This window comes from Shewanella zhangzhouensis (genome assembly GCF_019457615.1).
Taxonomy (GTDB): domain Bacteria; phylum Pseudomonadota; class Gammaproteobacteria; order Enterobacterales; family Shewanellaceae; genus Shewanella; species Shewanella zhangzhouensis.
This window is the reverse complement of the sequence record NZ_CP080414.1, coordinates 2,220,319-2,277,989: the sequence shown is the minus strand read 5'-3', so window position 1 is coordinate 2,277,989 and position 57,671 is coordinate 2,220,319. Positions and strand designations below refer to the sequence as shown.

Annotated in this window: 58 protein-coding genes and 7 pseudogenes (2 of these 65 only partly in view); 25 read left to right on the top strand and 40 right to left on the bottom strand. The window is 44.2% G+C overall.

Going from position 1 to position 57,671, the window contains the following annotated elements:
• The 5 genes from K0H63_RS09835 to K0H63_RS09815 all read right to left on the bottom strand — a co-directional run.
• Positions 1-178: the 5' portion of a DUF3592 domain-containing protein gene (locus K0H63_RS09835; RefSeq protein WP_220064540.1), read on the bottom strand. The gene continues 260 nt to the left of window position 1, outside the view; 178 of the gene's 438 nt are visible here — the first part of the coding sequence; it begins with the start codon at positions 176-178; the stop codon falls past the left edge of the window.
• Entirely contained in the window at positions 175-561 is a 387-nt protein-coding gene (locus tag K0H63_RS09830) for a DUF3592 domain-containing protein (protein WP_220064539.1), read from the bottom strand. The genes K0H63_RS09835 and K0H63_RS09830 overlap by 4 nt, the downstream gene beginning before the upstream one ends.
• Before the next feature lie 220 nt (positions 562-781).
• The gene (locus K0H63_RS09825; protein ID WP_220064538.1) at positions 782-1,159 is read right to left on the bottom strand and encodes a nuclear transport factor 2 family protein; all 378 of its coding nucleotides are present in this window, start codon (positions 1,157-1,159) and stop codon (positions 782-784) included.
• A gap of 63 nt (positions 1,160-1,222) precedes the next feature.
• Positions 1,223-1,396 (bottom strand): hypothetical protein, encoded by a 174-nt coding sequence (locus K0H63_RS09820; protein WP_220064537.1) that lies wholly within the window; start codon positions 1,394-1,396, stop codon positions 1,223-1,225.
• Positions 1,397-1,464: 68 nt separating this feature from the next.
• The gene (locus K0H63_RS09815; protein ID WP_220064536.1) at positions 1,465-2,949 is read right to left on the bottom strand and encodes an MBL fold metallo-hydrolase; all 1,485 of its coding nucleotides are present in this window, start codon (positions 2,947-2,949) and stop codon (positions 1,465-1,467) included.
• A gap of 193 nt (positions 2,950-3,142) precedes the next feature.
• On the opposite strand from K0H63_RS09815, the gene K0H63_RS09810 reads away from it, so the two are divergent.
• Complete coding sequence (locus K0H63_RS09810; RefSeq protein WP_220064535.1) at positions 3,143-3,790, top strand: glutathione S-transferase N-terminal domain-containing protein; 648 nt, start codon at positions 3,143-3,145, stop codon at positions 3,788-3,790.
• A gap of 56 nt (positions 3,791-3,846) precedes the next feature.
• Here the strand turns inward: K0H63_RS09810 and K0H63_RS09805 are convergent, their stop codons facing one another.
• Entirely contained in the window at positions 3,847-4,314 is a 468-nt protein-coding gene (locus K0H63_RS09805; protein ID WP_220064534.1) for a nuclear transport factor 2-like protein, read from the bottom strand.
• A gap of 124 nt (positions 4,315-4,438) precedes the next feature.
• Positions 4,439-4,849 carry an LIC_13387 family protein gene (locus K0H63_RS09800; RefSeq protein WP_220064533.1) on the bottom strand — a complete coding sequence of 137 codons (411 nt, stop codon included), beginning with the start codon at positions 4,847-4,849 and terminating at the stop codon, positions 4,439-4,441.
• Positions 4,850-5,028: 179 nt separating this feature from the next.
• On the opposite strand from K0H63_RS09800, the gene K0H63_RS09795 reads away from it, so the two are divergent.
• From K0H63_RS09795 to K0H63_RS09785, 3 genes are read left to right on the top strand one after another with little or no spacing between them, the layout of a single operon-like run.
• Positions 5,029-6,441: a S41 family peptidase gene (locus tag K0H63_RS09795; protein ID WP_220064532.1), complete on the top strand. Its 1,413-nt coding sequence runs from the start codon at positions 5,029-5,031 to the stop codon at positions 6,439-6,441.
• A 37-nt stretch (positions 6,442-6,478) separates the two neighbouring features.
• The gene (locus tag K0H63_RS09790; RefSeq protein ID WP_220064531.1) at positions 6,479-7,162 is read left to right on the top strand and encodes a response regulator transcription factor; all 684 of its coding nucleotides are present in this window, start codon (positions 6,479-6,481) and stop codon (positions 7,160-7,162) included.
• Positions 7,163-7,164: 2 nt separating this feature from the next.
• Complete coding sequence (locus K0H63_RS09785) at positions 7,165-8,400, top strand: sensor histidine kinase (protein WP_220064530.1); 1,236 nt, start codon at positions 7,165-7,167, stop codon at positions 8,398-8,400.
• Positions 8,401-8,472: 72 nt separating this feature from the next.
• Here K0H63_RS09785 and K0H63_RS09780 read toward each other — a convergent pair.
• A pseudogene (locus K0H63_RS09780) lies at positions 8,473-9,374 on the bottom strand (helix-turn-helix domain-containing protein).
• A gap of 151 nt (positions 9,375-9,525) precedes the next feature.
• On the opposite strand from K0H63_RS09780, the pseudogene K0H63_RS20105 reads away from it, so the two are divergent.
• From K0H63_RS20105 to K0H63_RS09770, 3 genes and pseudogenes are all read left to right on the top strand, one after another.
• Positions 9,526-9,723: pseudogene (locus K0H63_RS20105) on the top strand (IS5/IS1182 family transposase); the annotation flags it as partial.
• A gap of 318 nt (positions 9,724-10,041) precedes the next feature.
• The gene (locus K0H63_RS09775; protein WP_220064529.1) at positions 10,042-10,584 is read left to right on the top strand and encodes a DUF2087 domain-containing protein; all 543 of its coding nucleotides are present in this window, start codon (positions 10,042-10,044) and stop codon (positions 10,582-10,584) included.
• 83 nt (positions 10,585-10,667) lie between these two features.
• On the top strand, positions 10,668-11,087 hold the full coding sequence (locus tag K0H63_RS09770) for a GNAT family N-acetyltransferase (RefSeq protein WP_220064528.1): 420 nt from the start codon (positions 10,668-10,670) through the stop codon (positions 11,085-11,087).
• 285 nt (positions 11,088-11,372) lie between these two features.
• Here the strand turns inward: K0H63_RS09770 and K0H63_RS09765 are convergent.
• The 6 genes from K0H63_RS09765 to K0H63_RS09745 form a co-directional block, all read right to left on the bottom strand.
• A protein-coding gene (locus K0H63_RS09765; protein ID WP_220064527.1) for an IS3 family transposase occupies positions 11,373-12,445 on the bottom strand; the annotation gives its coding sequence in 2 pieces (ribosomal slippage) (positions 11,373-12,196 and positions 12,196-12,445; 1,074 coding nt in all).
• Positions 12,411-13,241 carry a phospholipase D-like domain-containing protein gene (locus tag K0H63_RS09760; RefSeq protein WP_220064526.1) on the bottom strand — a complete coding sequence of 277 codons (831 nt, stop codon included), beginning with the start codon at positions 13,239-13,241 and terminating at the stop codon, positions 12,411-12,413. The genes K0H63_RS09765 and K0H63_RS09760 overlap by 35 nt, the downstream gene beginning before the upstream one ends.
• 106 nt (positions 13,242-13,347) lie before the next feature.
• Positions 13,348-13,935, bottom strand: coding sequence for a restriction endonuclease (locus K0H63_RS20100; RefSeq protein ID WP_258405561.1), 588 nt, complete (start codon positions 13,933-13,935; stop codon positions 13,348-13,350).
• Between the two features lie 153 nt (positions 13,936-14,088).
• On the bottom strand, positions 14,089-14,277 hold the full coding sequence (locus tag K0H63_RS20095) for a winged helix-turn-helix domain-containing protein (protein WP_258405560.1): 189 nt from the start codon (positions 14,275-14,277) through the stop codon (positions 14,089-14,091).
• A gap of 223 nt (positions 14,278-14,500) precedes the next feature.
• Positions 14,501-14,623 (bottom strand): helix-turn-helix transcriptional regulator, encoded by a 123-nt coding sequence (locus K0H63_RS20215; RefSeq protein WP_350355107.1) that lies wholly within the window; start codon positions 14,621-14,623, stop codon positions 14,501-14,503.
• 641 nt (positions 14,624-15,264) lie between these two features.
• Positions 15,265-15,492: a helix-turn-helix domain-containing protein gene (locus tag K0H63_RS09745; RefSeq protein WP_220064525.1), complete on the bottom strand. Its 228-nt coding sequence runs from the start codon at positions 15,490-15,492 to the stop codon at positions 15,265-15,267.
• Between the two features lie 120 nt (positions 15,493-15,612).
• On the opposite strand from K0H63_RS09745, the gene K0H63_RS09740 reads away from it, so the two are divergent.
• The 5 genes from K0H63_RS09740 (at position 15,613) to K0H63_RS09720 (ending at position 20,598) form a co-directional block, all read left to right on the top strand.
• Positions 15,613-15,849, top strand: coding sequence for a hypothetical protein (locus tag K0H63_RS09740; protein WP_220064524.1), 237 nt, complete (start codon positions 15,613-15,615; stop codon positions 15,847-15,849).
• Positions 15,842-17,065: an Arm DNA-binding domain-containing protein gene (locus K0H63_RS09735; RefSeq protein ID WP_220064523.1), complete on the top strand. Its 1,224-nt coding sequence runs from the start codon at positions 15,842-15,844 to the stop codon at positions 17,063-17,065. Before K0H63_RS09740 ends, K0H63_RS09735 begins: the two co-directional genes overlap by 8 nt.
• Positions 17,058-17,927 carry an HD domain-containing protein gene (locus tag K0H63_RS09730; protein ID WP_220064522.1) on the top strand — a complete coding sequence of 290 codons (870 nt, stop codon included), beginning with the start codon at positions 17,058-17,060 and terminating at the stop codon, positions 17,925-17,927. The genes K0H63_RS09735 and K0H63_RS09730 overlap by 8 nt, the downstream gene beginning before the upstream one ends.
• A gap of 475 nt (positions 17,928-18,402) precedes the next feature.
• Positions 18,403-19,500, top strand: a complete 1,098-nt coding sequence (locus K0H63_RS09725) for an alkene reductase (protein ID WP_220064521.1) — start codon at positions 18,403-18,405, stop codon at positions 19,498-19,500.
• Positions 19,501-19,509: 9 nt separating this feature from the next.
• Positions 19,510-20,598: an alkene reductase gene (locus K0H63_RS09720; protein ID WP_220064520.1), complete on the top strand. Its 1,089-nt coding sequence runs from the start codon at positions 19,510-19,512 to the stop codon at positions 20,596-20,598.
• Between the two features lie 323 nt (positions 20,599-20,921).
• On the opposite strand, the gene K0H63_RS09715 is transcribed toward K0H63_RS09720, so the two are convergent.
• Positions 20,922-21,887: a GlxA family transcriptional regulator gene (locus K0H63_RS09715; protein ID WP_220067759.1), complete on the bottom strand. Its 966-nt coding sequence runs from the start codon at positions 21,885-21,887 to the stop codon at positions 20,922-20,924.
• 103 nt (positions 21,888-21,990) lie between these two features.
• Between K0H63_RS09715 and K0H63_RS09710 the strand changes: the two genes are divergently transcribed.
• On the top strand, positions 21,991-22,512 hold the full coding sequence (locus K0H63_RS09710; protein ID WP_220067758.1) for a cysteine hydrolase family protein: 522 nt from the start codon (positions 21,991-21,993) through the stop codon (positions 22,510-22,512).
• Between the two features lie 340 nt (positions 22,513-22,852).
• Here the strand turns inward: K0H63_RS09710 and K0H63_RS20210 are convergent, their stop codons facing one another.
• From K0H63_RS20210 to K0H63_RS09680, 6 genes and pseudogenes are all read right to left on the bottom strand, one after another.
• Positions 22,853-23,164 (bottom strand): putative quinol monooxygenase, encoded by a 312-nt coding sequence (locus tag K0H63_RS20210; protein ID WP_220067757.1) that lies wholly within the window; start codon positions 23,162-23,164, stop codon positions 22,853-22,855.
• A 50-nt stretch (positions 23,165-23,214) separates the two neighbouring features.
• Positions 23,215-24,222: pseudogene (locus K0H63_RS09700) on the bottom strand (alkene reductase).
• Positions 24,223-24,424: 202 nt separating this feature from the next.
• Positions 24,425-25,402, bottom strand: coding sequence for an alcohol dehydrogenase catalytic domain-containing protein (locus K0H63_RS09695; RefSeq protein WP_434086764.1), 978 nt, complete (start codon positions 25,400-25,402; stop codon positions 24,425-24,427).
• A gap of 18 nt (positions 25,403-25,420) precedes the next feature.
• Positions 25,421-26,224, bottom strand: a complete 804-nt coding sequence (dkgB, locus tag K0H63_RS09690) for a 2,5-didehydrogluconate reductase DkgB (RefSeq protein WP_220067755.1) — start codon at positions 26,222-26,224, stop codon at positions 25,421-25,423.
• 525 nt (positions 26,225-26,749) lie between these two features.
• Positions 26,750-27,031, bottom strand: coding sequence for an LLM class flavin-dependent oxidoreductase (locus K0H63_RS20090; protein ID WP_258405693.1), 282 nt, complete (start codon positions 27,029-27,031; stop codon positions 26,750-26,752).
• Between the two features lie 175 nt (positions 27,032-27,206).
• A complete protein-coding gene (locus K0H63_RS09680) occupies positions 27,207-28,382 on the bottom strand; it encodes an MFS transporter (RefSeq protein ID WP_220067754.1) in 1,176 nt (391 codons plus the stop codon).
• A gap of 91 nt (positions 28,383-28,473) precedes the next feature.
• Here K0H63_RS09680 and K0H63_RS09675 point away from each other — a divergent pair, with 91 nt between their 5' ends.
• Positions 28,474-29,364: a LysR family transcriptional regulator gene (locus tag K0H63_RS09675; protein ID WP_220067753.1), complete on the top strand. Its 891-nt coding sequence runs from the start codon at positions 28,474-28,476 to the stop codon at positions 29,362-29,364.
• Positions 29,365-29,627: 263 nt separating this feature from the next.
• Here the strand turns inward: K0H63_RS09675 and K0H63_RS09670 are convergent, their stop codons facing one another.
• The gene (locus K0H63_RS09670; protein WP_220067752.1) at positions 29,628-30,542 is read right to left on the bottom strand and encodes a LysR family transcriptional regulator; all 915 of its coding nucleotides are present in this window, start codon (positions 30,540-30,542) and stop codon (positions 29,628-29,630) included.
• A gap of 434 nt (positions 30,543-30,976) precedes the next feature.
• Between K0H63_RS09670 and K0H63_RS20265 the strand changes: the two genes are divergently transcribed.
• A complete protein-coding gene (locus K0H63_RS20265) occupies positions 30,977-31,147 on the top strand; it encodes a hypothetical protein (RefSeq protein WP_220067751.1) in 171 nt (56 codons plus the stop codon).
• Between the two features lie 496 nt (positions 31,148-31,643).
• Entirely contained in the window at positions 31,644-32,387 is a 744-nt protein-coding gene (locus tag K0H63_RS09660; protein ID WP_220067750.1) for a type 1 glutamine amidotransferase domain-containing protein, read from the top strand.
• 275 nt (positions 32,388-32,662) lie between these two features.
• On the opposite strand, the pseudogene K0H63_RS09655 reads toward K0H63_RS09660, so the two are convergent.
• A pseudogene (locus K0H63_RS09655) lies at positions 32,663-33,424 on the bottom strand (IS5 family transposase); the annotation flags it as partial.
• A 76-nt stretch (positions 33,425-33,500) separates the two neighbouring features.
• Here K0H63_RS09655 and K0H63_RS09650 point away from each other — a divergent pair.
• Positions 33,501-34,562, top strand: a pseudogene (locus K0H63_RS09650) (IS3 family transposase).
• Between the two features lie 86 nt (positions 34,563-34,648).
• Here K0H63_RS09650 and K0H63_RS09645 read toward each other — a convergent pair.
• Positions 34,649-35,536, bottom strand: coding sequence for a LysR family transcriptional regulator (locus K0H63_RS09645; protein ID WP_220067749.1), 888 nt, complete (start codon positions 35,534-35,536; stop codon positions 34,649-34,651).
• Positions 35,537-35,632: 96 nt separating this feature from the next.
• Here K0H63_RS09645 and K0H63_RS09640 point away from each other — a divergent pair, with 96 nt between their 5' ends.
• From K0H63_RS09640 to K0H63_RS09625, 4 genes are read left to right on the top strand one after another with little or no spacing between them, the layout of a single operon-like run.
• Entirely contained in the window at positions 35,633-36,394 is a 762-nt protein-coding gene (locus K0H63_RS09640; protein WP_220067748.1) for a type 1 glutamine amidotransferase domain-containing protein, read from the top strand.
• A gap of 1 nt (position 36,395) precedes the next feature.
• The gene (locus K0H63_RS09635) at positions 36,396-37,187 is read left to right on the top strand and encodes a type 1 glutamine amidotransferase domain-containing protein (protein WP_220067747.1); all 792 of its coding nucleotides are present in this window, start codon (positions 36,396-36,398) and stop codon (positions 37,185-37,187) included.
• Positions 37,188-37,199: 12 nt separating this feature from the next.
• Entirely contained in the window at positions 37,200-38,015 is an 816-nt protein-coding gene (locus K0H63_RS09630; RefSeq protein WP_220067746.1) for an aldo/keto reductase, read from the top strand.
• A gap of 46 nt (positions 38,016-38,061) precedes the next feature.
• Complete coding sequence (locus K0H63_RS09625; RefSeq protein ID WP_220067745.1) at positions 38,062-38,697, top strand: NADPH-dependent F420 reductase; 636 nt, start codon at positions 38,062-38,064, stop codon at positions 38,695-38,697.
• 37 nt (positions 38,698-38,734) lie between these two features.
• On the opposite strand, the pseudogene K0H63_RS09620 reads toward K0H63_RS09625, so the two are convergent.
• Positions 38,735-39,891 (bottom strand): annotated as a pseudogene (locus K0H63_RS09620) (IS3 family transposase).
• 86 nt (positions 39,892-39,977) lie between these two features.
• Here K0H63_RS09620 and K0H63_RS20080 point away from each other — a divergent pair.
• Both K0H63_RS20080 and K0H63_RS09615 read left to right on the top strand, forming a co-directional pair.
• Positions 39,978-40,181: pseudogene (locus K0H63_RS20080) on the top strand (IS3 family transposase); the annotation flags it as partial.
• Between the two features lie 77 nt (positions 40,182-40,258).
• Positions 40,259-41,334, top strand: a protein-coding gene (locus tag K0H63_RS09615) for an IS3 family transposase (RefSeq protein ID WP_220067744.1) whose coding sequence is annotated in 2 segments (ribosomal slippage) — positions 40,259-40,508 and positions 40,508-41,334 — 1,077 coding nt in all. Because the reading frame shifts where the segments join, the coding sequence is not laid out codon by codon here.
• A gap of 744 nt (positions 41,335-42,078) precedes the next feature.
• On the opposite strand, the gene K0H63_RS09610 is transcribed toward K0H63_RS09615, so the two are convergent.
• From K0H63_RS09610 to K0H63_RS09575, 8 genes are all read right to left on the bottom strand, one after another.
• A complete protein-coding gene (locus K0H63_RS09610; RefSeq protein ID WP_220067743.1) occupies positions 42,079-42,579 on the bottom strand; it encodes a nuclear transport factor 2 family protein in 501 nt (166 codons plus the stop codon).
• Positions 42,580-44,058: an aldehyde dehydrogenase family protein gene (locus K0H63_RS09605; protein ID WP_220067742.1), complete on the bottom strand. Its 1,479-nt coding sequence runs from the start codon at positions 44,056-44,058 to the stop codon at positions 42,580-42,582.
• A 69-nt stretch (positions 44,059-44,127) separates the two neighbouring features.
• Positions 44,128-44,574: a DMT family transporter gene (locus tag K0H63_RS09600; protein ID WP_220067741.1), complete on the bottom strand. Its 447-nt coding sequence runs from the start codon at positions 44,572-44,574 to the stop codon at positions 44,128-44,130.
• A 121-nt stretch (positions 44,575-44,695) separates the two neighbouring features.
• Entirely contained in the window at positions 44,696-45,268 is a 573-nt protein-coding gene (locus tag K0H63_RS09595) for a TetR/AcrR family transcriptional regulator (protein WP_220067740.1), read from the bottom strand.
• A 31-nt stretch (positions 45,269-45,299) separates the two neighbouring features.
• Positions 45,300-45,968, bottom strand: a complete 669-nt coding sequence (locus K0H63_RS09590) for an NAD(P)H-dependent oxidoreductase (RefSeq protein ID WP_220067739.1) — start codon at positions 45,966-45,968, stop codon at positions 45,300-45,302.
• Between the two features lie 157 nt (positions 45,969-46,125).
• Entirely contained in the window at positions 46,126-46,425 is a 300-nt protein-coding gene (locus tag K0H63_RS09585) for a DUF1330 domain-containing protein (RefSeq protein ID WP_220067738.1), read from the bottom strand.
• Between the two features lie 51 nt (positions 46,426-46,476).
• On the bottom strand, positions 46,477-47,226 hold the full coding sequence (locus tag K0H63_RS09580) for a nitroreductase family protein (RefSeq protein ID WP_220067737.1): 750 nt from the start codon (positions 47,224-47,226) through the stop codon (positions 46,477-46,479).
• 56 nt (positions 47,227-47,282) lie between these two features.
• The gene (locus K0H63_RS09575) at positions 47,283-48,140 is read right to left on the bottom strand and encodes an SDR family oxidoreductase (RefSeq protein WP_220067736.1); all 858 of its coding nucleotides are present in this window, start codon (positions 48,138-48,140) and stop codon (positions 47,283-47,285) included.
• A gap of 123 nt (positions 48,141-48,263) precedes the next feature.
• Between K0H63_RS09575 and K0H63_RS09570 the strand changes: the two genes are divergently transcribed.
• Entirely contained in the window at positions 48,264-49,172 is a 909-nt protein-coding gene (locus K0H63_RS09570; protein WP_220067735.1) for a LysR family transcriptional regulator, read from the top strand.
• Positions 49,173-49,343: 171 nt separating this feature from the next.
• Here K0H63_RS09570 and K0H63_RS09565 read toward each other — a convergent pair whose 3' ends face one another.
• From K0H63_RS09565 to K0H63_RS09545, 5 genes are all read right to left on the bottom strand, one after another.
• Positions 49,344-50,498 (bottom strand): DcaP family trimeric outer membrane transporter, encoded by a 1,155-nt coding sequence (locus K0H63_RS09565; protein WP_220067734.1) that lies wholly within the window; start codon positions 50,496-50,498, stop codon positions 49,344-49,346.
• Positions 50,499-50,553: 55 nt separating this feature from the next.
• Positions 50,554-50,955, bottom strand: a complete 402-nt coding sequence (locus tag K0H63_RS09560) for a cytochrome c3 family protein (RefSeq protein ID WP_258405692.1) — start codon at positions 50,953-50,955, stop codon at positions 50,554-50,556.
• Between the two features lie 16 nt (positions 50,956-50,971).
• The gene (locus K0H63_RS09555; protein WP_220067733.1) at positions 50,972-52,504 is read right to left on the bottom strand and encodes a flavocytochrome c; all 1,533 of its coding nucleotides are present in this window, start codon (positions 52,502-52,504) and stop codon (positions 50,972-50,974) included.
• 559 nt (positions 52,505-53,063) lie between these two features.
• Entirely contained in the window at positions 53,064-54,236 is a 1,173-nt protein-coding gene (locus tag K0H63_RS09550) for an E22 family MetX-like putative esterase (RefSeq protein ID WP_220067732.1), read from the bottom strand.
• A 12-nt stretch (positions 54,237-54,248) separates the two neighbouring features.
• Positions 54,249-54,689: a hypothetical protein gene (locus K0H63_RS09545; protein WP_220067731.1), complete on the bottom strand. Its 441-nt coding sequence runs from the start codon at positions 54,687-54,689 to the stop codon at positions 54,249-54,251.
• A gap of 386 nt (positions 54,690-55,075) precedes the next feature.
• Between K0H63_RS09545 and K0H63_RS09540 the strand changes: the two genes are divergently transcribed.
• Positions 55,076-56,026 (top strand): LysR family transcriptional regulator, encoded by a 951-nt coding sequence (locus tag K0H63_RS09540; protein ID WP_220067730.1) that lies wholly within the window; start codon positions 55,076-55,078, stop codon positions 56,024-56,026.
• 207 nt (positions 56,027-56,233) lie between these two features.
• Here the strand turns inward: K0H63_RS09540 and K0H63_RS09535 are convergent, their stop codons facing one another.
• Entirely contained in the window at positions 56,234-57,616 is a 1,383-nt protein-coding gene (locus tag K0H63_RS09535; RefSeq protein ID WP_220067729.1) for an efflux transporter outer membrane subunit, read from the bottom strand.
• Positions 57,609-57,671 carry the final stretch of an efflux RND transporter permease subunit gene (locus K0H63_RS09530; protein ID WP_220067871.1) on the bottom strand. It continues 3,150 nt past the right edge of the window, so only the last 63 of its 3,213 coding nucleotides appear in the window; the start codon falls outside the window, past its right edge — the gene reads right to left on this strand; it ends in the stop codon at positions 57,609-57,611. The genes K0H63_RS09535 and K0H63_RS09530 overlap by 8 nt, the downstream gene beginning before the upstream one ends.

Sequence of the window (57,671 nt, the reverse complement as noted above, 5' to 3'; positions counted from 1 at the left end):
TTGATGACGCCTGACCATTAACAGAAGTAGACAGGCGGGCCTTACTACCAAAGCCAATTACGGTGGCAGGCGTAACGGTTAAGCCTGCTGTAAAAGAGGACTCTTGCAAATAAAAATAGCCGGTTGCCAGACACAACAACATCACCACGACAACTGCAGGTATATATTTAACACTCATGACGCTACTCCTAAATACAGTGCTGGTAGCCCCAGAACAATAAACAGACAAGCCATCACAGGGTTATTCGCCCTAGCCAGCCTAGCTTTATCCTCATGTCCTGGTATAAACAATATGTCCACCTGCTCACCTTCTTCCATTATTTTGCGGTAATAGGAGGTGTTGGATTTTATCTCGTATCGTACGTTGTGCATGCTAAATTCAAAGTAAGGCCGGTACAGGGTTCTTACTCTGCTATCGCGATCTTTTCTTTGATATTCATCAACCCGGGTTATCCTACCTTGTATTTTTTCAGCCTTGTACAAATACCAAAAGTAGTCACACAGCATGCAGACACCAAGTAGCAAAAAGACTGAGCCAATAAAGAGCAACATCAGGTTCATATATAGATCCAAAAAGCAATTATCATGATTTCTTGGTGGCAAATCGCCAGACTCAAATTAACAGCCTAGTTGTCGGTAAAATGTGAAGCGAATAACTGGAATGAATCGCTACTAGCCTCCCAGACACCTCTTAGTTAGATAAACTAACTCACAGAAAGTTGCTTATGAGTGCCAATACACTTTTTCCTATGCATAAGCCGGTTTTACATAAACCGCCTCTTCAACCTTTAGCGAGCTCTGCTGCAAATAGCTCTGCTTTACCAACAGAGAACGAGGCCGTGCTTATTACTCCCTGCTTTATCTCGTAGACACACAGCATCTCAACCTGGCCCTTGCCTTCAGGAAAATTCCGTGTGATAAGCTCATGATCTACTACAATATTATTCATAACGATGCGGCTAAGTAGATGTGCATGCAGATCTGGCTCAGCAAACCGAATAGCAATACGCTGGCGCATTTCTTCATGGCCGCAGGCTATTTGTTCACCATGCAGGTTGAACTGCCTGGCATCTTTGGCATAGGTGCTTAACCAACCGGCAATGTCTTTGCGGTTGTAAAAATCCAGTTGACGCTGCACTATCGCGATACAATTATCCATTAGTTTCCTTTATTCCATTATCGCGTTTAATTGTTAACTCTTCGGTGTGCAAAGATACAATCCTTATTTTTTTAACGCGGTTTGGTTGTACAAAAGCACACTTAGCTGTCCATCTGTTTCAGTAAAGCTGACTTCCACGTTTTGCATTGACTTGGGCTGTTGCAAGTTGCCTTGTGCTATACAAAATGGTGGGAGCAGGCCAATCAGCACCAATAAAAAAGACACATAGATTTTCATCTTCGTCTTCCATTTAATATTCAATATCAAGCTAGCACGTTAAATATCAAGATTCCGAGAAAGTCTCACTAACCATTGGTACAAATATCAAAACCAGCCGGGCAGGTTTTCGGCGTAAAATCGCTGGTCCATTGCCTGAATTCGGCCATGCTGAACTGACGCCAGCCGCGGATATCTACCAGCGTTTTTACATCGAGTCTTAGCTCGTCTAGCGCCTGAACAAAGCGCACCATATCGTGGTAAATGCGTGGCTTAGCAGTTTTTAACTCGGTGACATAGTGATCTTCTGCCAGCACAATACCGGCAGCAGGTATATACGCCAGCAAATAATGTTGTGCATGAGCAGTGGCAATATCAAACAGCTTCAGATCACCCAGCGTGAATGCTGCACGCTCAGGGATTAACAACAGCCTATCCGGCTGCGCAGCTGTGGCATGTTTTAAAATTGTTTCTTGGTGCTTTTCAGCAACGACCAGTGTTGCCCCTAATGCCAAAGCATTGTCTAGCCCACGCACGTTAGCATTATGATGATGGGTAACGACAAAGTACTTTAGCGGCTTATCTTGCAATGACAGCTTTTTAATTTCGGCAAAATTATCAGCCAGTGTCTCTGCTGCGCCCATAGCGATGTAATGATCGACTTGTTCAATAAATACTGTCAGTGTCCGGCCTTTACCGGCCTGATAAACGCCAGTGCTAAGCTTTTTCGCAGTAAATTCTGAGCCATCAATGGTTTCACCCCAGGGCGTAAAATTCGCATACCCGCTAAAGGCCGCTGTTAAATCTGGGTCAAGTGTCAAGTCACGGTGCACTGAGCTTTGCCGCAGCTGGCCATTAACGAAGAAATTCATATCACGGGCAAAAGCCACTTTAGTCGCTGTGTTGTGATTGGAAAATACATACAACATGTCGCCTGCTCGCGGGTGCTGGCGCAAAATTTTATGGATGAGTCCGGAAGTTTTATCAACAAAGTAGGTGTAGCGCTCACCGGATGCGTGCTGCAACATTAACTTTTGCTGCACCCGGCCACGAAAATACTCATCTCCAAGGTACTCCAGCTCTGCCGTCAGACTGGCCAAGCGCCTGGCTTGCAGCGCATCGCTGCTGCGCTCTAATGATGCACCTAAACGGTCAAAGTTTGCCCAGCTTTCTTCTGAGTATTTTTCATGCAGAATGTCGTACATAATGGTGCTATCGCCCTGCTGCACCCACTTTTCCAAATCCAGCGTGCTGCGCGGCACCCGATATGATAATAAGCTCTTGCGCCGGTTTTTATAGTCGATAGTCAGCTCTTCGTTGATACGCCATAACTCAGGCACATCAGGTGATTCCCCTTCACCGGGCCAGGGCCCTTTGTTGTAATCGACGACTTTAATGCTGTTCGCCTGCAGTAGAACATTACCACCATAGGCCATAATCATTTTGTCGACTATCGACGATACGTGTTCGTTCGATTCAATGTAAGCCGCTGCATTATGTTCTACGGCGAAACCAGAGAATGTCACTAGCTTGAATACCAGACAGCCACCGACCAAATAAGTTAATAGTTTCATCCGCGTTTATCCTGTTATGTCATAGCTAAAAACTAGCAAAGCAAATGTCGTGAAATTGTGAAAAATCAAAAGTCATTCAACGCAAACAAAATCTTCACACTGGGCAGAGTATACTTTGATACCTCAGCAGACCTTAAAATCAATGTTTTAAGGATACTCAGGCGACATCTCTATCTAAAAGAAGGATTTTAGTGTGCAGCAACTTATCTGGGTTATCGATTCCCCCTACTCACGGGCGATAAAGTGGCTATTGTTACGCCACGACATTGCCCATGACGATTATCTGTTGACGTGGCAAACGCTGAAGACAGACCCGGTATTGCGCCTGTGCAACCCGAAACAGCAAGTCCCTACTCTGATTGAAGGTGGCATTTCCAGCTATGATTCACTGTTAATTGCGCAGCAAATCTTACCTTTTCATTGGCATCAGACCACGGATGCCAAAATTTTCCGTTTGGGTGATGCCGACTTTGAAAAAGCGATCATCTTTTTCTTTAGAGCAAACTTACTGGCAGAGAAGTTTGGCGCAAGTGAGCAAAGTACACTGCTGTTCGACGCAGGACGGCAGTGCTATTGTAGTAGTGTTGATATGCTGTTTGACCACTTATTTCCTCAACTGGCAAACGCTATACAAGACATTGAGCTTAATATTGGTGTAGTACTGGCATTTTCCACCATTTTGGCCTGTCGCGCCCAGGCGCAGCATGCGGATATTGCTAACTACCGGATGACACAGCTGCGTAGCTTGTCAGATCGTCTTGCAGCAGATACCAGCTATCAGCGGATGATAAAGCAATACCTGAGTTGCGCTGACTGCGAATTACCCTTTTTAATATACTGAACGGTACTTTCACACTGATTACACAAAATCGTTGTTATTGTTTGTTAGTCGATAAATTACAACCCATGGTGACGTCTTATGTGTTTTATTTTACCGTGATCATTAAACTCCAATGAAAAAATGTTTACAGCGGTATATTCAATTGGTTTGTCCATATGACCAGGCTGACCTTTTGCATGTTCTTTAAACTTAACGAAGGCGACATTGCGGCCAACCATTATTTCCAAAATATCGATGTTGCTGAAGTATATTTTGTCTTTTAGTTTTGAGACCAGTCCAGACCGTAACTCCTCTTTACTGGTAACGGTGACATTAAATTTAATATGTTCGTCCTTAAAGTCATCAGCTAAAAATGACAGGAAGTGGTCAATGTCTTGTTCATTCGAGTTGGGTTGTTGCCGTTGGTTTTTTGCTTCGATAAATTGTTGTGTTAAACCTTTTAACTCTGATTCCGTTAGTGGATTGGCTGCGAGTGCAGACGTAAAGATCACATAAAAAAATAGAATTGAAAGTACATTTTTCATTATCTTCTCCCTGGTTGTATAACGCCTTGGTTACGACGGTAATTGAGAAGAGCAAGAATGCTCTAAGATTTGATAAGCAAAAAACATGCTTGTGGCACGTAATAGCTACCCGTTAACCAACTTGTCATATGTAAAAGTTTGACTGTGCACCTATAAAACAAATCAATGACACCGACACTACAATTAAAGGTATTCTGAACCAATATCTGTACGCTAAAAACAAATAGCCAGCGCTGAATACAACTGGTATAGAAGAAAACCATACTGACCCTTTAATAAAATCAACATGATTTAAGGCTAAGGGGATATACATAAAAGCAAAAAGAATAAGACCAAGACTATGACTTAAATTGAAACCTATCCAGGCTTCCCACATTGTCGTTTCTGTAGTGATTTTTGGTGATGTGCTTTTCATACCATCGAGCACGGATAAATCGTAAACAGAGAACTTATCAGTTAAGAGTATATAAACAATGTGCACAACACCCAAAACACCAAGAACGGATGCACCGACAATGAGTAATATTTGATACACGGCAATTCCTCTCTATTGATCCACATATTACAAGGTGTAAGCACGGGATAACACCTGCCGTGGTTTAGAGTTCAACTCTAGCCCGTTATATGTCGTGATTGTGTGAAGCGCCCTACTGCCGACAAAATCTTCACACTGTCTTTGGTAGCTTTCACAACAGAGACACAGGAGTCGAAGTTATGAAAGCCATTATCAGTATTTTAATCAGTGCCACCTTAATATTAAGCGGTTGCACTGGCGCCCATCTGGATATATTTCCCGAGTTGGAAAATCCAGCGCTTATGCAGCAGAAAATTGCGCCTGAATTATTACATCAGGATATTGATGCCCTGGTCGCCGGGGCAAAATTGCGCCACCCGGATTTTGCCGGCTATGCCGATGAAATAGCGCTATATCAACAGGTGGCTGCAGTTAAAGCCAACATCACTGCACCGATGACCCGGGTAGAATTTTTCCGTCATATCGGCCAACTATCGCATCTGTTTCAAGATGGCCACAGCTTTTTAATCTGGCCCTATCAGGAGCTGAACGCGCTGCGCGAACAAGGTGCTAAGCCTTTTCCATTTTTAGTTAAGCTAAGTAACAACGGCGTGTTCGTTGCAAAACAATATAAATCCGCCGAGAAGCAATTACCCGCTGGTGCTCAGCTAATCAGTATTAACGGCGTGCCGGTTACCGATATTTTTGCCAATACTCAGCGCTATGTCGGTGGCGAAACCGCTGTGTTACGTCAGGCTTTTGTTGCTGAACGTCTGCCATTTTTACTCTGGGCTGTGTACGGTTTTATCAATCAGTTCGGCGTCGAATTTGTCCATCAGGGCAAAACACAACGCCTGTTTGTCGATAACAAACACAACTGGCAGGTGGCAGAAAATCAACCGCAAATGACTGATGAGCTGTCATACCGCCAATTGAATGCAGCCACCGGATACTTAAATGTGCCCAGCTTTGATGTAGAACCAGGGGCGTTTTCTGACCAGCTAACAGCCGCTTTTAGCCAGATTGCCAAAGACAACATCAGCGCGCTGATTATTGATATCAGGCATAACACTGGCGGTAACACCGATACGGCTACTGAGCTGGCCAGCTATATCGCCAATAAACCGTTTCGGTTGGTGTCGCAGATGACTGAGAAGCTGAACGCAGACAATCGCGGCCTGTTTGGGTATAAAGGTGACATGGGTGAGATTATCACCACCGAGTGGCATGACTACGTTAAGCCAAACAGCTCGGCTCAACATTTCGACGGCCAGGTGGTCGTGCTCATTGGCCCGGTAACCTATTCGGCGGCGATTGTGTTTGCCACCACAGTGCAAGATAACCAATTTGGCTTGCTCGTGGGGCAAGCAACTGGCGGGTTTGCTAACCAAACTGCGCAGGGTAACTTGTTTAATTTACCTCACTCAAAGTTAAGGGCTTATGTGGCAACCCGTTTGTTGGTAAGGCCGAGCGGTAACAGCATGGTTAGTGCAGTAATACCGGATCTGACTGTCGCAGATAAGCTGCAGGATCAACAAAACGGTATAGACACAACATTGCAGCAGGTCTTACAGCATCTGAGTACGACGGATAACCATGCTAAGCTGCAATAGGCCATACGCATCCTAAATACAACAGAGAGCAAGCGTCATGACAATATTGTCGGTACTGGTGATTGAAGACACCCCGGAGATTGGCCGCGAGGTATGTGACTTTCTTAGTGCTCAGGGCATGCAGGTAGATTATGCGGCCACCGGCAATCTGGGACTGTCATTAACACAGCAACAACATTACGATGTGATTGTGCTGGATGTAATGCTGCCAGATATCAATGGTGTTACGGTGTGTAAAACACTGAAGCAAAGTTGCGATCCGGTACCGGCAGTGTTAATGCTGACAGCACGTGACAGCATCGCCGATAAAAGCCTTGGCTTTGATGCCGGTGCCGATGATTACCTCACCAAACCGTTTGACCTGACCGAATTATTGCTGCGTTGCCAGGCGTTAGCACGCCGCCATCAGCTGCATCAGTCACAAACTATTGTGATTGGTGAACTAGCCGTAAACGAAAAGCAGCAACTGGCGGAGCGCCAGGGGCAAAGCCTGAAACTTAGCAGCACGGACTTTGCCATTCTGCTGCTATTGGTACAGGCTTACCCGAATGCGGTTAGCCGCCAACAGCTGGTGAACAAAATATGGGGTGACGAAGCGCCGGACAGCGATGTTGTCCGCTCGCATATTTACACCCTGCGCCAGGCATTGGATAAACCCTTTGCCACACCAATGCTGGCAACCTTGCACGGCATCGGTTTTAAACTGCAGGTACAAGGCTAAGTATGTTGACGTCCCATAGTTTGAAGACCAGCTTACAGCGCAGCATAGTGGTATTTAGCCTGCTGTTAGCCCTGTGCTTTATGCTATTGATGCTCGGCTACGCCTGGGTCGTTGAAGATAATGTGTTTAACCGCCTGGTTACGGCTGAAGCTGAGCATATTAGCCGGCAATATAAGCAAACCGGCAATGTTATTGCTCCCAGTCAGCCGTTTATGACACTGCATGCCGGCTGGCATGCGATGCCCGATGAGATCCATCAATTGCATAGGCTGGAACCAGAGCGGGTAGAGTTTCCTAATGGCAGCGGCGGTACTTTACACCTGCAAACTATAGCGCTGGGTAACACAGAATGGGTACTTTCAGCAGATGTTAGCGGCTTTGAAGTGACCCGTGATTATCTGCCCAAACTACTACCCTATCTGGCATTTGCTCTAGTGCTGGTATTGACGTTGGCTTACCTGTTATCGCGCTATTTAGCCGTGAAAATAACCCAGCCATTACAATACATCACCAATAAAGTGCAGCAACATAAGTCAGAAACCTTCTTACAGCTTAAAAGCGAACTTCCGGCTAATGAGATAGGTTATTTAGGACAAACAATTCAGCTCTACATTAACCAGTTACAAACTACACTGGCGCGTGAAACCGACTTTACCCGTGATATCAGCCATGAACTACGTACTCCGGCAACCGTGCTGAAAATGGTGTTAAACCGCTTGGAACCTGCTGTTGAGCTTGATAAGGATTCATTAGTCAAACTTAAACACGCTGCCCAGCAGATGGAACAAACCATTCACGCGCTGCTGGCACTGGCCAGAGAAGAATCACTGCAACAACAAGATCTTTGTCTATTGGAAGAGATTGAATGTTGCCTGGTGAACAATCCCGCATTAATGCGCCAGCACGAATTGCAATTACAATTGCAAATTTCGGCAAATTACCGCATCAAAGCAAATAAAAATTTACTGCATATTTTGTTGAATAATATCATCAATAACGCGCTGACCCATGGTAGTGCAAGACAGATCAAGATAAGCTTAACCGGCGATACCCTCACTATTGCCAACCCAATGGAAGATGAGTGTCCTGATAATCTGTTTGTTCCAGGTGTAAAACGTGACAGCAGTTCAGGTATCGGTCAGGGCCTGCATATCGTGAACCGGATATGTCAGCGCAACCAATGGCAGTTAACCTCTCGTCAGCATGAAAACTGGTTTTACCTCGGCATTGAATTTTAAGGTGGCCCACCCATTAAGCAAACGTACGCAAGATGAACGTGCAGTTACAGTTTTTTAGTGCCCTGGGCGTATTCAATGCGGTGTTGTTGAGTGGCTATTTATGTGTACTAGCTCAGACCTGAGCTGACAGTTACCCGATTCATGGGTGCCGTTGTCAGATTGGATTTGGGCTAAATTCTCTTCTGTCCAAACCCGTTTTCCATCAATTAATGTTGCCATCGGTGTGCGACCGCAGCACATTTTGCCCTGATGAGCGCACTCATTGTTGTACAGCGCCAGCCATTCGTGCAAGTCTTTTTGCAGCTCCGCCGGTGTGCTATACAACTTTTGCGGAACGTGACCTGATAGAACTCATTCAGAATGGTCTTGTGAAAACGCTCGCAGAAACTGTTTGTCTGTGGATGTCTGGCTTTGGTTTTCGTGTGGTAGCTATCATTGATGGTCTGATACAGCTGATATTCGTGCTGCTCAACCTTACTGCAGTACTCGGTGCTCCAGTCAGTGAGGATACGCAGCATCGGCAGCGCTTAGCTTCGAAAAACGGCAATACTCTGTCGTTCAAGAGGTCGGCAGAGGTGATGAGGGTTTTGGTGGTGTAGAGCTTGGCAAAGGCGACCTTACTGTAGGTATCGATAAAGGTCTGCTGGTATATCCGCCCCACACCTTTGAGGTTGCCAACGTAAAATGTGTTCTGTGAGCCCAGATATCCGGTATGATGGGTTTCAATTTCACCGCAGGCCTCATCGTCCTCGGCTTTCTTTTCCAGGGCTGCCACCTGCGCTTCTGTCAGAATGATGCCATCGCGCTCCATCTTTGCTTCCAATGCGGCCATCCTAACCCAGCTCACGATAGCGATAGAAGGTGGCGCGGGACACCCCCATAACCTTGCAGGCCCTAGAAACGTTGCCGAGCTCCTCAGCCATATTCAGTAAACCTGCTTTGTGTTTAATGATGGGGTTGTTAGTATGCAACATGAGAGTTACCTCTTTTGTGTTGATTGAAGATTAGACACCTTTATCAAAACGGGTAACTCTCACCTTTTCAAGATGATGTGTCAGATCAAGTCACGACTAATACACATAAAAAGACGCATAGACTTAGCTTTTATATTCAACGTTGGTCAGCCTATCGGACTGGAAGCTGCTACATGACTCCGGTAAAAGGTCGCTGGCGGAAACCGCGATGTACCGATACAACCAACTGATAAACCCCACCCTGACGCTGTGAGACTACAATGCCCAAGTTGGTGAAGCCTTGGCCGGAGTTAAGGCTATGAACAAAATGCTGAGCTTGGGAATGCCTTCAAGGGAAGCAAGTCGCTAAACCGAGTAAGACATCGGGGCCGTTGCTGTTCGCGCAATAATTTGATCAACAACGCCGTTTATTGAGGGCGATTCCGTAGCCGCTTTTAAGTCACATAAAAAACTTGTCATATTGATCTTGTTAATTAATAATATGGGCTGGTCGGCAGTTCACCTAGGCATCGCCGCTGCGAAAAAAATCGTGGAGCTAAACCTGCTGAAACTTTAAATATAAAGGTACTTTGTATATTGTGTGCCTATGTCGTAGGTCGGCGATCATGACTCTGTTTGCTTTGCAAATAGACATCTTAATTGTGGGCACCCATAAGCGGGTATCACTATGACGAAACAAATCATTCCTTTTAGCTGTGAAGATATTTCGACGCTGGCTAAATATCTGCGTAATCAATTTAAAAATTGTGAAAAATTTCCTTCACACCTTGAAATGCTCAATATTCTTGCCCAGTCGGCAGGATATGCCAATTTCCAGCATTTGCGTGATGCTGCGTTAACAACAAATAATGTGGCCACATTAAACAAACCCAAACAACTTGATATTATGATTCCGCGAAAGCTACAACCTTTCATGGACTCAAATTACATCCTTAGAGCGTGGCCAGCTAAACGCGCCCTTCAAGATCAAAGTTTATGGTTTTTTTGGTGCCGTTTTCAGTACCAACAATCCTACAGTGAACAGGACGTTAATAGCGTAATTAAGCGTTTTCTTGGATTTGCTGACTTCGCGCTTATTAGGCGAGAATTGTGTAACCATAGGCTGTTAAAGCGCACTGGTGATGGTCGGAATTATTGGCGAGCAGCAGCAACACCGCCTGAAGAACTCATTTCACTTACCGATATTTGGCAGGATTTGGCAGGTTACTGAAGTAACATTCTTCATTAAAAACCACTAATCCAGTTTTAGCCAAAAATCAATGACGATTTATAGATTAACGCTAAGGTATATTAATGAAATTTCAAGTGATAAATGAGCAAGAGCCAACAATTTTTAACGCGCTGATTGAAGGTGTTAGAGAACATATTCATGAGCAAATAGGAAATGAAGCAGCACAGCCGTTGATGCTGACCGCTAGAGATGAAAGTGATCAACTTATTGGTGGCATATCAGGTAAAACCATATACAGAAATTTTTTAATTGATGTTGTATGGGTTGCTAAAAAGCATAGAGGTGCAGGCTTAGGACGTGAGTTGATGCTCATGGCTGAATTAGAAGCTAAAAACAGAGGGTGCCTGATAGCCCAATTGGACACCTTATCAATTCAAGCACCTATTTTTTATCAAAAAATAGGTTTTGAACTTGCAGGTGTCATTCCTGAATTTTCTGGCAGTCCAGCAAGATATTTTCTAATGAAAAAATTTAATGTTTAGTTTCAGTGAATCACTCTAGAATAGACTGATTCACGCGCATCACGCTGGCATTTTGCGCGAGCTTCGGGCTCTCGCACCTTGGGCGAAACTCGTGTCAGGCCGAACAGTTCTGGCACGTTTATGCCCCATTCGGTGTTTCGAGAGTTGCTTAGTAATCTTTTTCGTCCATTTACGTTGACCAAATTTCAGTAATGATCCAGTTCACTTCTTAAACTCTCAGAATACTAAGCTGGGGATTGACCTTTCCCCGAGATTAGTACCAATCTCTTGATGAGATTTTCCCGCTTATGCTGCCTGCTTGGCATACTCAACAGGTGGCATATAGTTCAGTGAACTATGTGGGCGAACATGGTTGTAGTGCTCACGCCATAGTTCGATTTCGTATCTGGCTTCGTCTAACGTTCTGAACCAGTGCTGGTTCTGGCATTCGTTCCTGAATTTACCATTCAGGCTTTCCACAAAGGCGTTTTGCGTCGGCTTTCCTGGCTGGATAAAGCCCAGTGTGACGCCCGTTTCCTTGCTCCAGAAGAACATCGCCTTGCTGGTAAATTCTGTCCCATTGTCGCAAGTAACCTTATTGGGCTTGCCGCGCTCTTCCATCAATTGGTCCAAGAATCTGGCGACCTGCCTGCCACTGATGGCCACTGAGACTAATTGACCGACCATTTCCCGCAAATCATCCACGACATTCAGTACCCGAAAGCGCCGACCACTGCTGAGTTGATCTGACACAAAGTCCATAGACCAACGTTGATTCGGTGCAGTCGGCACTTCCATAGGCTGCCTTGGCCGGGTCAGTTTCTTGCGCTTCTTTGTCCTGACCTGCAAGCCTTCCTCGGTGTAGAGCCGATAGGTACGTTTACGGTTCTGGACCCAGCCTTCGCCTCTGAGCAAACCATGCAACATTAGATACCCATAGCGGGGATATTGCGTCGCCAGCGCCTTTAGCCGCTGTCTGAGCCCTGTGTCTGGCGTAGTTCTGGACTGATAGCGAAACGCAGTCCGGCTCAGCCCTGCAAGCTTACAGGCCACACGCTCACTGAGACTGAAACCTTCAATCAAGTGTTGAGCAACAGGCTTTTTGGCCGCTGGCGTTACCACTTTTTTGACAGCACATCCTTCATCGCTTCGACTTCCAGCATCTTGTCGGCCAACATCTTTTTGAGCTTGTTGTTCTCGGTCTCCAACTCTCTCAGCCGCTTCGCTTCATTTACTTCCAGCCCCGCATACTTGCTGCGCCAGTTGTAGAATGTGCCCGTGGATATGCCCATCTCTCGGCAAATGTCATCGACCTTTGCCCCTGCCTCATGCTGTTTGATGGCCTTAATGATTTGTTCTTCGGTGTAGCGTTTCTTCATGTTGAGATCTCCATTGGCTCCAGTTTATTGGAAATCTCATCAATGTCATGGTCTTAAATTTGGGGGAGAGGTCACCTGTTCGATCATTTGGTAACACATCTTCGTTAATATCATCTAAAAACTCATTGAAGATGTTGTACAGCATCAGAAAGTAGATGCTCTCTGGCGAGTTTTCCTGATATACGGACTCTATGTGTTCACATATCTGTGAGGTCACGTCTTCTAGTTTCTCTGGGTCCTGCCATATCTGGTTAAACAGATTGACGTAGGTAGCTGTAAACGTTGGCTCATCCATTTTGTTGACGAAGTTGGAGACTGCATTGCCTGGCGGATAGCCAAGATCTACGGCGGTAAATCCATGCAATGGCATGTAAGCTGTCAATTCGTCGCTGGTTTGAACACTGGCAAACTGCTGCATCGGGGCCTTACTGCGATTGGACCTGAACTTGGCCTTACGCCTCATCCAGTCCGCACATTCTTTGGCAATCGCTCGCTGAGTGAGTTTATTGCGAAGCTGAATCTCGAACTCGCTCCCATATAGGCTTCTCTCCCGGTCAGCTTTTGGAATGTGAAACTCTCTGCGCTCCTTACGGATCTTATCGGTCACTTCATTGGCGGTAAACGTTGGCGAGGTAAAGATAAATTGAAGCTCGTCAATCTTTTCCAGTTCAGCTTTCAACGCTTCGAACGCATACATAGAGAAACAAGAAGCGGCGATTTTCAGCCTAGCACCTGGTTTAAGTGTCTGCCGTAGGTCATCACCAAGTAGCCGATTAATGTTATCTATCAGTTCCATTGAAACCTCGCCTTTGTTATTCCAGTATTTGTTGAGCGTTGCTTTGGGCTTAAATTTTAAAGTGGAGACTTACAAGGAAATAAGAACAACCCTTAACATGGCTCCACTACTCGTCTGCAAAATAATCCGAATCTATAGCCTTTACGGCATATAGCTCGCGGGTCGATACGCCGACATTATGCTCTATCATCAGCGCCGCGAGTTCGCGCCCATCGATGAGCACGATGCGCTTTTCGATCATGGAAACAAATTCGCGGGCATCTTTGCTGAAGCTCGAAGTGGTAATAAACACCCCTTTGCGGGCGCGGTGCATATCCAGCGCCCCAGCGAAGGCTTGAATGTCTGGCCTGCCAATCGTGTTATCGCGGTAGCGTTTGGCTTGCAGGTAGATGGAATCAAGCCCGAGCTTATCTTCCTTGATGATGCCATCAATACCGCCATCGTTAGTGTACTGCGTCGCCTGCCCTGCATCCTTTTGGCTGCCGCCATAGCCCATGGCCAGCATTAAATCGACGACCAGTTGCTCAAAGAACTTGGGCGAAAGACTGTGGATTTGCTCCAGCAGTTCATCGGCAAGGGCAGAGTTCAGGGCAGCAAAGGCTTTTGATATTTGCTCAGAAGGTGTAAGAGTCGAGTCGTCTACGGCTTCAGGAGGTTTGGCTTTTAATGATTGCGATGTAGTCTGGTTTGACATCTGTTTGTACTGAACAAACTCATCAAACTGACTTAAGTATTGGTTATTTACCTTGTGGCCAGAATGCAACGCCTCCAGCCCTCGCTCTGTTATGCGACAAACTCCACGGCTTGGCTGCTCAAGAAGCATCGCTTTTACCAAATATTCCTTGGCTCATCCGACCCGGTTATAGACGTAGGTTTGTTTGCCACTTGGAAGCGTCAGCGCCAGCTGCTCATCACTGATACCATATACCGCTGCAGCTTCCGCAGTGATTTGGCGTAATGACTTGAGTTGACCGTCAGCAAGCACCTTCAGCACTGCTGGCATCATCTCTTCGTAGCTTGGAATTGTTTCGACCATCCCTGTGCCTCTTGTTCATTCTTAGATTAAGGCAGTGTTGTAAAAACTGCTCGTCATTGACATTCAAGCAATCAGTAACCGATTTATTGATTGGTGCCAGTGACTTAATCACCCTTAATACTGTTGGATGATTGTGCCAGACTCAACGAACCGTATCCAGTGCGACAGGCCACAGAATCCAGCTTTCCTTAAGCCATATCGACCCAAATAATGGCGTGATTAACTAGTCACCATTCCTATCTCGATTGCTGATTTTATCTGCAATCCATTCATCTATCTCATTCTCAACCCAGGCTACCAGCCTCGGGCCCAGCTTCACTGACCTGGGAAAGTAGCCAGCAGCCATGTAGTTGTAGATCGATGAGCGCCCTAGACCTGTGCGTTCTGTGACTTACTTTAATCGGATGAGTTTCATGCTTTGCTCCTGGTCAGTTGGCTTTATATAAAATTTATCTGGCTGCTGTAGCAGATGCCTACATCACCTTGCCGCAATGGCTGAACCTGTTAGCAATCCAGCTCACGCTACCTGTGTTTTTCTAACCGTTCGACTATGAAGGACACCTAACCAGCACGAATGTCAGCAATCAGTGAAAGACTGTGCCATGGGTGGCTGAAGGCGAAGAAGACACTCTAGAAAATGAAGGTGACATGCTAATCATGCGTTTTGGGGCACGGACTACAGCGCCAGGAATATCGGCTTTCATCAGGTCTGGATTAGTCCTTAACGACATTGTAAGCTGCCCTCTTTGGCGCAAGATCAGCTAACGTGTATGGTCCCAGTAGGAAGCGCTATTCCACTTGCACATACTGTCACTACGAGAGACCGTGAAATGGATTTGCCGTTGTGCCAAAGAGTGAGTTACTGCGGTGGTTGCAGTTTGTATCGAGAAGACTGTCACCATCCCTGCGAAGTCAATGATGTCGAGTCATTCCCGCTAAACAGTTACAGAAAATTTCATCAATGGGAAGAAAGATTGGGTTGTAACCTTAGTTTTCATCTACATATTCAATTACATCCTCTACCCTGCAACCAAAGTACTGACACAGAGAATCTATGGCTTTGGTAGTGGTTGAGTATTCATAACTGGGGTTCATCATCTTAGATAAGGCCGTTCGGTTGACGTTAGCAGAGTCAGCTACCTCTTGAAGCGTTATCTTTCGGCGCTCCTTAAATTCTTTTTCCGCTACCAACTCTTTGATTTTAAATCTAATCACTCTTATCTACTCCAATAATCGTAGAAAAAATCAAAATGTTCCTTGCAAGAACAATTTAAAGGTGATTAAATGTTCTGCATGGGAACATTTAATCTTTCTTAGGAACATCAAGAGGTTTGTATGCAACAAACTTTACTAAATGCTAGAGAACTTTCCCAAAGGATTAAGTTTAGCCCAGCATATATCAACCATGCTTTGAAAGATACGGTCTTTCTTGAGGGTGTGCACTACATACGGCCTTTCGGTGGAAGAAAAATTTTCTACATATGGGAAGTTGTGGAGCAAGAGCTTTTTAAGTCTGTGACAAGGCTCGATATAGCAATTCCTATGGCTAGAGGAGGTGTTTGTCATGGCTAGCATCCGTTCCAGAAACAACAAGTTGTTGTTTGATTTCACCTATCTGGGCATTAGATGTCGTGAACAAACAGCTCTGGTGGACAATCGATTAAACCGCTCTCGCTTAGGGGCGTTACTCAGCAACATAGAAGCAGAAATCCGACTCAATCGATTTGTATTCCGAAAATATTTTCCTTCCAGTCCAAGATGTCCTCTGTTTGCTGAGGCTGATGCTAAAGTCGATCAACAGTTAATCGACAGCCTCAACACAGCTCCTACAAAGCTACTGACCAACATTCCCACATTCAATATATTTGCAGCTGAGTGGCTAGCCGAGAACCGAATCCAATGGAAGCTCAGTCACTTTAAAAATGTGTCGATGATTTTTGAAAACTATTTGATGCCAGAGTTTGGCCATTTGAGACTAAATGACATCGCCCGGCCTCAATTGATGAAATTTAGGGCTGGTATTATGTCACCTAAACGTCGCGGTACAACGACCAAAGTCAGTAATGATTGGATTAATCATGTGATGACTCCTCTGCGTGGTATCTTGAATGAGGCGGCGTTGCGCTATGACTTTCCTAGTCCTTTCATTAATATCAAGCCCTTGAAGATTGACAAGACACCGATAGATCCCTTTTCGTTGGGGGAGGTCCAATTTTTCCTGTCTCACATCAGAGCTGATTTTCGCAACTATTATACTGTGCGGTTTTTTACCGCGATGAGAACGGCAGAAATAGATGGCCTCAAATGGCAATATGTTGATTTTTCCAGGCAGGAAATCCTAATCCAAGAGACGCTTGTCGATGGTAATGTCGAGACTCCTAAAACATCAGCATCCTATCGAGCCATTAAACTATCACCTCCCGTTCTTACCGCACTAGAACAACAGAAGCTGATCACTGGCAATCAAACCTATGTATTCTGCAATGGTCAGGGAAATCCACTGGATCATAGAAATGTTACCAAACGAGTTTGGTACCCAGCGTTAGACAGAATGGGACTCAAGCGTCGACGCCCATATCAAACCCGGCACACCTGCGCGACCTTATGGTTGGCAGCTGGCGAGAGCCCTGAATGGATTTCCAGACAACTGGGACATAGTACTACCAAGATGTTGTTTGAAGTGTATAGCCGCTATGTCCCCAACATAACGCGGCAGGATGGCAGTGCATTTGATCGATTAATTGAACACTTTCAGATTGAGTCACCTGGAGACGCTAATCATGAATAACAGTATTTTCGCCTGGATTAAAGACGTTAACACGAATAGCACACTCCCTACTGCTACCTGTGAATTCATAGTCTCCGGTGATGTAGTGATCAAAGCCATAACCTCCTTTGACGTTGCTCATCATTGCAATTGTTATCCTTGCCTAGCACAGATCAATGTGTCTGAAGACTCTATGGGTCATGCAGTTATTCGCTCTTTAAAGCCAATCCCCATAGATCTTGTCGAAGTTGATTATCTTCGATGGACCGCTCTACTGAGAACCGGTAAAGAACAACTGGTAGGACGTTTTTTTAAACTACTGAGCATGATTACGGTTCAGGAATTGGCCCCATTTAAAGACTTTATTTTGTCAAAGCCATTTATTTTAGAAAAATTCATGCTGTCAAAAGCCAGTTATCAGCACCATCATTCGGTCGAACATGGTCTGTTTGAACACAGTGTTGAGGTAGCAGAGATAACATACTATAACGCCAAACATTTGCGTCATTCTGAACTTGAATGCCAAACTGGTTTAGTGGCTGGCTTATTCCATGACATTGGTAAAATCTACCCTATGCTGATTTCAGGTAAAAATCAGTACACTGCTGGCCCACATGAGAGCTACAGCTTTTCCATTCTGGCCAATCCTTTGGGTCAGTTAGGCACATACAACTCGAAGGTGTTTTCCTTGCTAGCCGCCCTACTCTCTGCAAAGCCATATGGTTATAAACCAAGGTATGCGCTTGAGTATATTCTGAAACAAGCTGATAGATGCTCAGCAGAATCGAATTATGCAAGAATGAATTTTACGTCATTGCCAAATCACTACGACTTCACCAGGGTTGATGGTAAGACAATATACCGCTTGATCGAACAGACCTAACAAATCGACATTCCAGCTTTACGTGCGCTGCGATTAAGTAGTCCACATCTCCGTAAATGACGCCTCAATCTTTTTATGGATGTCTCGTTCTCAACTTTTCAAGTTTCAGCCAATAATGGTCTCTATACGACTGATTTTTGGTCTATTAGCCCAAATTTCTAGTTTCATATAGAGCTAGCTTTTACCCGCATCAGTTAGTTGAAACGCACCGGGTCGCATACTAAACATGCAAAACATGCAATCTGAGCACGGAAAACCTTATCAACTCATGTGCCTAGTTTCATGAAAAAGCCAAGACAAGATACCGCGGTATTCCTTCTGCTAAGGCAATTCTCAAGATATTCAGAAACAAAGCTCTACTCTCGCATCAAAAACTTCGATTATTGCAATATTCGCAAATATCTTTTCCTTTTAATGCTGTGAATATATATCGATAAGCTTGATAAAATCCTCGCAGAAACTCAAGGAGAAAGTCATGCCTAAAACACTGTTTAGTAGCCTAAAATTAGGTAAGTTGTCGCTTAAAAATCGAATTGTTATGCCGCCTATGACTCGTTCTAGAGCAAGCCAACCAGGCGACATAGCCAATGAGCTTATGGCAACTTACTACGCACAGAGAGCCTCCGCGGGATTGATTGTCTCAGAAGGTACTCAGATTTCATCAACAGCAAAAGGTTATGCATGGACACCAGGAATCTACTCATCAGAACAGATCAAAGGCTGGCGTACAGTAACGGACGCTGTACATGCGCAGGATGGAGTGATTTTTGCGCAACTTTGGCATGTAGGTAGAGTCACACATCCAGATAACATAGGTGGTGAGCAACCTATTTCTTCATCAGCTTTGAAGGCACAAAACGTAAAAGTGTTCGTTGATAATGGAACTGACGAGCCAGGTTTTGTTGATGTAGTACAGCCTCGAGCGATGACAAAGGAAGATATTAAACAGGTCATTGCAGATTATCGTCAAGCTGCATTGAATGCTATTGACGCCGGCTTTGATGGCATTGAACTCCATGCGGCTAATGGCTATTTGATCAACCAGTTTATTGACTCCGAATCCAACAACCGAACCGACGAATACGGTGGTTGCACAGAAAATCGGCTTCGTTTTCTCGATGAAGTGGTTGCAGCATTGGTTGAAGCGATTGGTGCTGATCGCGTTGGTGTACGTCTTGCTCCTTTGACCACCTTAAATGGTACCGTGGATTCGAACCCTATAGAGACCTATACCGCTGCTGCAGCGTTACTGAATAAGCACGGTATCGTTTATCTGCATATCGCTGAAGTTGATTGGGATGATGCACCTGATACACCTGTCTCTTTTAAACGTGCATTAAGAGATGCCTACCAGGGCATTTTGATTTACGCAGGCCGTTATAATGCGGAAAAAGCTGAACAAGCTATTGAAGATGGTTTGGCTGATATGATTGGCTTTGGTCGTCCTTTTATCGCGAACCCCGATCTTCCTGAGCGTCTACTTCACAGCTATCCATTAACAGAGCACGATCCAAACACCTTATTTGGTGGCGGTGAAAAAGGGCTTATTGATTACCCGACTTATAAAGCCTAGGAGGAAAGTATGTTTAATATATTTAAAGGTAAAACATTAGAGACTAAAAACCGTATTGCGATGGCGCCGATGACTCGTTCACGCACCTCTCAACCTGGTGATGTGCCAAACGAGATGATGGCAACTTACTATCGTCAGCGTGCCAGTGCAGGTTTGATTGTCACAGAAGGTGCGCCTGTTTCAGCCATAGGCCGCGGGTATTCAATGACTCCCGGCATTTATACGGAAGAGCACATTGAAGGCTGGAAAAAAGTGACGCAGGCTGTCCATAACGAAGATGGGAAGATATTTATCCAGCTCTGGCATGTAGGACGTCGTAGCCATTCTTCAATTTCAGGTGAACAACCTCTAGCACCCTCTGCCATAAAAGTACCCGATCAAGTTTTTGGCCCTTTGCCAGAAGGCGGGTTCGGAATGATTGAAACAGAAACTCCACGAGAGATGACGCTTCAAGACATCGAGAGTACCATTACTGATTTTGTTCAAGCGGCTAAAAACTCGATTGAAGCTGGCTTTGACGGAGTTGAAATCCATGCCGCACACGGCTATCTGTTTGATACATTTATGCGGTTAGAGAGTAATCAGCGTAAAGATCGGTATGGTGGTAGTCAAGAAAACCGTATTCGCTTTTTGGTTGAAACCTTACAAGCAGTCGTAAACGGTATCGGCGGCGACAAAGTAGCAGTTCGTGTTTCTCCACACGTGATTGAAGGCTTCGCTGATCAGGATCCGGAAATTATAGATGTTGTGCTCAAAGCACTTGAGAAAATGAAACCGATGAATTTGGCTTATGTTCATTTTTCCGAGCGCATTTCTCGATATGTTGATGTCCCAGAAACGTTCCGTCATCAAGTTCGCGAAGTGTATCCAAACCCTATTATGATTGCGGGTAAGTTAACTAAGGAGTCAGCACAACAGTTACTCGACAAGCAATATGCTGACTTCGTTGCCTTTGGCACTCCTTTCGTAACAAACCCTGATTTAGTAGCCCGTTTTGCAAACGATTTGCCACTAGCTGAATTTGATGCCGATGCAAGGTTAAGCTTATATGGTGGTGGAGAGACAGGCTACATCGATTACCCGACATATCAAGTATAACGGGCCGGCATTAAGGTTAGAACCTTAGTGCCTTCCTCTTTTATTTTTAATAATTGATTTCGCAGTGAAGTCCAGCAAATTCCTGTCTATAATGCAACTGAATTCACCTGTTTGAAGACTTGAAGTGTACACTTAAGCCGTGTTAATAAATCGGTCAATTACCTTCGTTCACGATCCTTCAAGCGCAGCCACCCACACATAATCTGATTATTGCGCCTTGTGCCAGCACTTTTAGCACTGGTTTATTAGATGAAGACAGTAATTAAAAGTCTAATAACAATTTGCCGTCTAGCAATTTGAATAAAATAGCGTTTTAGTCCAATTTAAACCTGCATTGCGTTATGGAATACGCGACGCCATTGCATCGGTGATGTTTTAAACCGCAACCGAAAATGATGTCGAAGACTTTCAACGCTGCCAAAACCACTTAGCTCAGCGACTCGCTCTATTGGCTGTTCTGTATGTTCAAGCAAGCGTTGCGCCAAGTTAAGCCGCTCCGCGATTAACCATTTCATGACTGTGGTACCAGTCAGTTGCCGGAATTGCCGAGTGAAACTTCTCCGGCTCATTGCAACTTCTGCAGCTAAAGAATCTAATGTATGTGGTTTTTCTAGCTCTCCACGCACGTTCTGAATCAACGAACTAAGTCTGTCATGCCCTGCGGTTTGTGGCAGAGGCATTTCTATATATTGCGCTTGACCGCCATCTCGGTGTGGAGGGATCACTAAACGTCTAGCAACCTGGTTGGCTAAAGTCGCTCCAAATCTCTTTCTTACCAACGCCAAGCACGCATCAAGCCCTGCGGCTGTTCCTGCCGATGTCATAATGTTACCACTTTCGACGTAGAGCAGATCTGGAGTTACATGCACCTTAGGATACAACCGTTGTAATTCATCAGCACATTCCCAGTGTGTTGTGGCCTGATGCCCATCTAACAGACCGGCAGCCGCTAGCACGAACGCTCCCAAGCACAATCCAACGATCGTTGTACCTTGAGCAGCTTGATTGCGCAGAATGTGTACCAATTCAGGTGTAGGTTGTTCATATGGCGAACGCCAGCTTGGTATCACAATCACATTGGCTCGCTGCAACTGTGATAAATCATGCAAGCCTGATAAATGATAGCCGAGGTTGCAGGTGAGCGGTTGCTGTTCGGCACTGCAGATAAACACCTCAAAAAACGATTTATCAGTCGGGCCTTCAGCAAATACTACCGATGGCACTGCCAGATGAAATGGACTGATACCCTGAAAAGCAACTACTGCGACTTTTAATGGTTTATAGCTCATGAACTTAATTAATTTGGCCTGATGTTAACGATGTTAGTCAATTGGGACGGATGTGACAAGGAGACAATCTTGCGACAATAACTCATAGTCAAAGGAGGCTAATATGCAAAAGAAATCGCTAATTATCATTGATGTACAAAACGACTATTTCCCGACAGGGGCTTTTCCCCTAGCAGACACAGACAAAACACTAGCTGCTATTGAACTAGCAATTGAGAAAGCACACAGCGGCAACATTCCAGTAGTTATAGTGCAACATGTTGCTGAGCACGAAGCAGGTGAAGCACCATTTTTTAATCCGGGTACTATCGGTGCGGATTTGCACTCACGTATTTTAGAGCTAGCACCAGAGGCTCCGATTATCATCAAACACTATGCTGACAGTTTTGTTAACACCTCACTTGCGGATACACTCGAGCAACTAGAGGTCAATGAGCTAATTCTTTGCGGCATGATGACGCAAAACTGCATCACCCATACAGCACTGTCTCGTGACGCAGACAGATATAGTTCGGTGACTGTATTAACAGACGCAACCACGACTGTATCGCCATTACTACACGCCATTGCACTGCATGCGTTGTCAACCCGAGTAAGCTTAGGAACCGTGGAGACAAGTTTGTAACAGGCTTTATTTTAAGCAAAGAGCTGCTGATGCAGCTCTTTGCCCGTAAATAAATAGACGAGCGGTGAGCTAATTTGTAAAACTGATTTTCAATAACTAAATCTTGAGAATCTTTAATTGCCCTCATTAGACAATATATACCATTTCAATAAATAGCTGGCATTTAAAATAATGGAAAACACAGGCAGACCAAGTTGTTAGCTCAGTTTAGGAACGCTTAATTATTAATCGCAAACCAAACCAATTACAAATAAAATTAAAAGCCCAATTATTAAAGAATCAGCCTAGTGCGATAAATCGAGTTTTATTTCATGCATTTATGTACAAATATATATGAGTGTTAATTTGCTTTTTGCAAAATCTGTAGGCTAACATCTTGTATGTATGGACTTACTAGCTCTTGGTATTCTTTTAAGTGCGGAGTGTCAAGATGTACCTTGAGATCTTCAAGTGACTCCCATTGCTCCAACAACACTATCGTATCAGCACGGAAAGTCTCTTGCCTTGAGAGACGACTGTCTACATCCAAGAGAGGCTCGTACTGGTGACAGCCTCTTTCTGCAAGCACTAGGGGCTGAATTCGAAGCAGTTCAGAAAGTACCTTAATTTTGTTTCCAGGCTTAACACTTATCGTAGCAATAACATGTATCATCAAAATTATTTTCCGTAATGAATTGGGGGAAAGAATCCCCCATGACTGTATCAAGCATTTACCAGTTCATTAATGGTCGGGTAATCCGTATCCCCTTCTGCGACCTGAGTATAAAAAGTCGAAGGGGTTGCCTGATTTAATGTTGACCCAAGTCTTAGACTATCTGGTAAGTCTGGATTTGCAATGAACGGAACGACGAAAGTGATGCTGTCAGCCTGGCCCATCGCAATGGCGGTGTTAGCTTCGTCAACTGCATAAGCCATTTTCAGTATCAAATGGCCCCGGTAATGTTTACACGTTGCTGTCACTATATCAGCCGGTTGTTCACCAAGAAAGTCGCCGCGCATCAAGTGGAGGTACGCCAAACTATAGTCGCTAAGACGTTTAGACAACCAAGTTACGAGGGTAACTGGATCGCTGTCCTTCATGCTGTTAAAGCTATTAAGAGGCGATACGCGCACACCTGCTCGATCACTACCCCATACCTTAATCACTGCATCTATAACCTCAAACAGGAAGCGTGCACGGTTTTCGATTGGACCGCCGTAACGTCCTTTACGTTTGTTTGCTCCATCTCGTAGAAATTCATCTACCAAATAACCGTTTGCACCATGCACCTCAATACCATCAAAACCAGCCTTTTTAGCATTTTCGGCCGCTTCGATTATTGCAGGAATTTCTTCGTCACTTATTTCACGAGGAACTGTGTAAGCTTTCTTTCCTTCCGGTGGACTTCATCATTGGTGATGGCTATAGCACTCGGACCAACTGGCAATCGGCCATCAAATTAATAGTGGATGACATGCGCGACCGCCATGCCAGATCTGCAGAAAAATCTTGCCTCCTTTTGCATGAACCGCATCAGTTACATTCCTCCATCCAGGTACCTGAGCCTCAGAATAGATACCGGGGTCACGCCAAAATGCAGAGTGGCCATCAATTGCCATAGTAGCTTCGGCAATGATTAATCCTGCAGAGGCACGCTGTAAATAGTACTCAGCTATCAATTCGGTGAGGACATGCTCATCATCAGCGCGAGTGCGCGTGAGAGGCACCATCAAAACACGATTATTGAGTGTTAAGGAACCAAGTTTTATCGGTGTAAATAGGTCAGCCATTCTAGTATTAACAATTTAGACCGGAGCGTTATGTTTTGAAGAGTAACATACTCGAACTTTGCTTCACTTCTCACTTGCCCCGGGTGACTCCATAAGTATCGAAAAATCTATAACCAATAATTACAACTGGAATGGCCTGTAACTATTCTACCTCAACAACGTATTTAAGTGCCTTACGATTACATTTGAACTCACGTAAAGCATCTGCAATCTGTTCAAACCGAGCCACATAAATATCAGGGCTTTTAAACTCACCCCGATTAACCAGATTGATCAGCTTTTCAGCCTCTTGAGTAAAATGTCGCCACTGTGCTGAAGTACCTGAACCATGCAATGCATTTAGTGCCACTTCATGTTGAGAGATTGCTGTTGAGAAGCCTGGTACTGCGGCCTTTTCCAATCTTCCCATAATACAGATGAGATGCCCGTTGGCTTCAACACGAGATGCCAATTCTTCCGCATGTTCACCACTTACTGTGTCAAAAATAGCGTAAAATTTCTGTAGCAGCTGCTCAGTGCACTCTACACAGACGTTCGCCCCTAGAGCAAACAACGCCTCGTGACGCTTTAGCGAGGCAATTGCAGTTACTTTGAAGCCTCGAACATCTGCTAACTGCACCAACATCCGTCCTACAGCCCCTGATGCCCCGGTGATCAATATCTCAGCGCCATGCTGGATAGGTATTTTCTCTATCGCCTGCCATGCGGTCATTACAGGACATGGGAATGCGGCTGCTTGATTCCTGGCCATCATTTCTGGCAGACGGATTAGGGTTCGGTGATCAATAGCTGTATATTCGGCAAAACTGCCGCTACGTTGCAGAGATTGATGATAGCAAACGGATATCCCCAACCAATGCTCGTTTGATTTATCACCGACCGCAACCACTACTCCTGCACCATCTACGCCGGGGATATGGCCATCTGTCCATAGATCTCCTCGATCTGTTTCAATGAATTTCCAGTCTACAGGATTCAATCCTATGGCCTTATTAGCTATCAGGACGTCATGCCTTCCTAACGATGGAATTGCTGCACCCATCGAAAGACTGATTGTTCGCGCAGCCTTGGACCAGATCCATGCTTTCATTTGTGCGGGTAATTGCACAGTAGTCGTCATATTCAACCTTGTTCCTATCTAGTCCCACTCTGGTGAGAATTCGGGGTTGGCTATACGGTCTCCCCTCTCCAACATAGAAATTTGCACCATCTCGCAGTCTTCTAATACAAGATCAACTGAATTCAGGTTAGATAACAGGTTTTCGCGTTTTGTTGATGATGGAATAGTGATAAGCCCCTGCTGTAACTGCCAGGCCAACACAATTTCAGCTACGGTTACATTATGGGTGGCAGCGATGGACTGTAATACTTTATCTTGCATTACCTTTCCCACCGCCAACGGCATATAACCGGTTACCAGAATGCCTTTCGCCTTGCAGTGCTCAATAACCCGACGGTTTTGCAAGTAAGGATGAACTTCAATCTGGTTAGTCATAATGGTATCCTCACCCAAAATCTGAATGGCCTGATCCAGTTGAGTAATTGTGAAATTGGAAACCCCAATTGCCTTAGTCAATCCCTGCCGCTGTGATTTCACCAACTGTTGTAGGTAGGTTTCCATTGCAACTTTACCTGTGACATCTGGCCAGTGGATTAATAGCAAATCAACTGATTGAACCTTTAGTTTTCGCAGGCTGTCTTCCACACTTGGGATAAAAGTATCTTCCCCAAGGTTATCGAGCCAAACCTTTGTAGTCAGAAAGAGATCATCACGCGCCATACCTGTGTCGGCAATCGCCTGACCTATTTCGGCTTCGTTTCCGTAGATCTGCGCAGTATCAATGTGGCTATAACCTGTTTCCAGAGCTGTTTTTACGGCCTTGTAGGCGATATCCCCTTGCAATCGGAAGGTACCCATTCCCAGAGACGGAATATTTCTCATGTTATATAACTCCTGTTTTATGTATGAAAGAGCGGTAAAATCGCATCACCGATCTGCTCAAGAGTTTCATCAAGCGGTCGCAGGTTTCAACGAAAATTCAATCCAAAATATGATCTACACCTGCCGCCTTCATAGCTTCCAGTTTATGGATTAATCCTTTCTCCCATACTTACACCATATCTATGCCGTATGATCGGAGCGTCAGGATTTGATACGAGATCAAGATGTACAAAACTAATATAGGGTTTATCACCACCCACATCCTGCCATAGCCTAGCGCGTGTGAAGTGGTCATCTGGTGTACCAGGGTAGGACAGCCAGCCCTCGATGTGTACACCGGCCCAAGCCGGACTTTGCTGTGCAAGACCAGCGAAAAGCAATGGCGCCTTTGGTGCTTCAGGCAATGCCTTCATACCGCTGGCCAGATTGCCGTCTTGCTCTCCGCGCAGCATCTCCCCGGCCTTTCGAAAGCTCTCGCCACGGCTGTGAAAATCGATGCAAAAAATGGGGTGTTCATTTGGACAGTCACCGCTGTTGCCCCCCCAGTAGAAACCGTTTTTCACTCAGCGTTTGTATAGTTGTAGCAGCCTTTCGAACCAACCGGCGATTACGTAATGGAAGTACGACGGAGGCAGTACCATGCAAAATGTTTTGTGTATGTGATGCGAGGTAACCTAGATAGGCGACGGTCTCAAACACCTGTGCTGCATCACCGAAATTGGGTTCATACAACTGTACATCTCGCACCCAAGCCGCCCGAAAACCTAGAGCATCTGCAAGCTTGACCAATTCCGCATGATGTTCCATGTCCGGCACACCAAAGGGGCGTCCATCGTGCTTTCGATTGGTATCGCCTTTACTGATCAGCCATTGTCCAGGGGCGGTTCGACATCGGTGGCAAAGCGGCCCTGAGCCAGTTTTTCAATTGCATTAAAGAAAACTCCATGGCGAAGCCTCGCTTCGCCTCTGTAATTTTGAATGTTCAAATGTTCTGCATTTGGTCACGCTTATCGATAAAACCAGATAGGCGAGTCAACCCCAGTGCCAGTACCACGATTAGAGAACCAATCCAGGCGGTATCCATCAGTGTCATAGTTTCAATGATGATGCCTCCTAGAATTGAGCCCAATGCGATACCGACGTTGAATGCCGCAATGTTTAGGCCCGAAGCTACATCGACGGCCTGTGGAGTGTACTTTTCAGCCAACTGAACCACATAGACTTGAAGGCCTGGCACATTACCAAAGGCAAAGGCACCCCAAATTAGTATGGTGATGACAGCAGTAATTTGGTTACCGGCCGTAAAGGTGAAAGCCAATAGCACCAACGCAAGAGCTGTAAAAATAATATTCAGCGCCTTAATAGGCCCCATACGATCAGCCATTCGCCCTCCCCAGATATTGCCAACGGCGACCGATACACCATACACAAGCATGATGAGACCTATGGCACCCGACTCAAAACCAGACACCTGCTCTAGAATCGGAGCTAAGAAGGTGAAAGCCGTAAAGGTTCCACCGTAACCCATTGCCGTCATTGCATACACCAACAGGAGACGGGGTTGCGTTAATACATCTAATTGTTGAGAGATTCGGGCAGATGGTGCCTGTTTCAGGTTTTTAGGTACAAGCAAGGCACTGCCGATCAGCGCGATGAGACCTAGAGCAGCGACAACCATGAAAGTTGCTCGCCAACCGAAATTTTGGCCAATCCAGGTACCCAACGGCACCCCGGTTACTAAGGCAACAGTCAAGCCGGTAAACATGATTGCAATCGCACTGGCTTCTTTTTCACGCGGAACAAGGCTCGTCGCGATGGTTGAGCCAATAGAGAAAAACACCCCGTGAACCAGCCCCGTCAATATACGGGCGGTAATCAGCGAACTGTAAGTAGGCGCCATCCAGGCCAAAATGTTACCTATCACGAATAGAGTCATAATGGCTAACAAAACATTTTTGCGTTGCCAGCGGCCGGTCATAGCGGTCAGCACAGGTGCACCAATAGCAACACCCAAAGCATATAGACTTACTAGTAAACCAGCCGATGGCAGGGAAACACCCAGATCCTGGGCGATAGTTGGTACCAACCCGACTATCACGAATTCGGTCGTACCGATTGCAAATGCGCTGAGCGTCAGCGCGAATAAAGCAATAGGCATTTCAATCTCCAAGTATGGTTAAGTTGCAGTGGAGTATGCCTAATGCTATTTTTTGCAAAAACATCATCATTAACAAAATTCTTTTACATTTATGGCAATAATATCCCGTACCGAAGACTTGGAAATTCTACTTACAGTGATCGATTGCGGAAGTTTTTCGGCTGCCGCCCGCATTCTGGATATCCAAGTAGCCAAAGTGTCGCGTTCCGTTGGCCGACTCGAAAAAGAGCTGGACAGTACTCTACTCAATCGCACTACGCGTAAACTCGAATTGACTGAAGAAGGAAGGATCTTCACCGACCAGGTCAGAGTTGGCCTACATCAACTGGCAGAAGCAGAGGAAAACATTCGAACTTTGAAAGGAGTTCCTGCCGGACGGCTCAGAGTAGATGCAGTAACCCCTTTCATACTGCACCAGTTGGTTCCGCTTGTTCCGGGCTTTCGTGAACGCTTCCCGCACATAGAACTTGAACTCGTCGCCAATGAAAATATCATCGACCTGATTGAACGTAAAACAGATCTGGCCATTCGCATAGGTGCTTTACAGGATTCAAACCTGCACGCACGCTTTTTGGGACGAAGCCCACTACATATTGTGGCAGCACCGGCCTACCTTGAACAGTTTGGAACTCCGTCTGAACCAGAAGACCTGTCACGTCACCAAATAGTTGGCTTTGTCGATGCTCCTCACTTGAATCGTTGGCCATTAGTGAATCAGTTTCAGATGGTTGCAACTCTGTGCAGCAGCAGCGGTGAAACAATTCGCCAACTCTGTTTGGCTGGGCAAGGCTTAGCACTGCTCTCCGAATTTATGATTTGTGAGGACTTAGCGGAGGGGAGATTGATAAAGGTACTCGATGGACACATCACCACCCCAAATAATCGAGAGTTGGTGCATGCCGTATACTATCGTAATACAGCGCTATCGAGCCGTATCACATCCTTTCTTGATTACATCTCACCGCGTTTAAAACTGATGTAGTACTTTAGATAGGTTATTTCAAAGGGATAACTCTGAACCCAGAGCATTTTTATCCTACGATCCAATATATAATCCTACAAATAGGCGTTTCGTTCATCATGTGCTAATGCTCTATTTTATAAAAATTATGTGACACTGAAGCATAAACGATTGATATATTCTCGATGTCATACTTCATAGTTACAGCTATGATTACGAACATAAGTGTCTAATATTAATAACAACCTTGTATGACTGATAACGAGCAAAGACTAGGTGAACACTTAGGCAGATTCGTTAAGTAAATAACGAATCTGCTGACGTAACCAAGTTCTAAGTGGATCATCATGAGTACGTTGATGCCAGGTTTGCATAATTTCTACCTTAGCTAAATCAACTGGACACGGATAACTGACTAAACTAGGTATGCAATTGCAAGCGTGCGAGGCGACTGACTCTAAACAGGTGATTAATAAGTCACTGCCTTCAATCATTAATGCCGGTGAAAGGAAACTTGAGAGACCTGCCACTATTCGACGCTGATACCCCTTTTCATGTAGTGCTCCATCCACTATCCCTTCCAAGTCCCCTGTCAAGGTCGTTACTAAATGATCACATGCAAGGAATGTTTCCAAGTCTAACTTTCCATTTAAAATTGGGTTGGAACGGCACGCCAAGACCGCAAACGATTCCGAATGTATCTTCTGCTGATAAAATGTATCGGGTAACTGTTTGAAAAATCCGGCTATAGCCATATCACAAGCACCAGTTTCAAGTTCTGAACGTGGCAATTTTCCTCGAGTATTATGAAACACAAGCTGTAATCTAGGAGCCTTCTGTCTAACCAAAGGAAGAAGCTTTGGCATCAAAAGTTGTTCAATATAATCCGTACTGTATAGATGGATTCGGTCTTCCCGAAGCAGGAAACTCTCTTCATCACAGTAGTCATAAAAGGACTCCAGCGAACGCAACAACTGTTGAACTAACGGTGCCAACTGATGTGCTCTCGGTGTGGGAGTAAGCCCTCTTGGCGCTCGTGCAAACAGAGTATCGCCGAATTCGGTTCTCAACTTAGCAAGCTTATGGCTCAAAGCAGGCTGACTAAGATTCATCCGCTCTGCGGCGGAAGATACGCTTCTTTCGTCATACAAAACTTGAAACAGTTTTAATAAATTCAGATCTTTCGTTGCAATATTCATACTTTTCAACACCGATATTAATAATGTAAATTAATTTTAAACAAGAATTTCTCCCAAGATCGATACAGTCAACTATACAGAGGACACAGTGAGTTAGGGAAGGTACGAATTAAGTTCGAGATGTGAGAACTTTGTATCGTAACCTTAATCCTGGAAGAGTAACATGATGAGCGTGCTACTGACTTTTGCCCACAGTGAGTTGGCCGGTAAACACCACAAGAACCGCAAAAAGTCATCATTGGCTGAATGGATGGCTTCTATGCGGGACAAATTACTTCGTATTGTCGGGCCTGTGTATTTCAATGCCGATAATGTTCGCACGCGCTATCCATATTGCGCATTCACTGCATGCACTAATGGTACAATCTGAGCGATAAGACCATGGAAGATGCCGCTTATGATATAGCCTCCATGGGTCAATGTGGTGTCTATCAATGGATAAAGCCATTCCAGACCGCAACACCATAATGAATTTCCGGTACATGTTGGAGCAGCATACACTGGGCAGCACAATGTATCGTTCTGATGACATGGGCAGCCTGGTGGATGCTACGATAATTCAAGCCCTCAGCTCCACCAAAAGCAACGAAAACAGCCAAGACTAAGACATGCACCAAGCCTAGAAAGGTAACCAGTGGTACTTCCGCATCAAAGCTCGCTTCTGTGGGGAATGGCCAAATTGGCGTGGTACAGGGACAAAATCAGTCGCATAGTGGCTATTTGGGGCTGAAATTTTGAAAATTGAGCTATAGGACGTGTAAAGATGCCTTGGAGCGTTATATCGGGAGAAGCGGATTATTTCATTGGAATTTCCTCAGTGATTACAATGGCATATTGTAATCATTCATAAAATTAATGACTGTTATCAAGAAGATGGATTTAAACTCTATTACGATAATTACTACTATATACACAGTGTTCAGTATTTAAATGAGTTAAATGAGAGTGTATTAACTCGCTTAAATGATTGACACGATGAAGCAAGTTATTTCAGCATCTCTATAGTGATTTAAGTAGAGCATAGGATATAGGATTATAGAAGAGCTGGTTATTTAGCCAAATCCAAAATTTAAATTTAATCTATATAACAGGAGGTGTGCAATGCGTTCATTGTGCAAAGTATTTTCAGCAATCGTTATGTTTACATTTAGTGCTGTTGCATTTGCAGCACCTAAAGTATTGATTGTAGTAACCAGTCATGATCAAATGGGTGATACTGGTGAGAAAACCGGTCTTTATTTATCAGAGATGACGCACCCATATCATGAGCTAACTAAAGTTGGGATTAAAGTCGATATTGCTAGTATTAAAGGTGGTGCCTCTCCAATAGATCCAAAAAGCTTAACGCTTGATGATGAAATTAACCAAGATTTTTTGGCAAACCCAGATACTAGAGCACTTCTAGATAACACCATGAAACTTGCTAATGTGGATGCTTCAAATTATGATGCAATATTGTTTGCTGGTGGACACGGAACAGTTTGGGACTTTCCTAACAGCCCAGCTGTAAATACCGTTAGCTCTAAAATATATGGGAATGGCGGTTTTGTTGCAGCAGTTTGCCACGGACCCGCAGCGCTTTTAAATATCTACGATGCTTCAGGAAAACCAATTATCCAAGGTAAAAAAGTAGCTGGTTTCTCAAACGCTGAAGAAGAAGCTGTAGGCCTTACAAAAGTAGTTCCCTATCTCTTACAGGATGAGTTAATCGCTAAAGGAGCTTTGTATCAGGAAGGCGATAAATTTACGACTTTTGTAGTCCGTGACGATAGAATTATCACGGGACAAAATCCACAATCAGCTTCAGAACTTGGCCGTGTACTTGCAAATGCATTGCTTAAATAAGGTAAAGCTATAATCTTGCGGACATGGAAGTTCCGCATATCCTCTTATTTACTATTGTTTGAATGAGTAACTCTAATAATTGCTGTATGTTTAAAGGTGTCGCTATTCATCTAAGGAAAGCACTATTAAGTAGCCCGCTTCTCCATAAGTGACTCCCCACGCCATCTTTACACGTTCTGTAGCTCAATTTTCAGATAAAGATTGTCTCTTCGTGGCTGATTTTTGCCCCCTTTCGGGCGGATTTTGACCTCTCCCCCAAATTTAAGTCGGTCCCTTTTGCGCGGGTGTTTCTTTAATGCATTCAGCTTGCCGGGACGCTCGGCGATAAGCCAGTCCGCGCTGAGTTCGCTGAGCTCATCACGCTTTTCGGCACCATGATAGCCAGCATCTGCAGAGATAAATTCTTCATCGCCATGCAGTTACTTACCAACCTGATTGAGATCGTCCTCGTTAGCCGCCGTGGTCAGCAAGCTGTGGGTCAGGCCACTTTTGGCGTCGACGCCAATGTGCGCTTTCATTCCGAAGTACCACTGGTTACCTATCTTGACTTGATTCATATCTTCGTCGCGGCTGTTGTGTTTGTTTTTGGTATAGCTTGGTGCTTGAATTTTCGTGGAATCCACCAGGGTGCCCTGAGTCATCAGAACGCCACTCTCTGACAGTCTGTGATTAATGGTGCTGAAGATTTTGTGTGCCAGTTTAGGCTACTCCAGCAAATGCCGGAAATTCATGATGGTAGTGCGGTCTGGAATTGCTTTAACCAGTGACTGACGAGCAAATTGGCGCATGGAGGCGATTTTATAGAGGGCATCTTCCATGGCCACATCACTTAGATTGTACCATTGCTGCATAAAGTGAATGCTCAGCATGGTTTCCAGGGGATAGCGCCGGCGACCATTACCCGCCTTGGGATATACAGGCCCGACAATGCCAAGTAATTTGTCCCAGGGAAGTAAGCCATCCATTCTGCCAAGAAAGACTTCTTTGCGGCGTTTACTGGAAAAATCACTGTCGGCAAAAGTCTGCTGCTGGCTCATCCGGTTACTCATCCTTGGTTCAGGTCGCGATAGGAAAATCTCACATCTAGGACATATTCGCACCTTCCCTAAACCTATAAAGTTGGCGCTAATCAAAGGCGTCGTTGCGGCAGTATAAGTGTTGGGGCTATACGAGTTTCAGTTATACGACTGGCGCGTAGCCTGAGAAAATAAAATGAACGTCAGCCAACGAGTAGCTGAATTATCGGCAGTGGTGGCTCGCCTTAAGCGTCAACTGGCGAAACAGGCCGAGGACATCGCTGTCCTACAAATGGTGTCTACCTACTTCGCAAAGAACCCAAAGTATGCCGATTTGAGGTCATGCTTGAGCACTAGCACCGCTCCCCCCTTGAAGCGTATAACCGTAGCGCTCAACGTTTCGCGCTGTGGGTACTATGCTTGGCGAAATACCGGCACCTCCCCGAGCGAGCGAAAGCTAAAACGTAATGAACGGGATGCCAAAGTCAAAGCGGAATTTGATGCCAGTAAACAACGTGACGGGGCCTGTCGTATTCTGGTTGAGCTTGCCGACAACGGCGAAAAGGCTGACATTAAGACCATTGCCGACTGCATAAGACGCCAAAATTTGGTACTTAAAGCGGCGCGTAAATTTAAGGTGACCACTAACATTGAACATAGGCTGCCAGTAGCCCCAAATCTGTTTGGGCAAGACTTTACGGCATCGGCACCAAACCCCAAATGGGTAAGCAATATCACTTACCTCGAGACTTGTGAGGGTTGGCTCTATTTGGCCGTCATCAAAGACCCTTACTCTCGGGCCGTTGTGGGTTGTTCAATGAACTCAAGCATGACTGCTGAGTTGCTTTGTAACGCACTGACAATGGCCTGAGTTACTCCCTCGCGGTATGCCGACAGGTGTATTAGTTCATAGCGACCGTCGCAATCAGTATTGCCCGCATGCTTATCGCGAACTGGCAACAGTACACGAGTTGCAGCTGAGCATGAGCCACAAAGGCAACAGTTTGGAAAGAGTCTGTGCAGAAAGTTTTTTCACTCGCTGAAAGTGGAAGCAGTTCAATACGAGCGGTTCATAGATCGCAAAACCATGCGCCTGGCCATATTTGAGTATATAGAAGTTGATTATAACCGTACCAGAAGGCACAGTGCGCTTGGCTAAACTATGAACTGACGAATATCAATTAGTGGCCTGTCCAGTTTTACCGGGGCGGTTCAAATTTTACAAAGCACTAATAGTATTGCATATTATTTGCTTGCGCCAAAATTATTAACAGCATAATCTACAAATTTTCTGACTTTAGGGGTCATGTACCTGGAGCTGGGATAAACAGCATATGCAGGTGTTCTTGGACATCCCCAATCTTCAAAGATTTGAACAATCTGACCAGATTTGAGCGCAGGCTCGGCGACGATTGTTGGGAGTTTGGCAACACCGAATCCTTTGATACAGGCATCTCTAGCAACAAAAACGTTATTGACCTTCAGTTTACTGTCTCCTGTTATTTCAATTTTTTCTTTGTCTTTTTGCAGAGACCACGGTTTGGAGTGGATCCCACCAGAGAACTTAATCACTTGATGTTGGTTTAGCCCTAAGGGATGTGCCGAAATTGCATGAGTAGCTATGTAAGTTTGGGCGGCGTATAGCCCGTATTTAAGCTCTCCTAGTTTCTTGGCAACCAGATTTGAATCACTCAATTCTCCAAGGCGAATTGCTATATCTACACCTTCATGGACAATATCAGCCACTCGATTTGTATAGTCAGCTTCGACTTTTACGCTTGGGTATTTATCCAAATAGCCCATTATCCAGTTACTTACTGCTATCATTCCAAACTCTGTGCCACAGGAGATCTTGAGGGTGCCAGAAGGCTCGCCTAACGCTCTTTGTGCGGTAAGTTCTATATCCTCTATACCTTCTAGTACTTTCAAGCTGCGTTCGTATACTTCTCGTCCAAGCTCTGTCAAAGACAGTGAACGCGTTGTTCTATCAAGAAGTCTGACTCCTAGTCGTTCCTCCAGTTTTGTAATTACGCGGGAAAGATAAGCTTTCTGCTTACCCATGTTCTCAGCTGCCTTTGTAAAGCTGCCTGCCTGCACAACCTTTACAAACGATGTAATTTCAGATGTATCCATTGTTGCCTCATTTGTCAACAATAAGTCTCATTTTGGATTATTTATCAATTTTCATTACTAATCAATAATCACTCTGAACTCAAACAGGAGATTTTTATGACCAACACAGATGAAATGACATCCCCAAAAAAAAGGGTGGCAATTGTAATTTCTAACCCTGCTACATCTACAGTCACTCAATGGCCTGTAGGCTTCTGGTGGAGCGAAGTTTCACATCCGTATTTTGAATTTACTGATAATGGATATGAAGTTGAATTTTTCAGTCCTGAAGGTGGCAAAGTAGAAGCAGATTCGCTTAGTGATCCTACTGACAAGTCAGGCTACTCGGCAGCAGACGAAGTGTCACTGAAGTTTATCAATTCCTCGGAATTGATGGCGTTACTTGAGAATACTAAGCCTGTTTCATCCATTGATACTAACGCTTTTGACGCAATTCTCGTCGCAGGCGGACAGTCACCAATGTTTAGCTTCGCTCAAGCAACCTCACTACATCGCAAGTTTGTTGAGTTCTATGAGAAACAAAAAATCACTGCTGCACTTTGTCACGGTGTTGCAGTTCTAAAATACGCCAGGCTATCCAACGGTGAAATGCTGGTTAAAGGCAAAAAAGTGACGGGCTTTACTAACGAAGAAGAGAGTCACTCAGATGCCGCTGTATGGGAAATGGGCGCACTGCCTAAAGGTGTGAGCCTAATGCCTTGGCGCATAGAAGATGACTTATCGCTTCTGGGGGCTGAGTTTGTCAAAGCCGATCCTTGGAACAGTCATGCGGTTAAAGACGGCAACCTTATCACGGGCCAACAAAACATGTCTGGCCTTCAAACCGCGCAATTAATTATCGAATCACTGGAGAAATAACATGACATTCATAAGCAACATATTGAAAACAATCACATTGTTTTTGGTATTCACGACAGCGGCTAACGCAACCGATGGTTACCCATCAAAGGGTGAAATTTTATTGGTTGCTGCAAGCCCCGCTAAAGCAACAAACGGTTGGCCTATTGGCGCTTGGATTGCGGAAATTAGCCACCCTTACGAAGAGCTGACTCATGCAGGCTACTCGGTAGACATTGTTAGCATCGATGGTGGCAAGATCGAATTGGATGCCTATTCAGATCCACGTCATGAAAGTGGTTATTCGGCACACGACATTGTCAGTCTTGGTTTTCTGACGAACAGCACAACAAGTGCAATGCTTAATCAGACTAAGTCTATCAGTGATGTGAGCGGCAACGACTACGACGCCATTATCGTTTCAGGCGGACAAGCGCCAATGTATACCTTTAGAGACAACAAAACGCTTCAAAATTTGATCATTAATTTCTATCAAAAAGGAAAGCCAACGGCAGCACTGTGTCACGGCGTTTCAGCGTTGGTTGATATCAAATTACCGAATGGAAAATACCTGGTTTCGAATAAGGAAATCACTGGATTTTCATTAGCAGAAGACAAATTTGTCGAGCAGGCTGTAAACACAAAATTATTTGACTGGTACCTTGAAGAAGCATTGAAATCCCGTGGTGCTAACTATGTACAAAACGGTTTGTGGGCTGATTTTGCCGTCGCTGATGGCAACCTAATTACTGGCCAGCAACAAAACAGTGGACGCAGTGTAGCGCGTCTTGTTATCAAGCAGTTAGAGAAGTAAGGAAACGTGCCGATGTCCCGTTCACATGCAAAACTTAATAACGGTGTGTTAATACCGTCTATTGGACTTGGTGTTTTTAAAACTGCCCCACACGAAACTGTTCTGTCTGTTTCGCAGGCCATTGAAATGGGATATCGGCATATCGATACGGCAGCCATCTATGGTAACGAACAAGAGGTGGGACTCGCGGTTAAACACTCATCGATTGCCCGTAAAGACATATTCGTTACTACCAAGGTTTGGCGAGATGATATTGCAACCGGAAATACAGTGAAAGCTGTTGAAATGAGCTTGTCTCGGCTTGGTTTCGACTATATTGACCAAATGCTGCTTCATTGGCCAGAACCCTCTGGGCGATTGGCTGCATGGCGGCAACTTGAAGTTCTCTATTCGGAAGGATTGGTAAAAAGCATTGGTGTCAGCAATTTCATGGTACGTCACCTACGCGAGCTGATTAACCATGCCAATATCTTGCCTGCGATAAATCAGTTAGAGATACATCCTTTTCTTCAGCAACGAGATGTGGTCGAGTTTTGTAATCAAATCAATATCGCGATATGTGCCTACTCGCCTTTAGCTAAATCTAAGGGGCTAGGACACCACTTGGTAAAGCATATTGCTGACAGAAACTCATTAACACCGTCACAGGTTTTACTGTCTTGGAATTTAACTAAGGGACGTGTTGTCATTCCCAAATCTACCAATCCAACTCGTCAGCAAGATAACCTCGACGCGTTAAATGTCGAATTAAACGAAGAAGACATCCATCTGTTAGACAGTTTGGAAGATGGTCTAACTACAGGTTGGGATCCAAGACAAGTCGCCTAAAAACGGATTTGAAAACCTAAAGAATAGAAGATATTAAGGTGAAATTATGAAAATAGCATTTATTGGATATGGCAATGTGGGTGGACCACTTGCAATCCACTTACAAAAACTGGGACATGACGTCACACTGGCTTCAAATGATCCCGTTTCAGAGAGTGTGGCAAAGGTTATAAGTCGTAATCCGAATATTAACGTATCATCACCGAAGACGGCGGTCAGTGAGGCAGAAATTGTGTTCCTCGCAACTCCTTATGGCGCCAACGAAGCTGCTCTAACAAATGTCAAAGAAGAGTTGTCAGGCAAAATCATCGTCGATTGTACTAACCCGGTTGGCGCGGGGGTCTCTCACGGTCTCAATAGTGAAATATCAGGTTCTGAGGTAATAAAAAATTTGATTCCTGCGGCAGACGTTGTTAAAGCATTTACCATCTATGGCTATGAAAACTTTGAAGACAACTCATACCCAGACTACAACGTTAAACCCGTCATGATGTTTTGCGGTTCTAGTGAATCAGCAAAAGGAAAAGTAAAAGAACTCATAGAAAAACTCGGTTGGGATGCACTAGACGTCGGCGGTTTGAACCAAGCTCTCCACCTAGAACACATGACACTTATGTGGGTAAAAATGGTTAGAATCAATGGACATAATCCAAACATGGTTTGGGGACACTTAAAAAGATAACAAAGAAGAAATTTTAGCGATAATCATATTGTAATGGTCAACTATTTCCGGACAGTAAGTTAAGTCGGACCTCGGCTTGAGCAGCTGCAACGCCACCATTGTGTTGATGAGGGCGTTGCCGATTGTAGCAGTGTATCAGGTATTCGGTGATGTCTTTCTTGGCTCACTCATAGATGAGTACCCTGTGGCTGGTATACATTCTGAACTCATACTGCGGCAGAGCCTTTTCATGGGAGCGTTATCCCAGCAGTTTCCCCGACGACTTATACTTGGAGTGATACGGTAGCATCATAGCCGTTGCGAAAAGGAGCGGCTGCTGTACTGGCTTCCCTGGTCTGAGTGAAACATCAGCCGTTGAGGCCTACCTCTTTGTTCATACGCCATATCCAATGCCCTAACGGCAAATTCTGCGTCAGATTTATCTCATAGCGACCAGCCAACAACTCGGCGACTGTATAGGTCCATGACCGGTGCCAGATAACAACAGCCGCTGCCTCTCCGAACGTAGGTAATATCACCACACCACCAAACATTCGGGGCGTTTGCGTAAAGTCCCTTTTCAGCCGATTAGGGAAGTCTGACCTCTCAACCGAGGCAGTTTTGTAAGTGTAATAACCGGGTTGTTTGTATATCAGCCCCAATTCTCTTATACAGCGCCGCACTCGATAACGGCCAACCTGATGCCCCTGCTCTTGTAGCATTTATATTAAAGTCCGACTCCCTACGAAAGAACGACTCTAAGTGAGTAAGCGATTGATTTCACGACACTGCTGAAGTTTGTTGCACATTAACCAATGTGTTTGCGGGCAGGTCGTCATAAAAGCTGGATGGCTCGATATCGCACATAGCACAGACCAATTCTACCGCCTCTTACTCACTCAATTGGTCGATTAGCGCGTACGTTCGGCATTAAGAGTGCGGTTGCCTCGGTGTGCCCCTTCAGTATTTTTAGAATGGCTTTCTCTCGTTCAATGCGATTGTTCCTGGCCTCTAACTCCTGGATCTTTTGCTGCTCAGGCGTCAAGGCTTTGCTCATAGGCTTTGCGCCGCCACGGCTGGCTTCGAACTGACTGCCTCACCGATATCAAGTGAACGGCAGACCTTGGGGATGGAATAGCCTTAGCCGAGCACTAAACTGGCAGCCTTAAGTTTGAACTCTGGAGTAAAAGAACGTCTTTTCTGGTCATGAAACATCTCGCCATTAGATAGCAACTTTACCACCTAAAATGGTGTCCTGATTCTTTAGTCCACTAAAGGGCGACTGTAGAACTCGACATTCTAAAAAAAGCCGGGGCGTACTTCGCAAAGCTGTCCGACTGAGGTACGACTTTAACAAGGATCACCGTGGCAGCTGGCCAGTACGTTGGCTGTGCGACCTGCTGGATGTTCATCCAAGTGGTTATTATGCCTAGAGCAAACATCCTCATTCGGTTCGAGACAGAGCTAATCGCCGACTTACTGGGTCAATCAAGCAATTCTGGCTGTAGTTGACCTCTCCCCCAAATTAAGACCATGACATTGATGAGATTTCCAATAAACTGGAGCCAATGGAGATCTCAACATGAAGAAACGCTACACCGAAGAACAAATCATTAAGGCCATCAAACAGCATGAGGCAGGGGCAAAGGTCGATGACATTTGCCGAGAGATGGGCATATCCACGGGCACATTCTACAACTGGCGCAGCAAGTATGCGGGGCTGGAAGTAAATGAAGCGAAGCGGCTGAGAGAGTTGGAGACCGAGAACAACAAGCTCAAAAAGATGTTGGCCGACAAGATGCTGGAAGTCGAAGCGATGAAGGATGTGCTGTCAAAAAAGTGGTAACGCCAGCGGCCAAAAAGCCTGTTGCTCAACACTTGATTGAAGGTTTCAGTCTCAGTGAGCGTGTGGCCTGTAAGCTGGCAGGGCTGAGCCGGACTGCGTTTCGCTATCAGTCCAGAACTACGCCAGACACAGGGCTCAGACAGCGGCTAAAGGCGCTGGCGACGCAATACCCCCGCTATGGGTATCTAATGTTGCATGGTTTGCTCAGAGGCGAAGGCTGGGTCCAGAACCGTAAACGTACCTATCGGCTCTACACCGAGGAAGGCTTGCAGGTCAGGACAAAGAAGCGCAAGAAACTGACCCGGCCAAGGCAGCCTATGGAAGTGCCGACTGCACCGAATCAACGTTGGTCTATGGACTTTGTATCAGACCAACTCAGCAGTGGTCGGCGCTTTCGGGTACTGAATGTCGTGGATGATTATTCTCGGGAAATGGTCGGGCAATTAGTCTCAGTGGCCATCAGTGGCAGACAGGTAGCCAGATTCTTGGACCAATTGATGGAAGAGCGCGGTAAGCCCAACAAGGTTACCTGCGACAATAGGACAGAATTTACCAGCAAGGCGATGTTCTTCTGGAGCAAGGAAACGGGTATCACACTGGGCCTTATCCAGCCAGGAAAGCCGACGCAAAACGCCTTTGTGGAAAGCCTGAATGGCAAATTCAGGAAAGAATGCCTGAACCAGCACTGGTTCAGAACGTTAGACGAAGCCAGATTCGAAATCGAACTATGGCGTGAACACTACAACCATGTTCGCCCACATAGTTCACTGAACTATATGCCACCTGTTGAGTATGCCAAGCAGGCAGCATAAGCGGGAAAATCTCATCAAGAGATTGGTACTAATCTCGGGGAAAGGTCATAGTCAGGATGTGTGTATGGATGCAACAAAATCCACTCTGATTTACGCAATAAGGGCGAGTGCTCTGACATTAACCGGGGTTTCCGCTTGATGCAATCTGAAGAACTTAAAGCACAGGTTGGTTATCGTAAGCACAGAGTTCACAGGGCGACAGCCATATCGTTGTGCCTAATCGCTTAACAGCAACAGTTCAATCCGACCACCCCTGACGAAGCGTGGTAATAGATATCATCTATATTCGCACGCATGAGGGCTAGTTATATCTGGCGGCGGTGGTTGATTTATTTTCCCGTCGGGTTGTTGGTTGGTCGATGCAGTCCTAAATTAGAAAAGACATTGCCCTGATGCCGCTGTTGCATAAAGCTGTTTCCAGCTGATGAATCGTAAGCGGAGCAATCGTAAAAACTTCTCAAATCGTGTAGAAGCCAGAAGTGATATATTTTATTGCATTGAAATGTTTTAAAACAGACAACGAAAACATGGTTCGAATCTTTTACTGTCACCAGTAAAATTCGAAAACCAATAACAAGAACGGTTGGGAAGTGTCTAGTTTATTGGTGGCGATTCAACCTACAATTTCAGGTATTAAAATAAAATGAATAAAAAACTCCATTGTCGAAAAAAAACGATGGAGTCGATACACAATGTATACAAAATAAACGTGTTGATGTGAAATTTAGCTAAAAACGAGTTTTGTTATTTCACCGAATCAATGAAATAACGTTGTACGTTTGACGGCGCATAATTGTAAAGGTTGTTCACAGTGAACTCTGCAGCAGAAAAGTCTTCTGTAAGTCCGCCACTTGGCCAAAAAGCTGTGATGATTTGAGTGTCAAAAAAGTCCAAGAACTCATGTACTAAACCATCTTTTAGCTTATACCAAGCAACTCCTCGATTCATGTATGCCCCGCCATGAACGGGATTACCAGTAGTGTACCAATGTGCGGCCACCATATCATCTTTGAACATGGCCCATTTTGTGTGAAATGCGAGTGTACCTCCCATAGCCTGCTGAACACCGGTAAGTAGGGCAATAATATTGTCACGGCCTTTTACCACATTGGGAAAACTCGTCCCGGGAAACTCGAGCGTACAGTCTTCGTGTAGCATTGTTGCCATGAGTTCAAAGTCACTGTTTGTAAAGGCATGATAAAAATTGATAATGCCTTGCTCACTGGTAATTTTATTTTGTGTCATTCATTTGCCCTCAATATCGATATATACCGATTTAATTTGTGTATAAGCGTCTAAAACTTCTGTTCCTAGCTCGCGACCAATACCGGACTCTTTAAAGCCTCCGAAAGGTAGTGCGACATCGAACTGGTTGTAGGTGTTAACCCATACGAGTCCGGCTTGTAATCTGCTGGAAACTCGATGGGCCCGCGAAATGTTCTCCGTTTGAATCCCCGCAGCCAAACCAAACTTTGATTCATTTGCTAACTTGACCGCCTCATCTTCCGTATCGAATGGAATGACACATAAAACGGGGCCAAAGATTTCTTCTTGGGCGACGGGACTTGAGTTATCGACATCAGCCAATATTGTAGGGGCGTAAAAGTGTCCTTTATCTCCCAGTGGAAAAACTCGATGTCCTCCTGTAATCAAACGAGCGCCATCCTGAAGGGCCTGCTCGACGTAACGATGACAGGTATCAACTTGATTTCTATCAACTTGAGGACCAAATGTAGTATTAAGGTCGAGAGGGTCTCCAATAATAAGTGACTTGGTGGCCTGATGAAGCCTTTCCAATACTTCTTCATAAACAGGGCGCTGAACTAACAATCTAGAGCCTGCTGTACATATCTCACCTTTGTTGTAATAGATTCCGAAGAGTGCATGTGTGATGGCCTTATCTAGATTTGCATCATCGAAGATGATGTGCGCCGACTTTCCCCCTAATTCGAGAGTGACTTTTTTCACACTGTCTATAGCGCGCTTTGCAATGGACTTACCCACTTCGGTTGATCCTGTGAAAGCAATTTTTTTAACCTTGGGACTATCTACCAATCTGTTTCCGATAAGCGCACCACTGCCTGTGACTAAGTTAAATACTCCTTTGGGTAAACCAGCTTCATCAAAAATTTTTGCCATTTTGATCGCTGTCAGTGGGGTCGCAGAGGCGGGTTTGTGCACGATGGTGTTTCCTGCGGCTAAAGCCGGAGCAAACTTGGTGGCGGATAACAACATTGGGAAATTAAATGGAGTAATGGCCGCAATAACGCCCAATGGAACACGTTGAGTATAAGCAAGTGGCTCAACGCATGATTGAGTTCGAGTGACTTTACGTGTCACGCCATCTATCTGAGCGGCGACTCCAGCGTAGTAATAGAAGAGATCCGCCAGCAGTTTTGTATCGATATTGAGAGAAAACACCTTTGGTTTTCCCATGTCGATAGATTCCAATGTCGCCAATTCATCGGCGTCTCTCTCAACGAGTTGAGCTACCTTGATAAGTAAACGCGACCGTTCAAGAGGACTCATCTCTGCCCATTCTGGGCTTTTGAATGCATTATCAGCTGCGTCAATGGCTGCGTCGATATCCGCTTCAGAGGCTTGAGCGATATCAGTGATAAAAGTTTCATTTGCTGGATTGTAGGTAGGCTTTACGACGTTACTTGAGCCTTCTCTCCATTCGCCGTTGATAAAAAGTTGTCCATTTGAAATATTGATAGCCATAAGCGTGCCTTTAATCATGTTCTGTATTCAGTTGCAAGCAGCAGGTTCAGAGTTTAAATGTTTCTTGGTTTAGTATGATTTCACTAGATAAATACCCATGAACATTAGTGAAACGCCAAGTAACCGCATAAAGTTGATTGGATGCATGACATTGCCAAGTAAGCCAAAATGGTCCAAAACAACAGCTGTGACCAGTTGTCCAACTAGAATGAGTGCGGTGGTCAAACCTACCCCTAATTTCGGGGCAAGAAAAACTACAACGACCACATAGAAAAGAGAGATAATGCCCCCCATCCATGCGCTCAATGGCACCGCATTCAAAGAGCCGATTGAGGGTAGTGATGGCTTAACAATGAGCATGCCGACTAAACAGGCAAACCCACCAATTAGAAATACAGTTAACGTGGTAAGCAATGGATGTCCCATGCTTTTCCCTAGTAAGCTGTTTAAAGAGGTTTGTATCGGAATTAGTGCTCCAGCTGCCAATCCAATAAACAAAAGAAGACCGGTATTCATAAATTCCTTCCTAAACGTTAATCTACTAATTCAAATAATGTGAGGGCCATTTTATTGCAATCAAAGAACTTAAAATTTGTGGCAACGCTGAATTGTTACTAACCCATAGTAAGAATAAAATTCAAAATAAAAAACCAAAAAAGTCATCTGTAATATCTGCGATAGCAACATCATGCGTACTTTTTTTTGTTGCAATCCGGACGCCATCAATAAAAGACTGAATAAGAATTGCTGTAGATTTACAGCATGTTGCATTTCTTATTTCACCACGCTCCCTTGCTTCAATGAGTAATGACTCAATTTTGAAATGAAAAGAATCAATGGCAATTTTGGCAGAAGTGAATAATGGAGAATTGCGGTCATTTATCTCAGTCATAATTTTCATTAAGAAACACAAATAATTCGGAGATGTGGATTTAAAATCTTTCAACAACAAAACAACGAACTCCTTTAATACTTTAATTGGAGATTCGGATTTAGTTTTAGCTTCTAGGAATTTTGAGTTGAGTCCATCTATATAGAATTCCATTGCCAACCTACAAAGAGCTTCCTTATTGCCTAACTTGTAATAAATACTACCAGGCCTCATATCCAACTCATGTTGCAGGTCTTGTAAAGTAGTCAAGTGGTATCCATTTGACCAAAATACAAACAACAATTTTTCTGCAATAATATTTTTAGAAAAAATATCCACTACTAGCCACCGAAAGATGTGATTTACAAACTTAATAACTACCAACGTCAATAGCTTTCTCTTTAAATACATCCTTCAATCTAATTGCATATTTTTCGAGTTCAATGTGCCGCATCAAGTCAGACGTCCTAGCGGGTCCAAAAACTATCTGCGGAGCCAATACTGAGAAACCCGTAAACTCCAATATACCTCGATGAATAGGCCGAAGAATACCATCTATATCTCCATTCCAACCACCTTTTACATACAGTTCTTCTAGTCCACCTGTTGTAATGCTTAACATGGCCTTTTTTCCTCTGAAAATACCATCTTCATAGAAACGACCACCTCCGTATGCTCGACCCATTGAAAACACCCGTTCAACCCAACCCTTGAGCATAGCAGGCATGCCAAACCACCAGAGTGGAAACTGGAAGATGACTAGATCACACCATTCCAACTTCTGGATTTCCATCTCAATCTCGGGGACAAAACCATTATTATCTGTAGCGTATATTTCTTCCATTTGCTGTTTGAAAAATGAGGTGTTATTAGTACTGGTAAAGTTATGACGACCAGAAACGGGGAAAAAATTCATATCATGCAAATCAGATGTTTTAACGCTATGTCCTGCCGCCTTTAGCGTTTCCACTGACGTACGAAACATTGCATTGTTGAAACTCAACGGTTCAGGATGCCAATAAACAATTAATACGTTCATAATTACCTCTTAGATAATTAGCTGCAGCATTTACTTGTAATAAGACATTAAATTTCAGTGTCAAATTAAATTATTTAAATACCTACATCAGCAAAGCAAATCATTAGGAAAACTCCGATCTTAACTGATGTGGCATTTAATTTTTAGTGCAATTTAATTATATTCCTTGCAATATAGAAATGTTAAGATTGCAAATTGCTCGATTATCTCTTATCTCCTTTAGCGGTGCATACTCTGGAGAAGAGTGCCAAGCATCAAAAGAGTCTCTGCTAGGCCACCTTTGAATAATCTGGACCTGTACATCCCTCCCTCCGATTGGGAAATCTGTTTGCTTTTGCACTGCCAAAGTTTCACCACCGTATTGCTTGACGGTTAACGGCACCAATTTTGAATATTCAGAAAATGAATACTCATCTTTAATTATAAAATCTATATAAGTATATATTACATTGCTCATGCGGCCACCTTGTGCCAAATCTTGTAATTAAATAATAAAATACTATGTTTCCTATTTATCACTGAATTTAAAACCTTGTTGTGAAAACGCCACTGCAACAGATGAAAAATAGATGTTGCTATAGAACATGCCGACTTCTTCACTGTAAGTTTTCATCGAATTTAATTTTTGAGAATCCCACCATCTTCGCAATGTTTCGTCGTATGCTTTAACACCTTCTTCTACCCGTTGATGGTTATATACTTCGTTCATCGCATAGCTTTCCAAAGGTACGCGGGGCTTTATCTTCGGTAACAGACTTTCGTTTGGAACACCAAGAGTAATACCAAATATTGGAAACGTTTTTTTAGGTAGTTTAAGTAAATCGATCATGGCCTGGGGATTGTTCCGTATTCCTCCAATAGCTGTTGTACCATACCCAAGACTGTTAGCCGCTGTTTGCAATGCATTTAGTGTTATGCCAGCATCACCGGCTCCTACTATAATTCCCTCTGCGGATTGTTCAATAATCTGCTTTTTATTTGCAAGGCGAGACGCTATGTCCGTGCGATTGAAATCGACTACTATAGTAATAAACACTTCGGCTGAGGCAACTTGAGGTTGCCCTCCTGCTATTTTAGCAATTTGCTCAATAGTAGACTTTTCACGTGTGACGATAAGGCTAATTTGCTGTGCATTAATTGAACTCGGTGCTTGTTGGGCCGCTTTCAGAATAAGCTCCAGATCTGAATCTTTTACCTTTTCACCAGAAAATGAACGAACTGAAGTTCTATTCAGCAATTGCTGTATTACCGTATTCATTTTAAACCTCCGAAGCTATCAAGATTCAAAGAATCATTGAGTTATAGCGATTAAATTTACTTAATATATAATGAAAATTCTTCAGCAAATTCTGTGAATGTAATTGCAGGTCGACCTAGAACATTCTCTACATCTGTAGTTACATAGTCATAGTTTCCTTGCGCGAACCAATCAAGGATTTCTGCGAGGTGGATAGCTAGCCACTCGTTCATTCCAGCAGCTTTCATTGCTTCTTCTGCCGCATCTTTAGGAACAGCAATATATTGAATGTCTTTGTTAGCAACTTTCGATAAAATCTCAGCTTGTTCAGCAAAAGTAAGCGCTTGCGGGCCAGAGAGTAGGTAAGTTTTTCCCTCATGTCCTTTAGCGATTAAAGCTTCTACCGCAACTGCCGCCACATCACGAATATCCACAATACTTTGCTTTGCATCACGAAGCGGAAGGAAGAATCGTCCCATACTCTTGATAGTTTCTAAGCTACCAAACAAGTTTTGATAAAATGAATTTGGCTGTACTAGGGTGTAATTTAATCCCGACTCCTTCACCATTTCATCCGTTTCTGCATGCATCCGAATGATTTCTGAACCAGCTTCTTTCGATGCTCCCATCCCAGAAAGTTTAACCAGATGTTGTGCGCCACTTACTTTCATAGCCTCAATGACATTGCCAACCCATTGTTTATTATCAGGGTGGGCAACCATTGCAAGGTAAACTCTTGATACTCCTTCCATCGCAACAGTCAATGACGCAACATTGTTAAAATCTCCAACTCGAATCTGTTCATTATGTAACTGCAACGACGCTGCATTTTCATAGTTTCTTACCAGCACGCTGAAGTCAGCGCCCTTTTCTTTAAGCTGACGAACAACTTCAGAGCCTGTGTTACCGGTTGCACCTAGAACGAGAATAGTCATTTGTTCACCTTCGATGTTAAGGGTTGAGTGTTTGGTGTACGAAAACTATAATTCATCCCATTACTGATGATTAGACCGCTAATGTGGGTTTTACTATCCCATTTATGGGATAATGGTGAATGTATGAGAGAATTCGATGGGCTGCCGATATTTGCAAAAGTAGTTGAATTGGGTAGCTTTTCTGAAGCCGCGAGGCTGTTAAACTTACCTACCACAACCGTAAGTCGGAAGATTCAGTTGCTGGAGGCAGAGTTAGGGGGGAAACTGCTCAACCGAACAACCAGGTCATTATCCTTAACCGAGTTAGGCGAACGAGTCCTCCCCAAAGCCTTGCTTATACAAGACACATTGAAGGAACTACAGTCAGAGGCAGAAGCCTTTTCGACTGAGCCGCTTGGTCAACTTCACCTTTCTGCACCTCGCGCCTTTTGTCAGAATATCCTCGCCCCTTTACTGGTAAAATTTAGACAAAAGTATCCCGGAATTAAAATTGAACTAGATGCGTCTAATCGGATACAGGACTTGACAAAAAGCCGGACAGATTTCGCCTTTCGTATCGGAGAACTGGCAGACTCCTCACTATTAGCGGTGCCATTGTCTAAAGTACATTACGAGCTAGTAGCGAGTTCGGATTGGGTTACTAATAATTCAGAGTTAACACATCCGACACAATTGAATACAGTTTCAACTATTAGAAATCATGTAGAAGGATACATTTTACCGTGGTATTTCAATAAAGACGGAGAGAGTCATCTCCACCAGATGGAACCAGATCTATTATCTGATGATCTTACAGTGAGTTTAGCATATGCCCGAAATGGGCTTGGGGTTGCCTACTTACCTGTGTCTCTAACGAAATCCCTATTAGAATCTAAAGAACTAGTAGCATTATTACCAACTTGGCAGAAGCAGACGCTAACTGCATACCTAGTTTATACCAATAGAAATTACCTCCCACAAAAGTCAAAACTCTTTATCGAGTTCATTAAAGAAAATAAAGGATATTTTAAAAACCACCTGGAGTGGAACTGATTTTAACTTTCAATGAGCAGTCATGAAATTAAATCTATTGTATACTTTAAAATTCAAACTCATTATAATAACTATAATCATTGTTAAAATATAAGATTGGCCCCAATTCTATTATTGGGACCAAGCCTAGTCATGCAAGAAGTTCAAATTGTCACTGTTGCAACTAACGTTTTAAAAGTTATATTTAACTGACATTTGAACTCGATCCAGTTCAACCTTATAGTCATCAGTACGTTTGTTTTCGGAGTGAATAAACTCCACGCCCAAGGTAACTGGCTTAAATGGAGAGTATAGCAAGTTAATGTTATAGGTGATGGAACTTTCATTCACTGGTGTTATCGGTCTCAGATCATAATCAGCCTTAACGCCTGAAATGGTTATATTAGAACGCCACTCTTTGTTCCACCAGTGACGATAAGATACAAACCCAGATAAGTTAGAAATGGTCTCAAGCTTGCCGTCATTCACTACAGCCCCGTTTGCAAAGTTCAGTCCGAAGTAGCGCCCCATTCCTTCGCCCACGTTTAATTGAAATCGAAACTCATCACTGTTGCTGGGAATGTTGATATAGCCCGCTGCTGATACAGCCCACGCAAATTCACTTTCATCAATATTCGCTTGATCATAATCCAATTGACTTAGCACCGCGCCTAGAGATAGTGAGCCAAACGAGGGTTTAAAGTCGTAGCGAATATGTACGTCGGGTATAGAATTGGAATCTGGAGTAATCCTAGCGCCAGTATTGTAATTGGTAAATGTACTAACAGGATTTTCGAGAGCAAAGGTCCAATTATCTGTGCTATATCTAACCATTGTCTGACGGGTAAAAATGGTACCGTCTGGCACCCCTAAGAAATCTAGATGCTCTGGTAATGATTTTAAGTTGAGAATCGTGGTCCATGTTTGACCAAATAGCCAATCGTCGAAAGTCACATAGAGGTGACGCATACGCGGCGAGTAGCTGTTTGACACAATTTCATTACCATCGTCATGGAGCAAAAAATCAAGCTCATAGAAACCACTTACCTTGTGGCCAACAACGGTATTAGAAGCGCCAATATTAAACCTTGACTGTCGAGCATGGAAATCCACTACGGTATTGCTACGATCTGAGCCATAAAATGCCCCAGGAGCAACAAAATGTCGACCAGGGCTATTGTTTGCTGGAGCCCCCTCACTAAAGTTACTGAACATTAAATCAGCCTTTAAATAACCTCCAATTGTAACTTCAGTATCTTTGAGATCATTTAAAGTGGCAGCAGAAACGCCTAATGTGTTGCATACTAACAACGCAAGGGCTATAGTACTCTTCGAAGTTGTTTTCATAAATCATCCAATTATTGATTTCTAATAGGCGGGAATGTTCCCGCCTAAATTCTAGTTATTTGTGATTTTTAAAGTTAAACTCATGGCAGTTGTTACACATTACTTCTTTTGTTTGATGTTCACCATGACAGTCTTGGCAAGGAACTCGCTTGCCATAGTGCATGTTGTTATGTGGATTTTCATATTCGTTATGACCCGAATTAATAGTTTTCGCTGCCAATTTGTCAATATTGTGACATTTTTGGCAAGCGTTATCTGCAGGACGCTGAGACGGTTCATTTACGCCATGGCAGCTTTTGCATTCCTTGCTTCCCTTATATATGGAAGAGTGGTAAATACGTCCTGTAACCTTCCCCTGATCAATTACTGTTGTAGTGTCAGTAGCAAAGGAAAAATGCGATACTGACGCAAACATCAGTCCTGCGATTGCAATTAATAGATAAATTTTCTTCATCATCATTATTCCTGGATTATTAAGCGGTATTTTTCATTACAGTACGGCCAGCCGTCATACCCATAACTAGAGTCTCGGTAATAGAGGTACTCCCAAGACGGCTTACACCATGAATACCCCCGGTCACCTCACCAGCAGCATACAACCCGCTAATAGGCATTCCAGTATCAGCACTGAGCACTTCGCCATATTTGTTGACCTGGGCGCCCCCTTGGCAATAGTGCACTTTCGGCCACAGGCGAACCACGATGAAAGGAGCTTCCAACTTCTGCCCTTTTACCATATTCATAGGCTTACCAAATTGCTCATCGTTACCTTTATCCACATAAGCGTTCCAATCTTCTACCTGCTGTTGCAACGCTTCTAAAGGGACATCAAATCGCTTGGCAATGGCATCCAAATTTTCCAATTCCCAACCCACGTTGTGACGAAGCACGTTGTCCAAGGTGTGGTGGCTTCCTTCCGCGGATTTTTTGCTTGTGATAAGTATTGGTGGATACGGGTTACCTTTATCATCACGGCAGCTAAGTTCGGCATCGGCACGGATTTTACGATCTGCAAGCTCGTTAACAAACCGCTTCCCGGTCCGGCGATCCACCAATATAGAATGAGGGAAATTGAATACCGCATACAAAGGCATATATCCCATACCCTTTTCATCAGGAGATGCCCAAGGGCCAATCTGAATGTGGGACATATGCACTGGCGTCGCCCCTAGTTTCAGCATAGCAAGCAAGCCTTCACCAGTTTGTCCAGGTGCATTGGTAGAGCGGAGTTCTTCTGTTAAAGTTGGATCCTGTGACATACGCAGCCGAATATTCTGTGAAAAACCGCCAGAGGCCATAATGACGCCTCGAGTTGCGCGTATATACTTTATGTCACCACTGTTTTCATCACCGAAGTAATACCCTTCGCGTACCTTGATGCCTTGAACAGAGCCATCTTCTGAGGTAACGAAATCCAAAAATTTTGTACGATTCTGGATGGTAACACCGCGCTTTAGCAGTTGTTCAGTTAACGGTAGAGTGATCCCTGAGCCGGTACGGTTTGCAGTGGAGTGACTGCGGGGCGCAGAATGTCCCCCCATATGCACCAACTGCTCATTAAACTGAACTCCTGCCTTGATACACATGTCGTATGCGTCGATAGCATGGGTGGCAATGTGGAGCAGAATTTCCGGATTGGCAATTCCGCGGCCAGATTTCTTCTGATCTTCCACCATCAACTCAGGGGAATCGCTCACATTAGATTTTTTTTGTAGAGGGGAGCCTGGCACAGAAAAAAGGCCACCGTTGATCGCAGAGTTGCCTCCTAACTCCCCCATCTTTTCGATCATGATGACAGATTTAGCACCATTGTTAGTCGCTTCAGTAGCAGCTGCGAGGCCAGCGAATCCTGTTCCTACGACAACAACTTCGGCTTCTTTGTCCCAATTTACTTTATTGGATTCACAAGCTACTGAAATACCGGGAGTTGCCAAAACAACACCCGTTGCACCTAAACCAGTTAAAAATTGGCGGCGCCCTAAACTTAAGTTATCACTCTTTTTCATCGCTTCCTCTCACCTATATTTGACATTAGAGTGTGCAGATAATCAGAGGAGATTGTTCTATATCTACCGTCCGATACAGTAAATGTTAGCTACAGGGCTTAAGGCAAAATGTGAGTGTGATCCATAAAGTTTTAAATGTATTAAAGATATTTGAAATTACACTTTTCACGATTAGCAATGTCGAAATTCGACTCACATGCACTATAAAAATTTGTTTGGGATATATATAAAACTTATGCAAACCCAAATTGAAGAAGTTATTTTCAAAAAAGTAGCACACCAACTCATCATATTGAAAAATCTACTTTAATAATCAATTGGCCATACTAAAAGCAATTGTTTAATCAAATACAATAATTTAAAAAACAACACCAAAGATATTGGTATATTCTGAACATTAAAAATAGTTTTGTTTCACAATTTTATTCACTTATTAAAGTTAAATCATTTCTTAGATTGTAAATTTTACTTCTATTATAATATATACATTTATATCTACTCTTCAAAAAAATAAAGCCCCTAAAAAAGGGGCTAAGATCCACGGATATTTTTTATGATTTTACATGTTCAAAAACTGTGAGATAGCTTCGCCTGCTTGATCAATGCTTATCACACCGTCAAAGTGTCCATGAGAGCCATGAAGTTCGACAATATAGACCGGTGTACCGTCTTTAGCTATCATTTCTGAGGTTTTTTTAACCTGGTCCGAAATAAATATTTGATCTTTCTCTGTATAGATAATCATTACCGGTGCAGATATTCGAGATAATCCTTCAGACGAAGATGAGCTGTGGCCCGTAAAAAATAACTGACATGCCTTAGCGAGGTATAAGAAATGGTTTGCGTCGGAGAGTATTGCTCTGCTTTTTGCTATATCGTAGAGAGTCTGTTCGATTTGAAACTGATTGGCATATGCGTCCATCGGATTGTGAGTGGCATCAGCCCAATTTCGACCATAATTTTTATTTGCCCACTCCCAGTGCTGACCATGCAGCGCAATCACCTTCAAGGACTCTGTAAGACCATCGACCGGAGCTAGTCCTTTATAGTAGTTACCCTTGTTCCAGTTCTTATCAAGTTTAATCGGTGCAGACCAAATGTTCAGCCAACCAATCAAGTTGGCACTTGCCCAACCGGACCCGATGACAGGGATGATGCGGGAGACTTTATCAGGGTAAACAGAGCCCCACTCATAAGCCTGGAGGGCTCCCATGGAAGGTCCTATTACCGCATGGAGTTTATCGATTCCAATACTGTCGAGCACCTGCTTTTGCACTTCCACAAAATCACGAATTGTAACGACAGGAAAATCCATGCCGTAAGGCTTTCCTGTAGCAGGATCAATTGATGCTGGCCCAGTAGTGATCACATTTGGGTTACCCACTTCTAAATTGACTAAGCTATCCACTGAAATGACAAAATATTTATCCGTGTCTATAGGCTTACCGGGGCCAATAATGCTATCCCAATAACCTACTTTGGCGTCATTAATGGAATAGCGACCTGCTGCGTGACTGTTACCACCAAAATAATGGCATATTAGAATCACATTACTTTTATCAGAATTCAAAGTACCATATGACTCCCAACCAACCCTCACATTTTTGATTTCATTTCCATTGAAAGTTTTAAAAGATGGAATAAAAAAAGACTGTTTTTTAACAATATCTTCATAGCACCAGGCATCGAATGTAAGGAGCATGACAATAAAAAATATTAAATTTTTAAACATAAAACCCTCTAATTAAAGCTTTTTTAAAAAATTGAATATGGCCGCAGATAAAATATTAGAAATTTTCAATCTATAAAGCATTATCTTTTTGTGTAAAGATAGAATAATTAGCCAAACAAAGACTAAAATCGCGAAACAAATAGATGCAAAACTGAGGTTGATTTGTGTCGCTAGATATCCAGTAAAAATTACAGGAATAGAGTTAGATGAGTAACTTATTATATAAAATAAGGCAATAGTGCTTGCTCTCTCTTTAGGCTTTGCTAATGGAAAAACAATTCGTGTACACCCTAGGGAGAGAATCAAATCAGAGAATTGCATATTCTGTTGATAAATAGCATAAAATGGTGTCGGGGCGCTAGCAGAAGATAAAAACACGAATACAGAAGTAGAATGAATTAATTTATCACGAGCATTGCGATTACTTTTAAACTGCGTTAATTTTTTTAACATGTAAATTGTATCTGAATTGACATACACGAATAGTTCGTATGACATTATTATTCTTAAAGACAAGTTGTCAAGAGATTCATTGTAGAATTACTGTCGAAATTCGATATTTTATTTTCCGATATCCGCAATGTTTAGTATCGACATAATCCAAGCCAGCTCAACCCTATATTTTAAACTTGCTTTGTGGCAGCCAATATATTTTATAAGAAAGGAAGGAAGATTATTTGGAAGTATGGAATAATTGAAAAGCGACTCACTGGTGATTCGATAATTGAAATTTCCCATTCGCTTCACGACTTCGGTTCACTCTCTTTGAGGTAAATCAGAATTACGTTTATACTATAAAACGTATGTACCTTATGTCTTACTTTGGAGTTAAAGCCACAGTGTTTAGAAATCTGTATCGTGTTGATCTGTTTACACTCATTGTGCTTGTTGAGATATGTGAACAAAAGAGCGGACGTTTGGCTGCGAAGCGTTTGGGTACAACTCAATCTAAAATTAGCCGAGCTCTTGCGACGCTAAGAGATGTTTTTAATGATGAGCTTTTTGTGCGTCGACAGATGGGGATGGAAGCAAACGAGCTAACTCGAAAACTTTATCCTCATGCCAAACGGATTATCGAACAGTTTCGGGAACTTGATGGCAGTGTCGGTAGTCCTTCTGAAGAACTAACCAAGGTCCACCTGGCCATACAGGAACATGTTTGCCGTTGGATTATAGATGATCTTCTCAGCGCTCGTCTATCTGATGGACAGCGTATAGCGCTCAACATTGAAAACTGGTCTGATGACTTTGAGGACCAGATACACAAAGGTGATTTGCATTTTTGTTTGTCGCTTAGCGATCAGGTTGAAGGACTGCGCTCGCTAAGCGTCAATGGGAAACAGTCCATACATGTGGTTGGACGCCGGGACCATCCATTCTTTAAGGGGGCCATTACCTTAGATAGGTTGTTAAAGTACCCTATTACCGCGTTTAACTATAACTTTAACAGTATCAGACCCTGCCAAATAGAGAAAATATTTGAATCTGTTGGACACAAAGCAAATGTTTACTTTAAACCCAGTAGCCTCAATCTAATTCTGGACCATTTGGAAAAAAGTTTAGACTTGGCCTTCGTAAATAACCTATTCTCCCTTAAAGGAGCTAAAGAACGTCAGGGATTGAACAGCGTTAACGTTGATGAGATCTGGATTGGGGTTCTCAGACAACAGCTTCCCAGCTTCCATCTTTTAGCAAGCAACTCAGCTAACATGGAGTTGGGCGAAAGAATAGTCAAGATTGTAGAGGAAAGGCTAGATCAAATAACTTTTGAACTAAAAAATGATTTATAATTTTTACTATGCGCAATGTGATCTTTTATAGGGTTTTTCATTAATCTTTTATATAGAGTTCTTCGTGTTAATGAACATTAAATTATTGAAGTTCCGTCTATCATCTTCATGTAACATTAAAAATTTAATAACCACCGCAAAAGTGGTGGTTATTAATTTTTTATATCTTATCAGTTAAATTCCAACACTAATTTTTCGCTTGATGTTTTAAATCAACTGTATCCCGCCACCAAAACTGCGGTAGATGCCGACTAAACGGATAAAGCTTTGCTGTTGCACCAGCGCCAGCTGATCGCGTGCGCGCAGTAGTTCGCGCTCGGCGTCGAGCAAGGACAAGAAATCACCGCTGCCAGCGTTATAGCGATCACGGGCGATTTGCAGGACTTTGTTTGCCGCCTGCCACTGTGCTTCAGTGCTAAGCTGCTGCTCGCGGCTGAGGTTATAGCTGTTAAGCGCTAACTGCATGTCGTTTAATGCGTTAAGCACCTGCTGCTCAAACTGCGCCAGCGCAATGTGGTTGCCTGCTTCGGCCTGACGGATGCGGGCTTTTACGGAGCCTAAATCAGCGGCTTGCCAACTTAGCGTTGGTGCGACAGACCAGCTTTGCGTATCGCCATTTAGCGTTAAACCCGGGCCGGAGATAAAACCTAAAACGCCACGTACAGACAGGTTCGGGTACAGATCAGCTGTAGCGACACCAATTTGCGCGGTGCTGGCGGCTAAGGTGCGCTCGGCCACGGCAACATCGGCGCGATAGCGCAGGTAGTTTTCACCCTCAACCAGTGCTACCGGCTGTTTTAGCTCGGGCAAATGCGGCAAGGCGCCAAGCTTTAACTCGCCCGGCTGCTGCGCTAATAACGCAGATAAGGTGGCGCCTGCAGTTAATAACGCAGTGCGATATACCGGCACCGCGGCTTTTACCTGATGCAGCTGCACATCGATTTGCGACAGCTCCAGCTCGGAGGCCATACCGGCCTCTAAACGGGCTTCAACAATATCGCGGCTTTGCTGCAGGTTATGCAGGTTTTGCTCGGCGACCACTAAACGCATTTGCGCGCCGCGATAGTCACCATAAGTACTGGCGACCTGGCTGATGAGCTGCAAGCGCGCGTCCTGCCACAGCAATTCGGCTTGCTGGGCATTGGCCTCGGCAGCTTCGGTGGCGCGGCGAATTTTACCGAACAGGTCTAAATCCCAGCTCAGGTTAGCACCGCTGTTATAGCCGCGGCTAACCACAGCATCGTCCAGATTGGACACACTGGGGTTTTTGCTGGCCTGGTAACCCGCATCCAGCGTGCCCTTGGGTAGCCAGTCGTTACTGGCATCGCTAAACACCGCATAGGCACGCTCGGCATTGTAACGGGCCTGTGCCAGGGTGCGGTTTTGCGCCAGCGCCTCAGTAATTAGTTGGTTAAGCGTGGCGTCGTCAAACGCCTGCCACCAGTTTTGTACCTGTTCAGCCTGCTGATATGGCGCGCTGACATTGATATTAGTCACGCTTTGCGGCGCCTGATAATCCGGGCCGACAGCACAGCCGGTAACCGCGGCTACCAGCAGTGCGATAGCCGGTAGTTTTACGATATTACGCATGGCTTGCCTCCGCGCTCGTTGAACTGTTTAAGGCTGCGCTGTCGCTGGCAGTAGC

Coding starts and splice junctions, on each gene's coding strand:
- K0H63_RS09830 (WP_220064539.1), bottom strand. CDS start 561: ATGAACCTGATGTTGCTCTTTATTGGCTCAGTCTTTTTGCTACTTGGT.
- K0H63_RS09825 (WP_220064538.1), bottom strand. CDS start 1,159: ATGGATAATTGTATCGCGATAGTGCAGCGTCAACTGGATTTTTACAAC.
- K0H63_RS09820 (WP_220064537.1), bottom strand. CDS start 1,396: ATGAAAATCTATGTGTCTTTTTTATTGGTGCTGATTGGCCTGCTCCCA.
- K0H63_RS09815 (WP_220064536.1), bottom strand. CDS start 2,949: ATGAAACTATTAACTTATTTGGTCGGTGGCTGTCTGGTATTCAAGCTA.
- K0H63_RS09805 (WP_220064534.1), bottom strand. CDS start 4,314: ATGAAAAATGTACTTTCAATTCTATTTTTTTATGTGATCTTTACGTCT.
- K0H63_RS09795 (WP_220064532.1), top strand. CDS start 5,029: ATGAAAGCCATTATCAGTATTTTAATCAGTGCCACCTTAATATTAAGC.
- K0H63_RS09790 (WP_220064531.1), top strand. CDS start 6,479: ATGACAATATTGTCGGTACTGGTGATTGAAGACACCCCGGAGATTGGC.
- K0H63_RS09785 (WP_220064530.1), top strand. CDS start 7,165: ATGTTGACGTCCCATAGTTTGAAGACCAGCTTACAGCGCAGCATAGTG.
- K0H63_RS09775 (WP_220064529.1), top strand. CDS start 10,042: ATGACGAAACAAATCATTCCTTTTAGCTGTGAAGATATTTCGACGCTG.
- K0H63_RS09770 (WP_220064528.1), top strand. CDS start 10,668: ATGAAATTTCAAGTGATAAATGAGCAAGAGCCAACAATTTTTAACGCG.
- K0H63_RS09760 (WP_220064526.1), bottom strand. CDS start 13,241: ATGGAACTGATAGATAACATTAATCGGCTACTTGGTGATGACCTACGG.
- K0H63_RS20100 (WP_258405561.1), bottom strand. CDS start 13,935: ATGTCAAACCAGACTACATCGCAATCATTAAAAGCCAAACCTCCTGAA.
- K0H63_RS20095 (WP_258405560.1), bottom strand. CDS start 14,277: ATGGTCGAAACAATTCCAAGCTACGAAGAGATGATGCCAGCAGTGCTG.
- K0H63_RS20215 (WP_350355107.1), bottom strand. CDS start 14,623: ATGGCTGCTGGCTACTTTCCCAGGTCAGTGAAGCTGGGCCCGAGGCTG.
- K0H63_RS09740 (WP_220064524.1), top strand. CDS start 15,613: ATGCAACAAACTTTACTAAATGCTAGAGAACTTTCCCAAAGGATTAAG.
- K0H63_RS09735 (WP_220064523.1), top strand. CDS start 15,842: ATGGCTAGCATCCGTTCCAGAAACAACAAGTTGTTGTTTGATTTCACC.
- K0H63_RS09730 (WP_220064522.1), top strand. CDS start 17,058: ATGAATAACAGTATTTTCGCCTGGATTAAAGACGTTAACACGAATAGC.
- K0H63_RS09725 (WP_220064521.1), top strand. CDS start 18,403: ATGCCTAAAACACTGTTTAGTAGCCTAAAATTAGGTAAGTTGTCGCTT.
- K0H63_RS09720 (WP_220064520.1), top strand. CDS start 19,510: ATGTTTAATATATTTAAAGGTAAAACATTAGAGACTAAAAACCGTATT.
- K0H63_RS09715 (WP_220067759.1), bottom strand. CDS start 21,887: ATGAGCTATAAACCATTAAAAGTCGCAGTAGTTGCTTTTCAGGGTATC.
- K0H63_RS09710 (WP_220067758.1), top strand. CDS start 21,991: ATGCAAAAGAAATCGCTAATTATCATTGATGTACAAAACGACTATTTC.
- K0H63_RS20210 (WP_220067757.1), bottom strand. CDS start 23,164: ATGATACATGTTATTGCTACGATAAGTGTTAAGCCTGGAAACAAAATT.
- K0H63_RS09695 (WP_434086764.1), bottom strand. CDS start 25,402: ATGACGACTACTGTGCAATTACCCGCACAAATGAAAGCATGGATCTGG.
- dkgB (WP_220067755.1), bottom strand. CDS start 26,224: ATGAGAAATATTCCGTCTCTGGGAATGGGTACCTTCCGATTGCAAGGG.
- K0H63_RS20090 (WP_258405693.1), bottom strand. CDS start 27,031: ATGGAACATCATGCGGAATTGGTCAAGCTTGCAGATGCTCTAGGTTTT.
- K0H63_RS09680 (WP_220067754.1), bottom strand. CDS start 28,382: ATGCCTATTGCTTTATTCGCGCTGACGCTCAGCGCATTTGCAATCGGT.
- K0H63_RS09675 (WP_220067753.1), top strand. CDS start 28,474: ATGGCAATAATATCCCGTACCGAAGACTTGGAAATTCTACTTACAGTG.
- K0H63_RS09670 (WP_220067752.1), bottom strand. CDS start 30,542: ATGAATATTGCAACGAAAGATCTGAATTTATTAAAACTGTTTCAAGTT.
- K0H63_RS20265 (WP_220067751.1), top strand. CDS start 30,977: ATGGATAAAGCCATTCCAGACCGCAACACCATAATGAATTTCCGGTAC.
- K0H63_RS09660 (WP_220067750.1), top strand. CDS start 31,644: ATGCGTTCATTGTGCAAAGTATTTTCAGCAATCGTTATGTTTACATTT.
- K0H63_RS09645 (WP_220067749.1), bottom strand. CDS start 35,536: ATGGATACATCTGAAATTACATCGTTTGTAAAGGTTGTGCAGGCAGGC.
- K0H63_RS09640 (WP_220067748.1), top strand. CDS start 35,633: ATGACCAACACAGATGAAATGACATCCCCAAAAAAAAGGGTGGCAATT.
- K0H63_RS09635 (WP_220067747.1), top strand. CDS start 36,396: ATGACATTCATAAGCAACATATTGAAAACAATCACATTGTTTTTGGTA.
- K0H63_RS09630 (WP_220067746.1), top strand. CDS start 37,200: ATGTCCCGTTCACATGCAAAACTTAATAACGGTGTGTTAATACCGTCT.
- K0H63_RS09625 (WP_220067745.1), top strand. CDS start 38,062: ATGAAAATAGCATTTATTGGATATGGCAATGTGGGTGGACCACTTGCA.
- K0H63_RS09610 (WP_220067743.1), bottom strand. CDS start 42,579: ATGACACAAAATAAAATTACCAGTGAGCAAGGCATTATCAATTTTTAT.
- K0H63_RS09605 (WP_220067742.1), bottom strand. CDS start 44,058: ATGGCTATCAATATTTCAAATGGACAACTTTTTATCAACGGCGAATGG.
- K0H63_RS09600 (WP_220067741.1), bottom strand. CDS start 44,574: ATGAATACCGGTCTTCTTTTGTTTATTGGATTGGCAGCTGGAGCACTA.
- K0H63_RS09590 (WP_220067739.1), bottom strand. CDS start 45,968: ATGAACGTATTAATTGTTTATTGGCATCCTGAACCGTTGAGTTTCAAC.
- K0H63_RS09585 (WP_220067738.1), bottom strand. CDS start 46,425: ATGAGCAATGTAATATATACTTATATAGATTTTATAATTAAAGATGAG.
- K0H63_RS09580 (WP_220067737.1), bottom strand. CDS start 47,226: ATGAATACGGTAATACAGCAATTGCTGAATAGAACTTCAGTTCGTTCA.
- K0H63_RS09575 (WP_220067736.1), bottom strand. CDS start 48,140: ATGACTATTCTCGTTCTAGGTGCAACCGGTAACACAGGCTCTGAAGTT.
- K0H63_RS09570 (WP_220067735.1), top strand. CDS start 48,264: ATGAGAGAATTCGATGGGCTGCCGATATTTGCAAAAGTAGTTGAATTG.
- K0H63_RS09565 (WP_220067734.1), bottom strand. CDS start 50,498: ATGAAAACAACTTCGAAGAGTACTATAGCCCTTGCGTTGTTAGTATGC.
- K0H63_RS09560 (WP_258405692.1), bottom strand. CDS start 50,955: ATGATGAAGAAAATTTATCTATTAATTGCAATCGCAGGACTGATGTTT.
- K0H63_RS09555 (WP_220067733.1), bottom strand. CDS start 52,504: ATGAAAAAGAGTGATAACTTAAGTTTAGGGCGCCGCCAATTTTTAACT.
- K0H63_RS09550 (WP_220067732.1), bottom strand. CDS start 54,236: ATGTTTAAAAATTTAATATTTTTTATTGTCATGCTCCTTACATTCGAT.
- K0H63_RS09545 (WP_220067731.1), bottom strand. CDS start 54,689: ATGTTAAAAAAATTAACGCAGTTTAAAAGTAATCGCAATGCTCGTGAT.
- K0H63_RS09535 (WP_220067729.1), bottom strand. CDS start 57,616: ATGCGTAATATCGTAAAACTACCGGCTATCGCACTGCTGGTAGCCGCG.